Origin of the sequence: Variovorax boronicumulans NBRC 103145, assembly GCF_001591345.1 — a bacterium.
Lineage (GTDB): Bacteria > Pseudomonadota > Gammaproteobacteria > Burkholderiales > Burkholderiaceae_C > Variovorax > Variovorax boronicumulans.
In genome coordinates, this window is the sequence record NZ_BCUS01000002.1 from 111607 (window position 1) to 154179 (window position 42573).

General features: G+C 69.0%; 41 protein-coding genes (1 of these 41 only partly in view). 27 read left to right on the forward strand and 14 right to left on the reverse strand.

Going from position 1 to position 42573, the window contains the following annotated elements; translation table 11 throughout:
• The 8 genes from fliM to fliF all read right to left on the reverse strand — a co-directional run.
• Positions 1-807, reverse strand: partial view of a flagellar motor switch protein FliM gene (gene fliM, locus VBO01S_RS01365; RefSeq protein WP_062469328.1) — the 5' portion only. Its footprint begins 195 nt before the window's first position; the window shows 807 of its 1002 coding nt (coding positions 1-807); its start codon is at positions 805-807; its stop codon lies off the left edge, out of view.
• Positions 808-837: 30 nt separating this feature from the next.
• Positions 838-1353 (reverse strand): flagellar basal body-associated protein FliL, encoded by a 516-nt coding sequence (gene fliL, locus VBO01S_RS01370; protein ID WP_062469331.1) that lies wholly within the window; start codon positions 1351-1353, stop codon positions 838-840.
• 117 nt (positions 1354-1470) lie between these two features.
• On the reverse strand, positions 1471-2805 hold the full coding sequence (locus VBO01S_RS01375; protein ID WP_082817921.1) for a flagellar hook-length control protein FliK: 1335 nt from the start codon (positions 2803-2805) through the stop codon (positions 1471-1473).
• A 19-nt stretch (positions 2806-2824) separates the two neighbouring features.
• Positions 2825-3283, reverse strand: a complete 459-nt coding sequence (fliJ, locus tag VBO01S_RS01380) for a flagellar export protein FliJ (protein WP_062469337.1) — start codon at positions 3281-3283, stop codon at positions 2825-2827.
• Positions 3280-4707, reverse strand: a complete 1428-nt coding sequence (gene fliI / locus VBO01S_RS01385) for a flagellar protein export ATPase FliI (protein WP_062469466.1) — start codon at positions 4705-4707, stop codon at positions 3280-3282. The genes fliJ and fliI overlap by 4 nt, the downstream gene beginning before the upstream one ends.
• 4 nt (positions 4708-4711) lie before the next feature.
• A complete protein-coding gene (gene fliH, locus VBO01S_RS01390; RefSeq protein WP_062469340.1) occupies positions 4712-5476 on the reverse strand; it encodes a flagellar assembly protein FliH in 765 nt (254 codons plus the stop codon).
• A complete protein-coding gene (gene fliG, locus VBO01S_RS01395; RefSeq protein ID WP_062469343.1) occupies positions 5463-6464 on the reverse strand; it encodes a flagellar motor switch protein FliG in 1002 nt (333 codons plus the stop codon). Before fliG ends, fliH begins: the two co-directional genes overlap by 14 nt.
• Positions 6457-8154 (reverse strand): flagellar basal-body MS-ring/collar protein FliF, encoded by a 1698-nt coding sequence (fliF, locus tag VBO01S_RS01400; RefSeq protein ID WP_062469346.1) that lies wholly within the window; start codon positions 8152-8154, stop codon positions 6457-6459. The genes fliG and fliF overlap by 8 nt, the downstream gene beginning before the upstream one ends.
• A 280-nt stretch (positions 8155-8434) precedes the next feature.
• Here fliF and fliE point away from each other — a divergent pair, with 280 nt between their 5' ends.
• From fliE to VBO01S_RS01520, 24 genes are all read left to right on the forward strand, one after another.
• Positions 8435-8752, forward strand: a complete 318-nt coding sequence (fliE, locus tag VBO01S_RS01405; RefSeq protein ID WP_062469349.1) for a flagellar hook-basal body complex protein FliE — start codon at positions 8435-8437, stop codon at positions 8750-8752.
• A gap of 166 nt (positions 8753-8918) precedes the next feature.
• Positions 8919-10565: a FliC/FljB family flagellin gene (locus VBO01S_RS01410; protein ID WP_062469352.1), complete on the forward strand. Its 1647-nt coding sequence runs from the start codon at positions 8919-8921 to the stop codon at positions 10563-10565.
• 163 nt (positions 10566-10728) lie between these two features.
• Positions 10729-11094, forward strand: coding sequence for a flagellar protein FlaG (locus tag VBO01S_RS01415; RefSeq protein ID WP_062469355.1), 366 nt, complete (start codon positions 10729-10731; stop codon positions 11092-11094).
• Positions 11095-11148: 54 nt separating this feature from the next.
• Positions 11149-12597 (forward strand): flagellar filament capping protein FliD, encoded by a 1449-nt coding sequence (gene fliD / locus VBO01S_RS01420; protein WP_062469357.1) that lies wholly within the window; start codon positions 11149-11151, stop codon positions 12595-12597.
• 14 nt (positions 12598-12611) lie between these two features.
• Positions 12612-13031 (forward strand): flagellar export chaperone FliS, encoded by a 420-nt coding sequence (gene fliS, locus VBO01S_RS01425; protein WP_062469360.1) that lies wholly within the window; start codon positions 12612-12614, stop codon positions 13029-13031.
• A complete protein-coding gene (locus VBO01S_RS01430; RefSeq protein WP_223301366.1) occupies positions 13031-13396 on the forward strand; it encodes a flagellar protein FliT in 366 nt (121 codons plus the stop codon). Before fliS ends, VBO01S_RS01430 begins: the two co-directional genes overlap by 1 nt.
• A 31-nt stretch (positions 13397-13427) precedes the next feature.
• Complete coding sequence (fliK, locus tag VBO01S_RS01435; RefSeq protein ID WP_062469363.1) at positions 13428-14651, forward strand: flagellar hook-length control protein FliK; 1224 nt, start codon at positions 13428-13430, stop codon at positions 14649-14651.
• On the forward strand, positions 14648-14932 hold the full coding sequence (locus VBO01S_RS01440) for an EscU/YscU/HrcU family type III secretion system export apparatus switch protein (protein WP_062469365.1): 285 nt from the start codon (positions 14648-14650) through the stop codon (positions 14930-14932). Before fliK ends, VBO01S_RS01440 begins: the two co-directional genes overlap by 4 nt.
• A gap of 350 nt (positions 14933-15282) precedes the next feature.
• On the forward strand, positions 15283-15651 hold the full coding sequence (flhD, locus tag VBO01S_RS01445; protein WP_370680118.1) for a flagellar transcriptional regulator FlhD: 369 nt from the start codon (positions 15283-15285) through the stop codon (positions 15649-15651).
• Entirely contained in the window at positions 15648-16238 is a 591-nt protein-coding gene (gene flhC / locus VBO01S_RS01450) for a flagellar transcriptional regulator FlhC (RefSeq protein ID WP_062469371.1), read from the forward strand. The genes flhD and flhC overlap by 4 nt, the downstream gene beginning before the upstream one ends.
• 62 nt (positions 16239-16300) lie before the next feature.
• Positions 16301-17161, forward strand: coding sequence for a flagellar motor stator protein MotA (gene motA, locus VBO01S_RS01455; protein WP_062469374.1), 861 nt, complete (start codon positions 16301-16303; stop codon positions 17159-17161).
• Positions 17162-17174: 13 nt separating this feature from the next.
• Positions 17175-18083: a flagellar motor protein MotB gene (motB, locus tag VBO01S_RS01460; RefSeq protein ID WP_062469377.1), complete on the forward strand. Its 909-nt coding sequence runs from the start codon at positions 17175-17177 to the stop codon at positions 18081-18083.
• Between the two features lie 52 nt (positions 18084-18135).
• Positions 18136-20157 (forward strand): chemotaxis protein CheA, encoded by a 2022-nt coding sequence (gene cheA, locus VBO01S_RS01465; protein ID WP_062469381.1) that lies wholly within the window; start codon positions 18136-18138, stop codon positions 20155-20157.
• A gap of 22 nt (positions 20158-20179) precedes the next feature.
• Positions 20180-21466 carry an EAL and HDOD domain-containing protein gene (locus VBO01S_RS01470; RefSeq protein WP_062469384.1) on the forward strand — a complete coding sequence of 429 codons (1287 nt, stop codon included), beginning with the start codon at positions 20180-20182 and terminating at the stop codon, positions 21464-21466.
• 58 nt (positions 21467-21524) lie between these two features.
• Positions 21525-22385 (forward strand): CheR family methyltransferase, encoded by an 861-nt coding sequence (locus VBO01S_RS01475; RefSeq protein WP_255221029.1) that lies wholly within the window; start codon positions 21525-21527, stop codon positions 22383-22385.
• Positions 22382-22975, forward strand: a complete 594-nt coding sequence (gene cheD / locus VBO01S_RS01480; protein WP_062469392.1) for a chemoreceptor glutamine deamidase CheD — start codon at positions 22382-22384, stop codon at positions 22973-22975. Before VBO01S_RS01475 ends, cheD begins: the two co-directional genes overlap by 4 nt.
• A 2-nt stretch (positions 22976-22977) precedes the next feature.
• A complete protein-coding gene (locus tag VBO01S_RS01485; protein ID WP_082817926.1) occupies positions 22978-24069 on the forward strand; it encodes a protein-glutamate methylesterase/protein-glutamine glutaminase in 1092 nt (363 codons plus the stop codon).
• 37 nt (positions 24070-24106) lie between these two features.
• Complete coding sequence (gene cheY / locus VBO01S_RS01490) at positions 24107-24499, forward strand: chemotaxis response regulator CheY (protein ID WP_056582361.1); 393 nt, start codon at positions 24107-24109, stop codon at positions 24497-24499.
• The gene (gene cheZ, locus VBO01S_RS01495; RefSeq protein ID WP_062469395.1) at positions 24496-25140 is read left to right on the forward strand and encodes a protein phosphatase CheZ; all 645 of its coding nucleotides are present in this window, start codon (positions 24496-24498) and stop codon (positions 25138-25140) included. The genes cheY and cheZ overlap by 4 nt, the downstream gene beginning before the upstream one ends.
• Positions 25141-25274: 134 nt before the next feature.
• Entirely contained in the window at positions 25275-26417 is a 1143-nt protein-coding gene (flhB, locus tag VBO01S_RS01500) for a flagellar biosynthesis protein FlhB (RefSeq protein ID WP_062469398.1), read from the forward strand.
• A complete protein-coding gene (gene flhA, locus VBO01S_RS01505; protein ID WP_062469401.1) occupies positions 26414-28522 on the forward strand; it encodes a flagellar biosynthesis protein FlhA in 2109 nt (702 codons plus the stop codon). Before flhB ends, flhA begins: the two co-directional genes overlap by 4 nt.
• Positions 28519-30843 (forward strand): flagellar biosynthesis GTPase FlhF, encoded by a 2325-nt coding sequence (flhF, locus tag VBO01S_RS01510; protein ID WP_062469404.1) that lies wholly within the window; start codon positions 28519-28521, stop codon positions 30841-30843. Before flhA ends, flhF begins: the two co-directional genes overlap by 4 nt.
• A 5-nt stretch (positions 30844-30848) precedes the next feature.
• On the forward strand, positions 30849-31652 hold the full coding sequence (locus VBO01S_RS32180; RefSeq protein WP_062469407.1) for a MinD/ParA family ATP-binding protein: 804 nt from the start codon (positions 30849-30851) through the stop codon (positions 31650-31652).
• 25 nt (positions 31653-31677) lie between these two features.
• Complete coding sequence (locus VBO01S_RS01520) at positions 31678-32412, forward strand: RNA polymerase sigma factor FliA (RefSeq protein ID WP_062469409.1); 735 nt, start codon at positions 31678-31680, stop codon at positions 32410-32412.
• A 6-nt stretch (positions 32413-32418) separates the two neighbouring features.
• Here the strand turns inward: VBO01S_RS01520 and VBO01S_RS01525 are convergent, their stop codons facing one another.
• From VBO01S_RS01525 to VBO01S_RS01545, 5 genes are all read right to left on the reverse strand, one after another.
• Positions 32419-33282, reverse strand: coding sequence for an isocitrate lyase/PEP mutase family protein (locus VBO01S_RS01525; protein ID WP_062469413.1), 864 nt, complete (start codon positions 33280-33282; stop codon positions 32419-32421).
• Between the two features lie 29 nt (positions 33283-33311).
• Positions 33312-34502 (reverse strand): 2-methylaconitate cis-trans isomerase PrpF, encoded by a 1191-nt coding sequence (prpF, locus tag VBO01S_RS01530; protein ID WP_062469416.1) that lies wholly within the window; start codon positions 34500-34502, stop codon positions 33312-33314.
• Positions 34503-34504: 2 nt separating this feature from the next.
• Positions 34505-37099 (reverse strand): Fe/S-dependent 2-methylisocitrate dehydratase AcnD, encoded by a 2595-nt coding sequence (gene acnD / locus VBO01S_RS01535; protein ID WP_062469476.1) that lies wholly within the window; start codon positions 37097-37099, stop codon positions 34505-34507.
• 61 nt (positions 37100-37160) lie between these two features.
• Positions 37161-38318: a bifunctional 2-methylcitrate synthase/citrate synthase gene (prpC, locus tag VBO01S_RS01540; protein ID WP_062469421.1), complete on the reverse strand. Its 1158-nt coding sequence runs from the start codon at positions 38316-38318 to the stop codon at positions 37161-37163.
• Positions 38315-38725 carry an acyl-CoA thioesterase gene (locus VBO01S_RS01545; protein WP_062469424.1) on the reverse strand — a complete coding sequence of 137 codons (411 nt, stop codon included), beginning with the start codon at positions 38723-38725 and terminating at the stop codon, positions 38315-38317. Before VBO01S_RS01545 ends, prpC begins: the two co-directional genes overlap by 4 nt.
• Before the next feature lie 120 nt (positions 38726-38845).
• Between VBO01S_RS01545 and VBO01S_RS01550 the strand changes: the two genes are divergently transcribed.
• The 3 genes from VBO01S_RS01550 to VBO01S_RS01560 all read left to right on the forward strand — a co-directional run bounded on the left by VBO01S_RS01550 (position 38846) and on the right by VBO01S_RS01560 (position 41999).
• Positions 38846-40273, forward strand: a complete 1428-nt coding sequence (locus VBO01S_RS01550) for a short-chain fatty acyl-CoA regulator family protein (protein WP_062469428.1) — start codon at positions 38846-38848, stop codon at positions 40271-40273.
• 214 nt (positions 40274-40487) lie between these two features.
• Positions 40488-40820, forward strand: a complete 333-nt coding sequence (locus tag VBO01S_RS01555; RefSeq protein ID WP_062469430.1) for a hypothetical protein — start codon at positions 40488-40490, stop codon at positions 40818-40820.
• Positions 40821-41078: 258 nt separating this feature from the next.
• Positions 41079-41999, forward strand: coding sequence for a hypothetical protein (locus VBO01S_RS01560; protein ID WP_062469432.1), 921 nt, complete (start codon positions 41079-41081; stop codon positions 41997-41999).
• A gap of 28 nt (positions 42000-42027) precedes the next feature.
• Here VBO01S_RS01560 and VBO01S_RS01565 read toward each other — a convergent pair.
• Positions 42028-42573 (reverse strand): TolC family protein (locus VBO01S_RS01565; RefSeq protein WP_169805013.1); only part of this gene is annotated, 546 nt, incomplete at its 5' end.

The following is a 42573-nucleotide window of genomic DNA, read 5'->3' on the forward strand; positions in this document are numbered from 1 at the left end:
GGGCATGGTCACGAAGTCGGCGGTGAGCTCGACGTCGGCGGCCTGCATCTGGCGCGACATCTGCGTGACCCAGCGCTTGTCGACCTCGACCTCGTCCTGGATCGGGTTCGAGAGCAGGTCGCGGATCGGCTCGATCATCGAGTAGGGCAGGCACACATGCAAAAAGCCGCCGATGGGGCCGAACTCGATCTGCAGCGTGGTGTTGATCACCACCTCGTTGGGCGCCACGATGTTGGCGAGCTTGCCGTGCATCTCGGCGCGCACGTAGTCGAAGGCCAGCGGAAACACCGGCTGCCACGCGTCGCCATAGCACTGCAGCGACAGGTCGAGCAGGCGCTTGATGATGCGCTGCTCGGTGCGCGTGAAGTCGCGCCCTTCCACGCGCACGTGGTAGCGCCCGTCGCTGCCGAACAGGTTGTCCACCACGAGGAACACCAGCTTCGGGTCGAACACGAAGAGGGCGGTGCCGCGCAGCGGCTTCATGTGGACCATGTTGATGTTCGCGGGCACCGGCAGGTGCCGCACGAACTCGCCGAACTGCTGGATCTGCACCGGCCCCACCGAGATGTCGGGGCTGCGGCGCATGAAGTTCAGCAGCGCGCTGCGCAGGCCGCGCGCAAAGCGGTCGTTGATGACCTCCAGCGTGTGCATGCGGTTGCGCACCACGCGGTCGGGCGCACCGAGGTCGTAGGCCGGCAGGCCGTCGGGCGGCGGCGCGGGCGCGGCGGCCTGGTCGAGGTCGCCGCCGGTGACGCCCTGCAGCAGCGCATCGACCTCGTCCTGGGAGAGCACCTGTTCATACGCCATGGATCGCGGGTCCGCAAACGGGCATCGTCGTCACTGCACGACGAAGGAGTTGAAGGACACGCTCGCGATGCCCAGCTCGGGCAGGCCCTCGGCCAGCGGCGCATTCAGCGCGCTGTGAATCTCCGTGGCCAGCCGGGCCTTGTCTTCCGAGGTGACCAGCGATTCGGGCGGGCGGTTCGACAGCAGCACCAGCAGGCGGCTGCGCAGCTCGGGCATGAACTCGACGATCTGCGCCTTGGCCTGCTCGTCGCGCACCTTCAGCGCCATGCCGATCTGCAGGAAGCGCGAGCGGCCTTCGGACTGCAGGTTGACGGTCAGCGGCTCCAGCATGAGGAAGATGGGCTTCTCGGGCACCGGGGCCTTGGCCGTCTCGGCGGCGGCGTGCTCGGTGAAGCGGGGCAGCACGAAGACGTACGCCGCCGCACCGGCCGCGGCCAGGCCGAGGACGGCCACGAGCCCGATCAGCAGTTTCGAGGTGCGGCGCGAGGCCGGCGGGTCGGTCGCGACCGACGCAGCCGCGGTGGCGGCGGGAGAAGAGGTAGCCATGGTGAAACGGTGGACGGGTCCGATCTATTCTTTGCGAAGTCGCCCGCCGGCGAACGGCCGAACAAGCGCACAAAGGCGCTTCACATCCGTTCATTGGGGGAGGCGGGCGGGGCGGTTTCAGGCGAAGGTGTCGACGCCCGGGCCCGTGCGTGGGGTGGCAACGGGGCGGGGCGCCGCCGTGGCCGTGTGGGCGATGTCGGCGGCAGCGGAAGTGCCCTGCGGTCGCCACGCGCCCTGTCGCTGGTGTTGTTGCTGTTGCTGCTGCGCGAACGCCGCGTCTTGCCCGAACGGCGCGCGCGGGTCCGCGCCCACCGAGGTCTGGCCCAGCGTGATGCCCTGCTCCGACAGGCTGGTGCGCAGCTGCGGTAGCGCGGCTTCGACGGCCTTGCGCACGCTCTCGTGGGCCGACACGAACGCGGCCTGCGCCTGGTGCTCGCCGACCGACAGCGTGACCTTCAGCGGGCCGAGGCCGGCGGGGTTGAGGTTGAGCTCGGCCGTGTGCGTGCCGCTGAGGCTCATGCGCGCGAGTTGCTGGCCGAGTGCGGGCGCCCATTTCTCGCTGCCGACTTCGGGCGCGAGCGTGTGCACGGCGGGGCGTGCGACGGGGCTTTCGGTCATGCGCTCAGTGGAGACGGTCGCGGGCTGTTGAAGCGCGAACGGGGTGCTGGACGGAGTCGTCGCGTCGTCGCCCGAGGTGCTGGCCGACACCGCGGCGACGGGCATTGCTTCTGTCGTCGCAGGCTTCGCATCGCCAGCGGGCTGGGCTTGCGCAGCGGCTGCGAGTTGTTCGGTGGTGGTGGCGCTCACGGTGCGCGGTGCGCCCGCGCGGCCCGGTGCGGCGGTGCCGACGGGCGGGCCTGCAGGTGCAGCAGCCGGCTTCTTTTCGTCGACAGCCATCGGCTGCGCAGCGACGGCGGCGCGCACGATCTCGTACAGCGAAGGCGGCGCGGCGTTGTCGGTTTCAGGCGTCGCGCTTTGTGCGGCGGCTGTGGCGGTGGGGGCAGAAGCGTCTTCGGTGGCGATGGCGGGCGCGGGCGTGGCGGCGGCGTCGCTGCTCAAACGCACCGTGCCCGCCGGCAGGCCGGCTTGCGCGTCAGGCGTGACCGGCGCCAGTGAAGTTTCTGGCGCACCGCTGCCCTGCGTGGCCGCACCTCCCGCAAGCAACAACGCCTGTTGCGGCGTGACGGCGGCTGCGAGAAAAGCGAAATCCGGCTCCGCAGGCTGCGCATCCCGCACCTCTTCCGCAAGGTCCGTCTTGCGCAGCGGCTTGGCATCCGCGACCACGGTGTCGGCATCCGACGCCTTCTCGGCCTGGCTCGCGCGCGAACGCTCAAGCGCGGCACCGAACGCGCGGCCTTGCGCCTCGTCGGCGTTGCTGCGGCCACGTGCGCCGCCCTGCGCGACCGGCGAGGTGGCGGCAGGCGTGACGGACGGCGGGATCATGGGAGGCATGTCGGTTCCTGGAGGAGATTCAGTGGGTGGGGTGCGAGGCGCGGTCGAAGAACTGGCGGGCGGCGCGTTCGTCGCTGTCGCGCTGTTCGCGCTTGGCCTGCGCCATCAGCTCCTGCGCGCGCACGCGATCGGCCAGCGTGTCGAAGGAGCTGAGGCGGCGCTTCTCGCGTTGCCAGTCGGTGCGGCCCCGGTCGAGCTGGTGCCCGGCCCGTTCGGCGATGGCGCGCTGCTGCGCGATCGCGTGGTCGAGCGTGCCGAGGAAGTTGCGGTAGTTGCGCCACTGCGACGACGGCAGGCCGCCGCGCATCAGCGTGTCGAGTTGCGCGTGGTAGTCCTGGCGGTACTGCAGCAGCAGCTCGAGCTTCTGCTGCGCGCTCAGGTGCGCGCTTTGCAGCGCGCCCAGGCGGCGCGCGGCGTCGTCGGTCTGGCTCTGCGCCAGGTCGATGAGCATGCCGAGGGGGAGCTTGCTGCTGCTCATGGGCGTCCTGGGGAAGGTGTGTTCGTGAACAGGCTGTCCATGTGGGCGATGGCCTCCTCGTAGCCGGTGCGCTCGTGCATCGACTGCTGCAGGAAGGCTTCGATGCGCGGGTACATCGCGATCGCCTGGTCCAGCTGCAGGTCGTGCCCCGGCGCGTAGGCGCCGACGCTGATCAGGTCGCGGTTGCGCTGGTAGCGCGACAGCATCTGCTTGAAGCGGCGCACGGTGTCGAACTGCGCGGGCGCAATCAGCGACGTCATTGCGCGGCTGATCGAGGCCTCGATGTCGATGGCCGGGTAGTGCCCGGCCTCGGCCAGCGTGCGCGAGAGCACGACGTGGCCGTCCAGGATCGCGCGCGCCGAATCGGCGATCGGGTCCTGCTGGTCGTCGCCTTCCGACAGCACGGTGTAGAAGGCCGTGATCGAGCCGCCGCGCCCCTGCGCGTCGCGCGCGCCGTTGCCGGCGCGTTCGACCAATGCGGGCAGCCGCGCGAACACCGAGGGCGGATAGCCCTTGGTGGCGGGCGGCTCGCCCACGGCCAGTGCGATCTCGCGCTGCGCCATCGCATAGCGCGTGAGCGAATCCATGATGAGCAGCACGTCCTTGCCCTGGTCGCGAAAGTACTCGGCCAGGCAGGTGGCGTAGGCCGCGCCCTGCAGGCGCAGCAGCGGCGAGTTGTCGGCCGGCGCGGCCACGACCACGGCGCGCGCCAGGCCTTCCTCGCCCAGCGTGTTCTCGATGAAGTCCTTCACCTCGCGACCGCGTTCGCCGATGAGGCCGACCACGATCACCTCGGCGCTGGTGTAGCGCGCCATCATGCCCAGCAGCACGCTCTTGCCCACGCCCGAGCCGGCAAACAGGCCCATGCGCTGGCCGCGGCCGACGGTGAGCATGGCGTTGATGGCGCGCACGCCCACGTCGAGCACCGAGTCGATGGCCGCGCGCGACAGCGGGTTGATCGGCGGCGCCGCCAGCGGCACCTGGCGCGCCACGTCGAGCGGGCCGAGCCCGTCGAGCGGTCGGCCGGCCGCATCGACCACGCGGCCGAGCATGCCTTCGCCCACGGGCAGGCGCTTGGTGTGGGCATCGCCGGTCGCACCGGGCTCGCGCAGGCCGGGCCGCGCGAACACGCGCGCGCCGGGCAGCAGGCCTGCGACTTCGGTCTGCGACATGAGGAAGAGGCGGTCGCCCGCGAAGCCCACCACTTCGGCCTCGGCATGGCGCTGCGGATGGCCGGGCGGCAGTTCGATGAGGCAGTCGCTGCCCACGGGCAGCTGCAGGCCCACGGCTTCGAGCACGAGGCCGACGGCGCGCGTGAGGCGGCCCGAGGCGGTGGTGGTCGTGCTGCGGGCGACGTCGGCGCGCGCCTGTTCCAGCACGGCGCGCACGCTGTTCAGATGAGGGTTGGTGGGCGCGGTCTGCATCGGCTCAGGAAGCGTCGCCACGCAGCGCCGCACCCACACGCTCCCAGCGCGTGGCCAGGCTGGCGTCCAGCTCGCCCGTGGCCGACTGCACGCGGCAGCCGCCGCGCGCCAGGCTGTCGTCGGCACGCAACTGCCAGCCGGCTGCCTCGATCTCGTTGCCCAGGCTGTTCTTCATCAGTGCCAGGTCGTCGGGGTGCAGCAGCAGGCGCGGTTCGCCGCGCAGCGCGGGTTCGGCGTGCAGCAGGTCGCGCACCAGCGGCAGCACCCATTCGGGCTCGGCCTGGTAGGTGCGGTGCACCACCTGGCGCGCCACGTCGAGCGCGAGCGCGAGCACGGTCTCGGCCAGTTCGGCTTCGGCGCCGCGCAGTGCTTCGGGCAGCGAGCGGGCCAGCGCGCGCAGGCGTTCGGCATGCACGCTGGCGGCGGCGAGGCCGGTGGCCAGGCCTTCGGTGTGGCCGACCTGGCGGCCTTCGGCCAGCCCGGCGGCGCGGCCCTCGGCTTCGCCCGCGGCGCGCGCTTCCTTGCGGATGCGGGCCAGTTCGGCGAGGTCGACCTTGGGTGCGGTGGGCGCAGGTGGAGGGGAAGGGCGCTGAACGGTTTGACGCGAGAGAGCCGTGCCCGACGACGCCTTGCCATCGAGCGTGCCCATCTCCCAGCGCTCCCACGCCGACAGCGCGGGCGTGCCGGCGCCGGCCTGGCGCGCGGCCGCGTGGATGGCGGCGAGGCGCTCGCGCGATCCTCCGAAGGCGCCGGGGTCAGACGAAGTCATCGGTGCCAGGCGCCGCGATCACGATCTCGCCGGCGTCCGCCAGACGGCGGGCGACCTGCAGGATGGCCTTCTGTTCGGTCTCGACCTGCGACACGCGCACAGGACCGCGCAGCTCCATGTCCTCGCGCAGCGTTTCTGCGGCGCGCTGCGACATGTTGCTGAGGAACTTGTCGCGCAGCTCCAGCGGCGCGCCCTTGAGCGCGATGATGAGCGAGTCGCTCTCGATGTCCTTGAGCAGGCGCTGGATGCTGCGGTCTTCCAGGCCCAGCAGGTTCTCGAACACGAACATCTCGTCGACGATGCGCTGGGCCAGCGCCTCGTCCTGCTCGCGCACATGGGCAATGGCTTCTTCTTCCACCGTGGTGCTCATCAGGTTGACGATCTCGGCCGCGGTGCGCACGCCGCCCAGGCGGCTGCGGCGCAGGCCCTGGCCGGCGAGCATCTCGGTCAGCACCTCGGTCAGTTCGTTCAGCGCCGACGGCTGCACGCCGCCGAAGGTGGCCACGCGCATGATCACGTCGTGGCGCAGGCGCGCGGGCAGCTTCTCGAGCACCTCCGACGCCTTCATGCGGTCCAGGTGCACCAGCAGCGTCGCAAGGATCTGCGGGTGCTCGTCGCGGATGAGCTCGGCCACCTCGCCGGCCTCGAGTTCATTCAGGCGCTCGATGCCGCCGTGCGGCTCGTCGGGCTGCAGGATGTCCTCGAGCAGGTTGCTCGCGCGGTCGTCGCCCAGCGCCTTCTTGAGCACGGCGCGGATGTAGCTGGTCGAGCCCAGGTGCAGCGCCGACAGCTGCTCGGTCTCCTGGCGGAACTCGGCCAGCACCGAGGCCAGCTCGTCGCGCGACACCGCGCTCAGTTTGGACATGGCAAGGCCCAGCGCCTGCACCTCGGAGGTGGGCAGCAGGTGCAGCGCGGCGGCGGCGCGGTCTTCGCCCAGCGCCATGAGCAGGATGGCGCTCTTGCGGGTGCCTGCTTCGCTGCTAGTCATCGGTGTGCATCCAGTGCTGAATCAGGGCGGCCACGAGCTTGGGGTCCTTGTCGGCGGTCTGCTGGGCGTAGTCCATGTCGGCCTTCTGGCGTGCGGACTCGCGCTGCTGCAGTGTTTCTTCGGGCTCGGCCGGGGCCGTGCCGGTGGGGGGCACGGTGCTCGCATCGGCCACGGGCTGCGCGGGTGGCGGCGCGGCCAGGTGGCGGCGCATCAGCGGACGCCCCACGGCGAACCAGGCGAACAGCGCGAGCAGGCCGATGAGCAGGTAGGGGACCAGCGTCTTGCCGAACGCGAGGGTGTCGCGGTCGCGCCAGAACGGCACGTCGGTCGCGGGGCCGGCGTCGCTCTCGCCATCGCGGGCGAAGGCGCTGTTGACCACGTTGAGCGAGTCGCCGCGTTCCTGGCTGAAGCCCATCGCTTCCTTGGCGAGGTTGCGGATCTGCTCCATCTCGGCCGGCGCGAGCGCGCGGGCGCTGGTCTTGCCGGCGGCATCGACCGTGTCGCGGTGGTTCACCACCACGGCGACCGACAGGCGCTTCACGCCGCCGGCGGCCTGCTGCACGTGGCGGATGGTGCGGTCGAGCTCGTAGTTGGTCGTGACGTCCTTGCGCGTGTTGCTCGGACCGGCCGGTGCAGCGGTGGGGGCGGGGGATGCGCCCGGTGCGTTCGGCGCATTCGGCGGCTTCGGCGCGGTGATCGGCGCCGTCGGGTTCACCGGCGGCTGGTTCGACAGCGCGCCCGGCACGCCACCGGGCGGTGCGCCGTTGTGCTGTGCCGATTCGCTGGACTGCTGGCTGCGGATCGCGGCCTGCGCCGGGTCCTGGTTGGGTCGGTACTTCTCGTCGGTGTGTTCCACCACCGAGAAGTCGATCTCGGCCGCGACCTGCGCGCGCACGTTGCTCGCGCCCACCAGCGGCTGAAGAATGGCTTCGATGCGGCGCACGTAGCCCTGCTCGATCTCCTGCGCGTACTTGAGCTGGCTCACGTCGAGGCCCTGGCTGGTGCCGCGCGCCGACGACAGCAGGTTGCCGCGCTGGTCGACCACCGTGACACTCTTGGCGTCCAGGTCGGGCACGCTGCTAGACACCATGTGCACGATCGCACTCACCTGGCCTTCGTCGATGCTGCGCCCGCGCATCAGCGTGAGCACCACCGAGGCCGAGGGCTTCTTCTGGTCGCGCACGAACAGCGACGGCTTGGGCAGCGCCAGATGCACGCGCGCCGCTTCGATGCTGCCGATCGATTCGATGGAGCGCGCCAGCTCGCCCTCGAGCCCGCGCTGGTAGTTGACCTGCTCGGCGAACTGGCTGGTGCCGAACTTCTGGTTGTCCATCAGTTCGAAGCCCACGCCGCCGGCCTTGGGCAGGCCCTGCGCCGCGAGCTTCAGGCGCGTCTCGGCCACCTTGTCGCCCGCGATCAGGATCGCGCCGCCGCCCTCGGCGAACTTGTAGGGCACGTTCATCTGCTGCAGCGACGCGATGATCGCGCCGCCGTCGCGGTCCGACACGTTGGTGTAGAGCACCTTGTAGTCGGGGCCGCGGCTCCACAGGAAGAAGGCGGCCGCCACCGTCGCCAGCGCCGCGGCGCCAAGGATCAGCGGCAGCCGGGGCTGCGCGCGCATGCGCTCCAGCATCGGGGGCAGGCCGTTGGCGCCCGCCGCCAGGCCGCCCGTGGGCGCGGCCGTGCTCATCGGCGCGCCTTCGCCGGGGCCGTTGCGCCGCGCGGGGCCGGCGCCGGTGTGAGAGAGGGAATTCGGTGTTGGGATGTCATGCCGGTGGCCGGCGACGTCGTGCGCGGCCTGTGGTTTCGCGAACGATTGTCAGCAGGCGATGGGGAATTCGATCGGTCGAACAGCCGGGGGTTTTGCCCTCAGTTGCGCGTTTGAATGGGGGTCTTCCCTTGATACGCTGCCTGCCGGTTGGAGCGCTCGCGCGCTCCGTGTCAAGTCAGCTGGAAGTGAACTTTTCCCCATGTCCATCAATGCCATCGAATCCGTCCTGCAGCAGATGCGCGCCACCGCGCTCGCCAGCGGCATGGGGCCCACGACCTCTGCACCGGCCGGCGCGGGCGGCTTCGCGGCCGAGCTGCAGCGCTCGCTCGCCAACATCAGCGGCGCGCAGCAGCAGGCCTATGCGCAGGCCGAATCCTTCGAGCTGGGCAAGCCCGGCGTGGCGCTCAACGACGTGATGGTCGACCTGCAGAAGGCCAACGTGGCGTTCCAGACCGGGCTGCAGGTGCGCAACCGGCTGGTGACGGCCTACCAGGAAATCATGAGCATGCAGGCATGACGAGGCAGAGGGCGGCAACGTAGAACTTTTTTCGTTGCGGCCCTAAAGGTTTGCGGACACCCGCCGATATCCCCTTCAACGATGGCTTGAGTCTCACCGTGGAAGCGGGTCCAGCGTTACGGCCGATGGCCGGAGTCCACAACCTTTTGTCAATCAGGAGTCGAACATGGCGCAAGTCATCAATACGAACAGCCTTTCTCTTCTCACGCAGAACAACCTCAACAAGTCGCAATCGGCCCTGAACACGGCCATCGAGCGCCTGTCTTCCGGCATGCGCATCAACAGCGCCAAGGACGACGCCGCCGGCCAGGCCATCGCCAACCGCTTCACCGCCAACATCAAGGGCCTGACGCAAGCCGCGCGCAACGCCAACGACGGCATCTCGATCGCGCAGACCACCGAAGGCGCGCTGACCGAAGTCAACAACAACCTGCAGCGCATCCGCGACCTGTCGGTGCAGGCCGCCACCGGCACCAACTCGGCCACCGACCTGGACTCGATCCAGTCGGAAATCGGCCAGCGCCTGGACGAAATCAACCGCGTGTCGGAGCAGACCCAGTTCAACGGCGTGAAGGTCCTGTCGGCCAACGCCGGCAAGCTGACGGTGCAAGTGGGCGCGAACGATGGCGAAACCATCGACATCGACCTGCAGGAAATCAGCGCCAAGACCCTGGGTCTGGAAAGCTTCAACGTGAACGGCACGGGCACGCTGAACAAGGCTGCCACCAAGGACGACCTGACGCTGGCTGGCGCTGTCGCCAACGGCGCACCGGTCAACGGCACGCAGAAGTACGACGTCACGGCCACCAACACGCTGGCCACGCGTTCGCAGCTGCTGGCGGGCGCCAAGGCGGGCGACTCGGTCGTCACCGCAGGTTCCACCTACACCTACGACGCCGCCAAGTCGAAGTTCACCTTCGGTGAAACGGGCCGCACGAACGCCGCCACGATCGCTTCGCTCCAGCCCGCAGCGGGCGCGAGCAAGACCGCCACGGTCACCATCGGCGGCAACTCGCTGGACGTCAAGATCGACAGCGCAGGCACCATCACGGCAACCGACGGCTCCGCGCTGTGGGTGGACACGGCCGGCAACCTGACGCAGAACAATGCGGGCGGTACGGGCACGGCAGCCACGCTGACCAGCCTGACGACCAGCATGGCGTCGGGCACCGGCACGGGCGGCACCATCAAGGTGGGCGGCACGACCTACACGGCCACTGCCGCTGCAGCCAACTTCGACGTGACCGGCGACGAAATCTCGGCCTCCGCGCTGAACGACAAGCTGGCCGCAGGTGCTGGCATCGCCGTGACGGCGGCGACCCTCGGCGGCGTGGCAGGTGTCACGATCGCTGCCAACGGCACGGTGACCGGTGCCTACGTGGGCGCCGACGGCTCGCTCGGCAACTCGCTCACCACCGTGTCGACCTACAGCGTGCACAGCAACGGCGCAGTGACCGACGGCGCTGGCAATGCGGTCTACGCCGATTCGGCCAAGGCTGGCGCCTTCACGCTGAACGCCCGCAGCGGCAAGACCTCGACGGTCGACCCGCTCAAGGCCCTGGACGCCGCCCTGTCGAAGGTCGACAAGCTGCGCTCCTCGCTGGGTGCGGTGCAGAACCGTTTCGACTCGGTGATCGCCAACCTCGGCACCACCATCACCAACCTGTCGTCGTCGCGTTCGCGCATCGAAGACTCGGACTACGCCGTGGAAGTGTCGAACATGACGCGCGCGCAGATCCTGCAGCAAGCCGGTACCTCGGTGCTGGCACAGGCGAACCAGACCACGCAAGGCGTGCTGTCGCTGCTGCGTTGATTCGCTAAGACCGCCGGGCGCCCCTCACGAGGGCGGCGCCTGGTGCCTTGGTTTTTTGCTCGCAGGCCTTCGGGGCGACCCGAAGCCGCCTGCGTTGTCCTGTGCGGCCACGTTCATGGCGAGGCCGCACAGGACAACGAACTCCAGAAGAAGAACGCAGACCATGTCCCAGCCCGTACCCGCCGCCTCCGCCGTGGAAAGCCCCTGGCTGCAGCAACTGCTCGCCGGCCGCACCGGCGGCGCCGCCGCGGCCGCCGCCGAGGCCGCCGCACTGCGCAAGGCCGAGGCCGAAGTCGAGGAGGCGACGCCGGTGCAGATCGAGATGGCGGTGAAGTCCGTCAACGCCTCGCTGGAAAGCCGCTCGATCAGCCTGCAGTTCGAGGTCAACCGCGACACCGACAAGCTCATCGTCAAGGTGGTCGACCGCAGCAACGGCGAAGTCATTCGCCAGATTCCGACCGAAGAGGTCGTTCGCATCGCCAAGGTCATGGACCGGCAGGCCGGGCTTCTGGTGAGCCAGCAAGCCTGATCACGACCCGCTCCGGACCTCTTCATTTCATTCGCATTTCAGGACACCCCCGACATGGCATCGATCAGCAGCATCGGCGTTGGCGCCAACCTTGACCTGGGCGCATTGCTCACCCAGCTGCAGACCGCGGAGAACCAGCCGCTGGTGGCCCTGAAGGCCAAGCAGACCAGCTACAACAGCAAGCTCTCGGCCTACGGCACGCTGCAAAGCGCGCTCACCGGCATCCAGGCCGCTGCCAAGAAGCTGGGCGACCCGGCGCTGTTCCAGGCCATCACCGGCACGCCCAGCGTGAGCGGCATCCTGGCGGCGAGCGGCACCGACCCGCGGTCGGTCGGCACCTATGCCATCGACATCTCGCAGCTCGCGCAGGCGCAGTCGGTCATCGCGAAGGGGCAGGCCAGTACCACCAGCGCGATCGGCAGCGGCAAGATCACCATCGACTTCGGCAAGGTCTCCGGCGGCACGCTGGACCCGGCGACCGGCCAGTACACCGGCTCCACCTTCGACAAGGACGCCACGCGCACGGCCAAGCCGATCACCATCGATGCGACCAACAACACGCTGGGCGGCATCCGCGATGCGATCAACGCGGCCAACGCGGGCGTCTCGGCCACCATCGTGAACGACGGCAGCGGCACGCCCAACCGGCTGGTGCTCACCTCCACGCAGACCGGCGAGGCCTCGGCCATGCGCATCTCGGTGGACGGCGACGCCGCGCTGCAGAACCTGCTGGGCAACGACCCCGCCGGCACGCAGAACCTGAAGCAGACCGCCGCGGCGCAGAACGCCAAGCTCACCGTCAACAACATCGCCGTCACCAGCACGAGCAACTCGGTGACCGACGCCATCCAGGGCACCACGCTCACGCTGGTGCAGACCGGCAAGCTCAGCCTGGTGATGAAGGCCAACACGACGTCGGTGAAGACGGCCATCACCGATTTCGTGAAGGCCTACAACGCGCTGCAGAGCACTGCGAAGTCGCTCACGGCCTTCGACACCGACGCCAAGGCCGCCGCGCCGCTGGTGGGCGACTCGACCTTGCGCAACCTGCAGACGCGCATCCGCCAGGCGCTGGTCGCACCGCAGGTGGGCGGCCCGAACGACCTGAAGGTGCTCACGTCCATCGGCATCTCGTTCCAGAAGGACGGCACGCTGGCGATCGACAACGACAAGCTCGACAAGGCCATCGACACCAACCTGGAGGGCGTGGCGAAGCTGTTCTCCAGCGGCACCGGCAGCACCGCCGGCTACGGCAAGCAGCTGACGGCGCTGGTCGACGACCTCACCGGCACCAAGGGCGCGCTCAAGGTCGCCACCGACGGCGTGACGAGCTCGCTCAAGCAGCTCGACACGCAGTACACCGCGATGAAGGAGCGCGCCGACGCGACGGTGGAGCGCTATCGCAAGCAGTTCGTGCAGCTGGACGTGGCGATGAACAAGATGAACGGCACGCTGAAATACCTCGCGCAGCAGTTCGACGCGATGAACGCCAGCAAGGGCTGAGGACAGGACGCGACATGTACAGCTCTCACCACTCCCGCACCGGTGCCGGCGTCTACGCGCGCGTCGGCGTGGAGACGCGCGCCATGAGCGCATCGCCGCTGCAACTGATCCACATGCTGTTCGACGGCGCGAAGACCGCCATCGGCGCGGCGCGCCTGCACATGACGGCCGGCGACATCGGCGCCAAGGGGCAGGCGATTTCGAAGGCGATCAACATCGTCGACAACGGCCTGAAGGCCAGCCTCGATGCCGAGGCGGCCGGCGAGGCCGGCACCGAGATCGTCGGCAACCTCTCGTCGCTGTACGACTACGTGGTGCAGCGCCTGCTGCTGGCCAACCTGCGCAACGACGTGCAGGCGCTGGACGAGGCCGACCGCCTGCTCGACCACCTGGCGTCCGCCTGGCGCGAGATCGACGACAGGCCTTCCAACTGATGATGCAGAGCGTGACCTGGGGGCAGGAACAGATGGCCGTGCGCAGCGAGATCGTCCATTGCTACGAGCAGCTGGCCGCGTGCATCTCGACGATGCTGGCGCTGGCCCGTGCCAAGGAATGGGGGCAGCTGCCCGAGCTGGAGGCCCGGTGCTCGGCGTCGGTCGAGCGCCTGAAGGCGATCCAGCCGCTGGCGTCGCTGGAGCCCGCGCAGCGCGACCTGGTGCTGCGCCTGCTCGAGCGCATCTGCACCGAGCAGGCCGAGCTGTCGGGGCTCATCAAGCCGCAACTCGACGACCTGATCCGCCGCATGGATTCGCTCAACCACCAGAAGAACCTGGGCAAGGCCTACGGCCTCGCGCACTGACGCGAACCGACAGGACGACGCCACCGTGGCCATGCTGGGACTCACCGGACTGATCGATGCACTGAGGGCCGCGCGCCTGACGCCGCCGCTCGACCTGCTCGGCCTGCGGCCGGAGACCACGGTGGGCGCGCCCGGTGCGGCGGTGGCCGTGCCGAAGACGGCGAACGACGTGCGCCTGCCGTCGCGCGCGGCGCTGGACCGGCTGGTGCCCTCGGGCGCGTCCGGTGGCGATGGGGCTGCGCCTCCTGCCAGCGGCGCGCCGCCTTCCATCGACACCCGCCTGTCGCTGGCCGCGCGCGTGATCGGCGCGGTGCTGGCCGACCTGCAGGCCGCGCCGGGGCCGGTGCGGGGCGAGGCGCCGTTGCTGCTGCCCGTCGCGCGCCAGGGCACGAACACCGCGGCACTCGCGGGCACGCTGGCGCAGACGGTGGCGGGCAGCGGGCTCTTCTACGAATCGCATCTCGCCGAGTTCGCGGCCGGCACGCGCACGCTCGCGCAGATGGCGCGGGAGCCGCAGGCGCGTTGGGCGAGTCCGGTGATGGTGGCGACGACGACTGCAGCAACAGGGCAGGGCGTGGTGGCTGCGGCGACGGCGTTGGCGGTGACTGACGTTGCGACGCCGCCCGCGCCGAATGCAGCGGCGCAAGCTCCGGGGGCTGATGCACCCGAGGCAACGACAGCACAACCCGCTCGCGTGATCGCGCGCAGCGAAAGCGCTGCGGCTTCCGCACCGGATGCGGCGCGCGTGCAAGCGGCCTACGGCTTGTCCGACCCCGTGCCGGAGATGCCCGCGCAACGCGCCGCAGAGTCTGTACGCGCCGCGGTCGACGTCACCAACACACCCACTCCGCGCAGCGCCGAAGTGATCCATCCGCAAGCCGTCACCGTCGTGCACCAGCAGCTCGACCTGCTGGCCAGCGCCGCCTTCCGCTGGAGCGGCCACGCCTGGCCCGAAGTGCCGATGGCGTGGACCATCGAGGAAGAGCCCGCCAACCCAAGCGCACGCGAAGGCGAACCCGCCGAGGAAGAAGCCGCGCGCCGCTGGTCGACCACCGTGTCGCTCGTGCTGCCGCGCCTGGGCGAGGTCGACCTGCGCCTGAGCCTCAGCGGCCCGACCGTGCAGGCGCAATTGCAGGCGCGCGAGCACGCCACCGTGGCCCGCCTGCGCGGCGACGCCGGCCGGCTCGCGCAACGCTTCGAGGCGGTCGGGCTTCAGCTGCAGCAGCTGCAGGTCACAGAGAAGGCGGCGGCATGACCGATGACCTTCGCAACCGCCACAGCGCCGTCGTGCTCTCGCACGCGGACACGCGCAAGGCCCCCGTCGTCGTCGCCAAGGGCTATGGCGTGGTGGCCGAATCGATCCTGCGCGAGGCGCGCGCGCACGGGCTGTATGTGCATGCGTCGGCCGACCTCGTGAAGCTGTTGATGCAGATCGACCTCGACCGCCAGATCCCGCCACAGCTGTACCAGGCGGTCGCGGAAGTGATGGCCTGGATCCACCGGCTGGAGGGCGGCGCCGAGGCGGCGGCGCCTTGACCGGCGGCTTTTCTATGGAAAGTCATTGACCTATTGAAAGACCCTGAATAAAGCCGCCGATTAACGCTCGGAGATGCTCGATAGTATTTATAAATTCAATTGGCGAGGGGATTACCAATTGCCGGAATACGCACGCCCGTAACAATTGCTTGCGCTCCGTGACCGCGCGCCGGTGCCAGGACTGAAACCGCTTCCCCAGAGGGAGGCCTGAAGCCTTCCGTCGGAAACCGCGTCAAAACCCTTTTACTTTTTGGTCTACTTTGTCTTCGAAGTGTAAATAAGTGTGTATATAATGTATACATGTTGGATGGACGTGCGGAGTCGACATGGAATCGGAAATGGAAGTAGACGTGGAAAATTGCAATGTCAACGCAGGCGGCGTGATTTCGAAGGAAATCGGCGAGATCAATCTGGCCTACATGCTGCTCGCGCAGAAGCTCGTGAAGCGGGACCGGGCGGAAGCCATGTTCCGTCTCGGCGTGGGGCGCGAGCTGGCCGATCTGCTCATGAACATGTCGCTCAGCCAGATCGTGAAGCTGGCCGCGTCCAACTTCCTGCTGTGCAGCTTCCGCCTGGACGACCGGCCCATGTTCGCGGTGGTCGGCGAGGGCAAGGAGCCCGCGCTGCAGCAGGCCCACATGTCGATCCTGATGAGCGCGCGCCAGGCGCAGGCCCAGGCCCAGCCGCAGATGCGCAAAGCAGGTTCGGCCAGCGCATGACTGCCAAGAGCATCCTGGGCGAGGTCCGGCAGGTGCAGCTCGCGGTCGAGCTCATCGGCCTGGGTGCGCGCCTGCAGTTCCTGGAGGCCGTGGTCGCGCTCAGCCGCGAGCGCCTGATCCGCCTGTACAAGGAACTCAAGGGCGTCTCGCCGCCCAAGGGCCTGCTGCCGTTCTCCACCGACTGGTACATGACCTGGCTGGCCAACATCCACTCGTCGATGTTCTACAACATCTACCGCTTCATGCGCGACGAGGCCGGCGAGGGCGAGCTGCCCGCGCTCATCAAGGCCTACCGCCTGTACACCGAGCAGGTCGAGTCGCAGGGCAGCGAGGTCGTGCTCGATTTCACGCGCGCCGAGACCATGGTGCGTTTCTTCGACAGCGACATGCTGCAGCTGAGCCCGTGCAGCCGCTGCGGCGGCCACTTCGTGGCGCACGCCCACGACCACAAGCACGGCTACGTGTGCGTGCTGTGCCGCCCGCCCTCGCGCGCGGGCAAGGCGCGCAAGCCCAAGCTCGAACCGGTGCGCCGCGGCGGACTCATTGCCGGCGGTCCGGTGCTCGACATCGGCGGCGCCGTCTCGTGAAAGTGCCCCGGCGCCCGGCGCGGGTTTTTTGTTTTGGACGCCTCAGGGCATAGGGGAAGCGCGTGCTGGTTCTGGTGGGATATCTGGTGGTGATCGGCGCCGTCTTCGGCGGCTACGGCCTCATGGGCGGGCATTTCGGCGTGCTGTTCCAGCCCGTGGAGCTGCTCATGATCGGCGGCTCCGCGCTCGGCGCGTTCATCGCGGGCAACAACGGCAAGACCATCAAGGCGACCATCCGGGAGCTGCCGCTGCTGCTGCGTTCTTCCAAGCACAACCGCCAGCTCTACATGGACCTGCTGGCGCTGCTGTACGAGCTGCTCGCCAAGGCCCGCAAGGAGGGCATGATGAAGCTCGAGTCCGACGTCGAAGCGCCGCAGCAGAGCGAGATCTTCGGCCGCTACCCGACCATCCTGGCGCACGAGGGCATCACCGTCTTCCTGTGCGACTACCTGCGCCTGGTCATCAGCGGCAACACCGACGCGCACGAGATCGAGGCCCTCATGGACCACGAGATCGACACCATCCGCCACGAGGCCGCGGTGCCCGGCCACAGCCTCTCGCGCGTGGGCGATGCACTGCCCGCGCTGGGCATCGTCGCGGCCGTGATGGGCGTGGTGCATGCGCTGGGCTCGGCCCACCTGCCGCCGTCGGAAATGGGCGCGCTCATCGCGCACGCCATGGTCGGCACCTTCCTGGGCGTGCTGCTGGCCTACGGCTTCGTGTCGCCGCTGGCCTCGCTGATCGAGCAGAAGGTCGAAGAGGGCATGAAGATCTACCAGTGCGCCAAGGTCACGCTGCTGGCCAGCCTGAACGGCTACGCGCCGCAGCTGGCCGTGGAGTTCGGCCGCAAGGTGCTGTTCTCGACCGAGCGCCCCTCGTTCACCGAGCTGGACGACCACGTGCGCGAAGTCAAGGCACGCTGACCCTGCGACGGCCATGAGCGACGCGAAGCCCCGCATCATCATCAAGCGCGCCCACGGCGGCGGGCACGGCGGCGGCCATGCGGGCGGCGGCTGGAAGATCGCCTACGCCGACTTCATGACGGCCATGATGGCCTTCTTCCTCGTGATGTGGCTGCTGTCGATCTCCAGCCCCAAGCAGCGCGAAGGCATCGCCGAGCACTTCCGGATGCCGCTGCGCGTGGCGCTGGCCGGCGGCGACAAGAGCAGCATGAGCACCAGCATGATTCCCGGCGGCGGCGCCGACGTGATGCACGCCGAGGGCGAGGTGCGCCACACCGAGGCCGACAGCGAAGACGCGGCCGACGCCAGCCGCCTGGCCGAGATGAAGAAGAAGCTCGACGAGCTGATCGAGAAGAGCCCGGTGTTCCAGCAGTTCCGCTCGCAGATCCTCATCGACATCACCACCGAAGGCCTGCGCCTGCAGATCGTGGACAGCGAGAACCGCCCGATGTTCGAGCTGGCCAGCGCCCGCGTGGTGCCGCACATGCGCGCCATTCTTCGCGAGCTGGCGCCGGTGCTCAACGGCCTGCCCAACAAGCTCACGCTGTCGGGCCACACCGACGCCATCGTCTACACCAACGACCGTTCATACGGCAACTGGGAGCTCTCGGCCGACCGCGCCAACGCCTCGCGCCGCGAGCTGGTCACGGGCGGCATGACCGAGGACAAGGTGCTGCGCGTGATCGGCCTGGCCGACAGCATGCACCTGGACCGCGCCGACCCGCGCAACCCCATCAACCGCCGCATCAGCATCATCTTGCTGAACCACCGCACGCAGGAGCGCATCGAGCGCGAGAACAGCAACGACGCCGGCGCCACGCGCATCGGCCTGCCGCCACCGGCCGCGCAGGCGCGCACCGCGGCGGGACACACGGCGGGATAACAAGAACAAGGAAGCGGCCTCGCGCAAAAGCGCGGGCCCCGGAGCACCACAGATGGACCTCAGTCAATTCACCCAGGCCTTCTTCGTCGAAGCCATCGAGCTGCTGGCGGAGATGGAGCAGCTGTTGCTCGACCTCGACGTCGAGGCGCCCGACGGCGAGCAGCTCAACGCCATCTTCCGCGCGGCGCACTCCATCAAGGGCGGCGCGGCCACGTTCGGTTTCACCGCCTTGACCCACACCACGCACGTGCTCGAAACGCTGCTGGACAGGGCCCGCCACGGGCAGCTGCACCTGAGCGCTCCGATGATCGATGCCTTTCTGGAAACGAAGGACGCCTTGCAAGAACAACTCACCGCCTACCAGGCCGGCAAGGAGCCGGACGCCGAGAGGGTCGCCCACATCTGCGGCGTGCTGCAGCAGCTGGCGATGGAGAACAACGCCGCCGCGCCCGTGCCGGCACCCGCGCCCGCACCGGCGCCTGTCGTTCAAGCCGCTGCGCCGGCCGATGAAGGTGGAAGCAGCGACGGCGTGCTCGTCATCCGTTTCGCGCGCCTGTCCGACAGCGAGTGCGAGCTGCTCGCCGGCGAGCTGGCCAACCTCGGCACCGTGCTGACGCGCACGCGCAGCAACGACCAGCTGACCGTGCGGCTGGCCACCACCTGCGACCCCGACGACATCGTGGCCGTGTGCTGCTTCGTCATCGACGAATCGCAGATCGACATCACGCACGAGGCGACGCAAGAAGCGGCGCAGGAGGCCGCGCCCGTGGCCGCCATCGCCGAGCCGGTGGTGCCACCGCCCGCCGCACCAGCCCCCGCGCCGGCCGCGGCCGCGCCCGCCAGCGCCAAGGAATCCAGCTCCATCCGCGTCGACGTCGAGAAGGTCGATCAGCTCATCAACCTCGTGGGCGAGCTCGTCATCACGCAGTCGATGCTCACGCAGGCCGCGACCGTGCTCGACCCCGTGGCCTACGAGCGCTTCCTGAGCGGCCTGGGCCACCTGGAGCGCAACGCGCGCGACCTGCAGGAATCGGTGATGTCGATCCGCATGATGCCGATGGACTACGTGTTCAGCCGCTTCCCGCGCGTGATCCGCGACGTGAGCGCCAAGCTCGGCAAGCAGGTGCGCCTGGACACTTACGGCAAGGAGACCGAGCTCGACAAGGGGCTCATCGAACGCATCGTCGATCCGCTCACGCACCTGGTGCGCAACAGCCTGGACCACGGCATCGAGGCCCCCGAGGTGCGCCTGGCCAAGGGCAAGGACGCCACCGGCCAGCTGCTGCTGTCGGCGCAGCACCACGGCGGCAACATCGTGATCGAGGTGAGCGACGACGGCGCGGGCCTGAACCGCGAGCGCATCCTCGACAAGGCGCGCCAGCAGGGCCTGCCGGTGAGCGACGCCATGCCCGACGAAGAGGTGTGGCAGCTGATCTTCGCGCCCGGCTTCTCCACCGCCGAGCAGGTCACCGACATCTCGGGGCGCGGCGTGGGCATGGACGTGGTCAAGCGCAACATCCAGGAGATGGGCGGCCATGTCGAGATTCATTCGCGCGGCGGGCAGGGCACGTCGACGCGCATCGTGCTGCCGCTCACGCTGGCCATCCTCAACGGCATGTCGGTGCGCGTGGGCAGCGAGGCCTACATCCTGCCGCTGAGCTACGTGATCGAGTCGCTGCAGCCGCTGCCCGAGCACCTGCACTCCATCACCGCCGACGGCCACGTGATCCGCGTGCGTGGCGAGTACCTGCCGCTCATCGAGCTGCATCGCGTGTTCGACGTGGCCGGCGCGCAGACGCAGCCCACGCAGGGCATCCTGGTGATCGTGCAGGCCGACGACAGCCGCTTCGCGCTGCTGGTCGACGAACTGCTCGGCCAGCACCAGGTGGTGGTGAAGAACCTGGAGACCAACTACCGCAAGGTGCCGGGCATTTCGGCCGCCACCATCGTGGGCGACGGCAGCGTGGCCTTCATCGTCGACGTGGGCGCGATGCCGCGCATCCAGCGCGCGCAGGCCGCCAGCGCGGCGGCCCTGGCGGGTGCCGCGCGCCGCACCGACGCGCTGGCGTCCTGATCCCGACGCGAGGGACGGCCGCATGAGGTTCGATTTCTTCCGGCGCCCCGGCGTCGACGGCAACGGCGCGCCAGCCGACGCAACGCCCGCCATCACGCCCGCAGTAGGCGCCGACGGCCACGTGGCCTACGCCATGCTGCTCGACGGCAAGCGCCGCGTGGTCGGCTACCGCATGGCCTGGCGCGCGGCCGGGCAGGGCACCGACGCGGGTGCCGCCGCCGGCGTCAAGGCGCTCATGGACACGCTGGGCCTGCACCTGAACCCGGGCGGCCACGGCTGGCTGCTGGGCGGGCAGATGGTGTTCGTCGACGTCACCGTCGATGCGTTGTTCCAGAGCGAGCTGCAGTCGCTGCCGCCGCGCAACGTCGTGCTGTGCATGAAGGCCGACGAGCTGATGGACGCCGACATGCGCTCCATCCTGCTGTTCCTGCGCGAGCAGGGCTTCGGCTTCATGCTGTGCGGCGGCGTCGCGCTGCCGGACGACGATGAGCTGCGCGCCATCGTCACGCACCGTGAGGTGCTGCCCTCCCAGCTGGCGGACGTGTCGCCCACCGGCCCGGCGCCCATCGCCGCGCGCGTGGCGAACTGGGCCGAGTTCGAGGCCTGCGCCGCGCGCGGCGTGCAGGTCTTCGTCGACGGCGCCGTGCGGCTGCCGCCGGCGCGCGACAGCGCCGACGCGCTGCAGCCCGAGTCGCAGCTCATCGTGCACCTGATGCAGATGATCCTGCGCAACGAGGACGTGCGCGCCATCGAGGGCGCGCTCAAGCACGACGCCGCGCTCACCTACCGGCTGCTGCGCTACATCAACTCGCCCTCGGTCGGCCTGGCGGTGGAGATCCACTCGCTGCGCCATGCGGTCGCGATGCTCGGCTATTCGCCGCTGTACCGCTGGCTGTCGCTGCTGCTGGCCACCAGCAACAAGGTGAGTTCGCCCTTCATGATGAAGAAGGCCATCCTGCGCGGGCGTTTCGTCGAACTGATGGGGCAGGGCATGCTGCCACCCAGCGAGGCCGACAACCTGTTCGTGGCGGGCATGTTCTCGCTGCTCGACCAGCTGCTGGGCGTGCCGATGGAAGGCGTGCTGCGCAAGGTGCAGCTCACCGAGGCCGTGCAGCAGGCGATTCTGTCGCGCAGCGGCGTCTACGGCCCCTTCGTGGCGCTGGCCGAAAGCTGCGAGACCGACGACGGCCGCGCGGCGCGCCTGTCAGAGGCGCTCTTCCTGAGTGCCGCGCAGGTCAACGCCGCGCAGCTGTCGGCGCTGGTATGGGCGCTCGACGCCGGCCCCGCCGTGACCGCGCCGCCTGCCTGACCCCCGGAAATGCAAGGCTTTTGCGCGTCTGATCGGCCGATTGGAAACGGCGGTTTCCGTGACCATTGAAAGTCACGCTTCCAGGCTGGCTGTGACGACCGAGTTCCACTTTACCGACCACGACTTCTCCAGAATCCGGACCCTCATCCACCGCCGCGCCGGCATCGCCCTGGGCGAGCAGAAGCGGCAGATGGTGTACAGCCGGCTGTCGCGGCGCCTGCGCGAGCTGCAGTTGCCGGCGTTCGCGCCGTACCTGGACCAGCTCGAGGCGCGCCACGACGGCGACGAGTGGCAGCTGTTCATCAACGCGCTCACCACCAACCTCACCTCGTTCTTTCGCGAGGCGCACCACTTTCCCACGCTGGCCGACCATGTGCGCAAGCGGCCGGGCCCGGTCACCGTGTGGTGCGCCGCCTCCTCGACGGGCGAGGAGCCGTACTCGATCGCCATCACGCTGATGGAAGCGCTGGGCGAGCGCGCGGGCTCGGCCCGCGTCATCGCCAGCGACATCGACACCGCGGTGCTGGCCAAGGCCGCCACCGGCGTCTTCACCACCGAGCAGGTGCGGCGCCTGTCGCCCGAACGGCTGCGGCGCTTCTTCAACAAGGGCACCGGCACCAACGCCGGCAAGGTGCGCGTGCGCCCCGAGGTCGCCACGCTGGTGAAGTTCTCGCGCGTCAACCTGCTGGACGGCGCCTGGTCGGTGAAGGAGCCGGTGGACGCGATCTTCTGCCGCAACGTGATGATCTATTTCGACAAGCCGACGCAGAAGAAGGTGCTCGACCGCTTCGCGCCGCTGCTCAAGCCGGGCGGCCTGCTGTTCGCCGGGCATTCCGAGAACGCCTCGCTCGTCAACCCGGCCTTCCGCCCGCTGGGGCAGACGGTGTACGAGCTGTCGCGCACGCCGGGCACCGCATGAGCCTGGCGAGCCACCACTACTTCGACCGCGATGTCGGGCGCATGGCCGTGAAGCTGCTGCCCTCGGAGTACTACGTGACCACCGACCACACCGTGCTGAGCACCGTGCTCGGCTCCTGCGTGGCCGCCTGCCTGCACGACGCCCAGGCGGGCGTGGCCGGCATGAACCACTTCATGCTGCCCGACGACGGCGAGCCCGGTGGCGGCTCGATGCGCTACGGCGCCTTCGCCATGGACGTGCTGGTGCGCGAGCTGGTGCGCGCGGGCGCGCGGCGCGAACGGCTGCAGGCCAAGGTGTTCGGCGGCGGCGCGGTGCTGGCCGGCATGACCACGCTCAACATCGGCGACCGCAATGCCGACTTCGTGCTGCGCTACCTGGAGGCGGAACGCATCGAAGTGGCGGCGCAGGACCTGCGCGGACCGCACGCGCGCCGCGTGTGCTTCCTGCCCGAGAGCGGCAAGGCCGTGGTGCGCCGCCTGCGCGCACAGACCGAGGTGCTGCGGGTGCGCCGCGACGAAGGCGAACTGCTGCGCCGGCTGTCGGTGCCCGCCGCGCCGCACGAGATCGACAGAACCAAAGGAAGCCGGTGAGCCTGCCAAGCAAGAAAAAGATCAAGGTGCTCTGCGTCGACGATTCGGCGCTGATCCGCAGCGTGATGAGCGAGATCATCAACAGCCAGAGCGACATGACCGTGGTCGGCACCGCGGCCGACCCGCTGGTGGCGCGCGACCTCATCAAGGTCACCAACCCCGACGTGCTCACGCTCGACGTGGAAATGCCACGCATGGACGGCCTGGAGTTTCTCGAGAAGCTCATGCGCCTGCGGCCGATGCCGGTGGTCATGGTGTCCTCGCTCACCGAGCGCGGCTCGGAGATCGCGCTGCGCGCGCTGGAGCTGGGCGCCATCGACTTCGTGACCAAGCCGCGCCTGGGCGTGCGCGACGGCCTGCTCAACTACACCGAGCTCATCGCCGGCAAGATCCGCACGGCCGCCAGTGCGCGGCTGCTGCCCGCGCGCCCAGCGGCCACGGCGGCACGTACCGCGCACGAGGCCGCGCCCGAGGCGCTGCTGCGCAGTCCGCTGCTGAGCACCGAGAAGCTGCTCATCATCGGCGCCTCCACCGGCGGCACCGAGGCCATCCGCGAGGTGCTGCAGCCGCTGCCGCCCGACGCGCCCGCGGTGCTCATCGCGCAGCACATGCCGGCCGGCTTCACGCGCTCCTTCGCGCAGCGCCTGGACGGCCTGTGCCGCATCCGCGTGAAGGAGGCGGAGCAGGGCGAGCGCGTGCTGCCCGGCCATGCCTACATCGCGCCGGGCGGCTTTCACCTGTCGCTGGCGCGCAGCGGCGCCAACTACGTGGCGCACCTGGACCAGGAGCCGCCCGTGAACCGCCACCGCCCATCGATCGACGTGCTGTTCGATTCGGCCGCCAAGCACGCGGGCAAGAACGCCATCGGGATCATCCTCACCGGCATGGGCAAGGACGGCGCCGAGGGCCTGCTGCGCATGCGGCGCGCGGGCGCGCACACGCTGGCGCAGGACGAGGCCAGCTGCGTGGTCTTCGGCATGCCGCGCGAGGCGGTGGCGCTGGGCGCGGTGGACGAGGTGTCGCCGCTGAACGAGATCAGTCGCCGCGTGATGGCGCACCTTCGCACGTTCGGTGAACGTGCGAACCGGGTATGACGAGTTTGAACAACGACCTGTGGAGCTGGAAAAAATCGTGATCGACAAGAGCATCAAGATCCTGGTGGTGGATGACTTCCCGACCATGCGGCGCATCGTGCGCAACCTGTTGAAGGAGCTGGAGTTCCTCAACGTCGACGAGGCCGAGGACGGCGTGGCCGGCCTGGAGAAGCTGCGCGGCGGCAGCTTCGGCTTCGTGGTGTCCGACTGGAACATGCCCAACATGGACGGCCTGACCATGCTGCAGACCATCCGCGCCGACCCCGAGCTGAAGACGCTGCCGGTGCTGATGGTCACGGCCGAGGCCAAGAAGGAAAACATCGTCGCGGCCGCACAGGCCGGCGCCAACGGCTACGTGGTGAAGCCCTTCACCGCGGCGACGCTGGAAGAGAAGATCACCAAGATCTTCGAGAAGCTGGCCAAGGCATGAGCCAGGACACCGCCGGCGCGGCAGACGCCACCAACAACACCACCGAGGAACTGCTGGGCCGCATCGGCCACCTCACGCGCCAGCTGCGCGAAGGCCTGCGCGAGCTGGGCCTGGACAAGCAGGTGGCCAAGGCCGCGCAGGCCATTCCCGATGCGCGCGACCGCCTCAACTACGTGGCGGCCACCACCGAGCGCGCGGCGCACCGCGCACTCAACGCCATCGACGTGGCGCAGCCGCTGCAGGAAGCCCTGGCCACCGACGCCAAGGCCCTGACGCAGCGCTGGGACCAGTGGTTCGAGAACCCGATCGAACTCGACCAGGCGCGCGAGCTCGTGCTGGACACGCGCGGCTACCTGAACGACGTGCCCCAGCGCGCCAGCGCCATCAACACGCAGCTCATGGAGATCCTGATGGCGCAGGACTTCCAGGACCTCACCGGCCAGGTCATCAAGAAGATGATGGAAGTCGTGAACGACGTCGAGACGCAGCTGCTGCAGGTGCTGATCGACAACTCGCCGCCCGAGAAGCGCCACGAGGCCGTGCAGAGCCTGCAGAACGGGCCGCAGGTGAAGCCCGGCAACCCCGACGCCGTGACCGACCAGGCGCAGGTCGACGACCTGCTCGAAAGCCTCGGTTTCTGAGCCGCTCGCAGCCTGCTTGATTGGCCGAATTGCAGGGCGATACCGGCCCTGATCGGCAGATTGTTCCGCACCACCGGATCCAATAATTTGGTTCTGGGCAAGGCGTACTTCGCCAGTGCTGGTTCGGAGCATGAATGGCTGAGGAAAGCGATCTCGAGAAAACGGAACCCGCCTCCGAGCGGCGCCTGGAGAAGGCGCGCGAGGAAGGCAACGCGGCCCGTTCGCGCGAGCTCACCACCTTCGTCATGCTCGCCACAGCGAGCGCCGGCCTCTGGCTGGCGGGCGAGTCGCTCGGCGCGAGCCTGAGCGGCGCGTTGCGACGCGGCCTGCAGTTCGAACGCGCCAGCGCCTTCGACCCCGCGCACATGCTCTCGCAGAGCGGGCTCATGGTGCTGCATGCACTCATCGCCATCGGGCCGCTGTTCGCCATGATGGTCGTGGCCGCCGTGGCCGCGCCGCTGATGCTCGGCGGCTGGATGTTCTCCGGCAAGGCCGTCGCGCCCAACTTCGGCAAGCTCAACCCCCTGGCCGGCATCGGCCGCATGGTCTCGGCGCAGGCACTGGCCGAACTCGTGAAGGCGCTGGCCAGGTCGGCGCTCATCGGCGGCGTGGCGTGGTGGGTCATCGTGGACGACATCGAGGCCGTGATGGCGCTCATGTCGCAGCCCGCGCACGAGGCGCTGCCGCATGCGCTGGTGCTGGTGGCCAAGCACTGCGCGCTGATCGCCGCCACGCTCTTTCTCGTCGCGCTCGTCGACGTGCCGTTTCAGCTCTGGAACTACTACCGCAAGCTGCGCATGTCACGCGAGGACGTGCGCCAGGAGCACAAGGAGAGCGAAGGCGATCCGCACATCAAGGCGCAGATCCGCCGGCAACAGCAGCAGATGGCACGCCGCCGCATGATGGCCGAGGTGCCCAAGGCCGACATCGTGCTCACCAACCCGACGCACTTCGCCGTCGCGCTGCAGTACCTGGACAGCGACATGCGCGCGCCGCGCGTGGTCGCCAAGGGCACCGAGCTGGTGGCCGCGCGCATCCGCGAGATGGCGAAGGAGCACAAGGTCGCGATCCTGGAGGCGCCGCCGCTCACGCGCGCGCTGTACCGCCACACGAAGCTGGGCGAAGAGATTCCGGCCGGCCTGTACACCGCCGTGGCCGAGGTGCTGGCCTGGGTGTACCAGCTCAAGCGCTGGAACAGCGAGGGCGGCGAGGCGCCGCGCACGCCGACCGACCTGCCGGTGCCGGCCGACCTGCAGTACGCGCCGGCGGTGGCATGAACGGATTGAACGACCTGATGCGCCTGCCGGCGCGGATCTTCTCCGGCTCGCAGTTCAAGGGGCTGGCGGGCCCGATCCTCATCATCCTCATCCTGAGCATGATGGTGCTGCCGCTGCCGCCCTTCCTGCTCGACCTGCTGTTCACCTTCAACATCGCGCTGTCGGTGATGGTGCTGCTGGTGAGCATGTACACCATGAAGGCGCTGGACTTCGCGGCCTTCCCGGCGGTGCTGCTGTTCTCGACGCTGCTGCGCCTGTCGCTCAACGTGGCCTCCACGCGCGTGGTGCTCATGCACGGCCACACCGGGCCCGACGCGGCCGGCAAGGTGATCGAGGCCTTCGGCCACTTCCTCGTGGGCGGCAACTTCGCGGTGGGCGTGATGGTGTTCATCATCCTCGTGCTCATCAACTTCATGGTGATCACCAAGGGCGCGGGCCGCATCGCCGAGGTGGGGGCGCGCTTCATGCTCGACGCGATGCCGGGCAAGCAGATGGCGATCGACGCCGACCTCAATGCCGGCCTGATCGGCGAAGAGATCGCCCGCAAGCGCCGCGCCGAGGTGGCGCAGGAGGCCGACTTCTACGGCTCGATGGACGGCGCCAGCAAGTTCGTGCGCGGCGACGCGATCGCGGGCCTGCTCATCATGGTGATCAACATCATCGGCGGCCTCGTGGTCGGCATGCTGCAGCACGGGCTCGACTTCTCCACGGCCGGCAAGACCTACACGCTGCTGGCCATCGGCGACGGCCTGGTGGCGCAGATTCCGGCGCTGGTGATCTCCACCGCGGCCGGCGTGATCGTGTCGCGCGTGACCACCGACGAAGACGTGGGCAGCCAGCTCACGGGCCAGCTCTTTTCCAACCCACAGGTGCTGTTCCTCACGGCCGGCATCGTCGGCCTGCTGGGCATGATCCCCGGCATGCCGAACCTGGCCTTCCTGCTGATCGCGGGCGGCCTGGTATGGCTCGGCAAGCGGCTGGTGCAGCGCAAGCCGCAGGTCGCCGCGCAGCAGGCCGCCGCGGCCGCCGCCACGCAAGGAGCGGGCGTGCCGGTCTCGGCCGAGCAGGCCGAAGCCACCTGGGACGACGTGGCCATGGTCGATCCGCTGGGCATGCAGGTCGGCTACCGGCTGATCCCGCTGGTGGACCAGTCGCAGCAGGGCGAGCTGCTGGGCCGCATCAAGAGCATCCGCAAGAAGATCGCGCAGGAGCTGGGCTTTCTCGTGCCGGTGGTCCACATCCGCGACAACCTGGAGATCAAGCCCAACGCCTACGTCATCAGCCTGAAGGACGTGGAGATCGGCCGCGGCGAAGCTTTTCCCAACCAGTGGATGGCGATCAACCCCGGCCAGGTGACGGGCACGCTGACGGGCACGCCCACGCGCGACCCGGCCTTCGGCCTGGAGGCCACCTGGATCGACGCCAGCCTGCGCCAGCAGGCACAGGTGTACGGCTACACCGTGGTCGATGCCTGCACCGTGATGGCCACGCACCTGAATCACCTGATCCACACCCACGCGGCCGAGCTGCTGGGCCGCCAGGAAGTGCAGCAGCTGCTCGACCAGATCGCCAAGACCGCGCCCAAGCTCACCGAAGACCTGGTGCCCAAGGTGCTGTCGCTGAGCACGCTGCACAAGGTGCTGCAGAACCTGCTCGACGAAGAGGTGCCGATCCGCGACATGCGCACCATCCTGGACGTGATGGCCGAGCACGCGCCCACGGTGAAAGACCCGACCGAGCTCACCACGCTCACGCGCCTGGCGCTGGGCCGCGCCATCACGCAGCAGCTGTTCCCGGGCGACGAGGAGATGCAGGTGATCGGCCTGGACGGCTCGCTCGACAGCGTGCTGCAGCAGGCCCTGAACAACAGCAGCGGCATCGAGCCGGGCATTGCCGACAACCTGCTCAAGCAGGCGCAGGCCGCCATGGTGCGCCAGGAGCAGATGGGGCTGGCGCCGGTGCTGGTCGTGCAGCACGCGCTGCGCGTGCTGCTGTCGCGCTTCCTGCGGCGCAGCCTGCCGCAGCTCAAGGTGCTCTCGCACGCCGAGATCCCTGACGCCCGGACCATCAAGATCACCGCCGCCATTGGAGGACGAGCCGTTTGAATCCCCAGACCGACGTGCGCACCACCGCACGCAAATTCGTCGCCGCCACCGGCCGCGATGCCCTGCGCCTGGTGCGCGAATCGCTCGGCGCCGAGGCCATCGTGCTCACGCACCGTGCCACGGCGCAAGGCGTCGAAATCGTCGCCATGGCCGAGGGCGATGTGCAGCAGACGGTGCAAACCGCGGTGCCCGCAGCCGCGCCTGCCACGGCCGCATCCGCCGACCCCACCGTGCTCAGCGAACTCCATTCGATGCGCGGCATGATCGAGGAACAGCTCGCCAGCGTGGTCTGGAGCGACAGCCAGCGCCGCGACCCCGTGCGCGGTCGCCTGCTGCGCACGCTGCTGGGCGCCGGCTTCAGCGCGCGCCTGTCGAAGGCCATGCTCGAGAAGCTGCCCACGGGCCAGAGCTACGCCGACGGCATGGCCTTCGTGCGTTCCGAGCTCGTGCGCGCGGTGCCGGTGCATGAAGACGAAGACGCGCTGTTCGCGCAGGGCGGCGTCTACGCATTGATGGGCCCGACCGGCGTCGGCAAGACCACCACCACCGCCAAGCTGGCGGCGCGCTGCGTGATGCGCTTCGGCGCCGACAAGCTCGCGCTCGTCACCACCGACAGCTACCGCATCGGCGCCTACGAGCAGCTGCGCATCTACGGCCAGATCCTCAACGTGCCGGTGCATGCCGTGAAGGACGCGGCCGACCTGCAGCTGGTGCTGCACGACCTGCGCGACCGCCACATGGTGCTCATCGACACCGTCGGCATGAGCCAGCGCGACCGCGCCGTGCCCGAGCAGATCGCCATGCTCGGCAGCAGCCAGCGGCCGGTGAAGCGGCTGCTGCTGCTCAACGCCACCAGCCACGGCGACACGCTCAACGAGGTGGTGCACGCCTACCGCCAGGGCCATGCGCTGGCGGGCTGCATCTTTACCAAGGTCGACGAGGCCACGCACCCGGGCGCGCTGATCGACACCGTGATCCGCCACCGCCTGCCGGTGCACTACATCTCGGGCGGCCAGAAGGTGCCCGAGAACCTGCTGCGCGCCGACCGCGTGCAGCTGGTGGACAGCGTGTTCCAGCCGCGCCAGCACAGCCCGTTGTTCGTGCCGGCGGAAGCTGATCTGCCCGATGAGGCCGCGCCTTCGCCGCAGGCACAGGGCGAGACCGATCGCCTGCGCCTGCGCTACCAGAGCCTGATCCGTGCGATGGCGCACGACGCGCAGGAACTGGCGACGACGGCCGGCGCGCTGGCCGGTGCGCACATCGGCTTCGATGGCGCGCGCACGCTGTGGCGCCAGGCCGGTGACGAGGCCATCGATGCCAAGGCTGTGCTGCACGAGCTGTCGGCGTTTGCGCGCGGCGAGCTGGCTTCCGGCTGCGACACCTACGTCCTCGCGCTGGCCGGGCAGGTGGGCCTGCGCGCGACCGACAGCGGTGATGCCTACGTGTGCCACGGCAGCCTGCTGCTGTCCGACCGCAGCGGCTTGCCGCTGGCGGCGCCGAACCAGTGGCTCTCGACCGCAGCGGCGCGCCAGTCGGCCGCGCCGGGCCAGCGTCAGGCGCAGTGGTTGCAGCAACAGGATTTCGGTAAGGGGCTCGTGCATGTGCTGGGCAAGCCACCGGCGGTCGAACAGGTGCTGTCGTGGCAGGCCGAGGGATCGAAGTGGCTGGCGCGCGCGCCCGGCAGCACCGCCGTGACGGACGCGCACACCGGCGCCGCGACTACGGTCGCGCGCCTGGCCTTCGCGTTCGACGACACGACCGAGCGGCCCGTGCGCTATCGCGGCAAGGCCGCGCTGCAATGCGAAGCGCAGGTCGAGGTGTTGCCGCGCACCACCATCGACCGCGACACCCTGCCCACGCTGCGCTGCATCTCTGTGCGCGTGGTCGATGCGCGCAGCCGCAAGCTGCTGTCGCAGACCTGCGTGCTCACCAACCTGGGCGATGAAGTGAGCGCACCGCAGCTCGCGCAATGGCAGGGCTGGGCCGGCGACGCCGAACCGTGCTTCCGCCTGCTGCGCGACGGCGTGCAGCTCGTGGGTGGCGTGGGCGAGCCCGGCGATCCGCACATGATGAAGCGCCTGCTCGTCGCCGGCCAGGTCACGACCACCGTGTGGCGGCTGCTGCAGGCCGAGGGCGAATGGGCCGACCGCACGCGCCTGCTGCTGGGCCAGCTCACGGGCCGCGCCCCGCGCGCCGGCCGCGCGCTGACGGGCGGCGCGCTGTACGCGGGCGTGGGCAAGCTGTTCCTGCTGCTCGATGCGCTGGGCACCGAATCGGCAGCGCCTGCGCAAGCGCCGCGCGCGCTGGAACGCCTGGGCTGAAGGCGATGAGCGCACGCGTCACGGACCAGGCCGACGGGCTGCGCCGGCTGCTCGGGCAGGCGCCGGTGCGCGTCGTCGCCGTCGCGGGCATGGGCCCCGGCGCGGGCGCGACCACGGCTGCGATGAGCCTGGGCGCGGCGCTGGCGCAGCAGGGCAAGGACGTGCTGCTGCTCGACGAGCACCATCCGACGATGCGCTCGGTGTGCGATGTGTGGGCGCTCCGTCCTCACGGCACGCTGGCCGATGTGGCGAGTCGGCGGTTGCGCATCGACCAGGCCGCTGCGAGCGCGGTGTGCGGCGTGCAGGTGCTGCCCGCATCGCCCGGCGCGAGCATCGACCCGCGCACGCTGTGGCCGCGCGGCATCGTGCTGGTCGATGCGGCTTTCGACGACGAAGGCCGCCTGTCGCCGCTGGCGCAGGGCGCCGACGAACTGCTGCTCGTGCTGCAACCGCACCCGGCGGCCATCACCTCGGCCTACGCGGGCATCAAGCGCCTGCACCGTGCGCATGCGCTGAAGCAGCTGCGCTTCCTGCTCAACGGCGTGGCCGATGCGGGCACCGCGCAGCAGGTCATGCACAACCTCGCGCAAGCCGCCAGCCGCTACCTCGCGCTGTCGCTGCTGCCCGTGGGCTGGGTGCGCACCGACCCTTGGCTGGCCGATGCGGCGCGGCTGCGCCAGACCGTGGTCGAGGCCTTTCCGGCCAGCGCGGCGGCGGTCGATTTCCGTGCCATCGCCGACGAGATGGGCCGCTGGACCTGGCGCACGCCCGCGCGGCCGGCCGTGTTCCCGCAGGCGCTCGCGGCCTGAGACACGACCACGAGGACGGACGGCCGTGTACACCGCACAGGGCACCATCGAGAAATCGCATCTGCTGGAACAGCACCAGTCGCTGGTGCGCCGCATCGCGCTGCAGATGATGGCGCGGCTGCCGGCCAGCGTGGAGCTCGACGACCTGATCCAGGCCGGCATGCTCGGCCTGCTCGACGCGTCGAGCCGCTACCAGGACCACCGCGGCGCGCAGTTCGAGACCTTCGTCAGCCAGCGCATCCGCGGTGCCATGCTCGACGAGCTGCGCGCCAGCGACTGGGGTTCGCGCGGGCTGCGCCAGTCGGCGCGCGGCATCGAGAAGGCGATCCAGGCGCTGGGCCACCGGCTGGGCCGCGCGCCCACCGAAGGCGAGATCGCGAAGGAGCTGAAGGTCGACCTGGACACCTACCAGTCGATGCTGCAGGACATCCAGGGCTGCCAGCTGCTGTACGTGGAAGACTTCGCCAAGGGCGACCCCGACAACCCCTTTCTCGACCTGCATGCCCAAGAGGCGCGCAAGGGGCGCGGCGACTTCGACGACCCGCTGGCGCGCCTGCTCGAAAGCGGCTTTCGCCACCAGCTGGTGGACGCCATCGGCGCGCTGCCCGAGCGTGACCAGCTGCTGCTCAAGCTCTACTACGAGGAAGAGCTGAACCTGCGCGAGATCGGCGCGGTGCTCGAGGTGAGCCAGTCGCGCGTGTGCCAGCTGCACGGCCAGGCGGTGAGCCGCCTGCGCGCGAAGCTGAAGGATTCTCTGTAGAGAAACTCAGCTGGCGTAGCGCGCGTCGAGCGCATCGAGCTCGGGCTTGCGCACCAGCCGCTGCCGCTCGGCGAAGGGCGCGACCAGCGATGGGTCTTCGTCCATGCGCCGCGTGTCGCGCAGCACGGTGAGCGCCTTCTGCATGCCGGCCAGCGCGCCCTGCAGCGCAGCGTTGGCGTACAGCACGATGCCGTAGCCGAGGCCGCCGAGTTCCTCGGCGCCGAAGATCGGCGTCTTGCCGCCGATCACCATGTTCATGAGTTGCGGTTTGTGCAGGCGCTGCGGCAGCGCACGAATCTCGTCGGCCGTGGTGACGGCTTCGACGAACAGGATGTCGGCGCCGGCCTCGCTGAACTTCTGCGCGCGCTCGATCGCGGCCTCGAAACCCAGCGTCGCCGCCGCGTCGGTGCGGGCCATGATGAGCAGGTCGGGGTCGGTGCGGGCATCGACGGCGGCCTTGATCTTGTTGACAGCTTCCTCGGTGGAGATCACCTCCTTGCCCGAGAAATGGCCGCAGCGCTTGGGCGCGATCTGGTCCTCGAACTGGATGCAGTCGGCGCCCGCGCGCTCCAGCACGCGCACCGTGTGGCGCACGTTCAGCGCGTTGCCGAAGCCGGTGTCGGCATCGACGATCAGCGGCAGGTTCACGGCGTCGCGGATGCGCGCCGTGTGGTCGGCGATCTCGTGCAGGCCCATGAAGCCCTGGTCGGGCAGGCCGAACCACATGTTGGTGACGCCCGCGCCGGTGACGTAAATGGCTTCGAAGCCCAGGTCTTCGATGACGCGCGCCGACAGCGCGTTGAAGGCGCCCGGCACCAGCACGCCGCGGCGGGCCTCGGCGAGGGAACGGAGGGTCTTGCGAGTCGACATCGGGATTTCCTGTGAATGGATCTGAAAGCTCAAAGGGTGTCGCCGGGCACACGGACCCAGCCTTCCATCAAGACGCGGGCGCTGCGGCTCATGACCGCCTTGGTCACCTGCCATTCGCCATCGACCTGGCTGGCCTGCGCGCCCACGCGCAAGGTGCCCGAGGGGTGGCCGAAACGCACCGCTTCGCGCGCGCCGCCGCCGGCCGCGAGGTTCACCAGCGTGCCGGGAATGGCGGCGGCCGTGCCGATGGCCACGGCCGCCGTGCCCATCATGGCGTGGTGCAGCTTGCCCATCGACAGCGCGCGCACGAGCAGGTCGATGTCGCCGGCCGCCACGGCCTTGCCGCTCGATGCGGTGTAGCCCGCGGGCTTCGCCACGAAGGCGACCTTGGGCGTGTGCTGGCGGCTGGCGGCTTCGTCGAGCGTGCGGATGAGGCCCATGCGCAGTGCGCCATGCGCGCGGATGGCTTCGAAGCGGGCGAGCGCGGCGGCATCGCCGTTGATCGCGTCCTGCAGCTCGGTGCCCGTGTAGCCGAGGGCGTCGGCGTTCACGAAGACGGTGGGGATGCCGGCGTTGATCATCGTGGCCTGCAGCGTGCCGAGGCCGGGCACGTCGAGGTCGTCGACGAGATTGCCGGTCGGAAACATTGCGCCGCCCGCGCCGTCTTCCTCGGCGGCGGGGTCCATGAATTCGAGCTGCACCTCGGCCGCGGGAAAGGTCACGCCGTCGAGTTCGAAGTCACCGGTCTCCTGCACCACGCCGCCGGTCATCGGCACGTGCGCGACGATGGTCTTGCCGATGTTGGCCTGCCAGATGCGCACGACCGCCACGCCATCGCGCGGCACGCGTGCCGCATCGATGAGGCCGTTGCTGATCGCGAACGGCCCGACGGCCGACGAGAGGTTGCCGCAGTTGCCGCTCCAGTCGACGAAAGGCCGGTCGATCGACACCTGGCCGAACAGGTAGTCCACGTCATGGCCGGGCCGCTCGCTCTTCGACAGGATCACGGTCTTGCTCGTGCTCGACGTCGCGGCGCCCATGCCGTCGATCTGCTTGCCATAGGGGTCGGGGCTGCCGATCACGCGCAGCAGCAGCGCATCGCGCGCCTTGCCCGGCACCTGCGCGGCCTCGGGCAGGTCCTGCAGGCGGAAGAACACGCCCTTGCTGGTGCCGCCGCGCATGTAGGTGGCGGGGATCTTGATCTGCGGAAGGTGCGGCATCGTCAGTCGGCTTTCGTGGCGGCGAGGAAGTCTTGGGCAAAACGCTGCAGCACCCCGCCGGCTTCGTAGATGGAGACCTCCTCGGCGGTGTCGAGGCGGCAGGTCATGGGCACGTCGAGCCGTTCGCCATTGCGGCGGTGCACGACCAGCATGAGGTCGGCGCGCGGGGTGCGCGCGCCGGTCACATCGTAGGTCTCGGTGCCGTCCAAGCCGAGCGTGAGGCGGTTGGTGCCCGGCTTGAATTCGAGCGGCAGCACGCCCATGCCGATCAGGTTGGTGCGGTGGATGCGCTCGAAGCCTTCGGCCGCGATCGCTTCCACGCCGGCCAGCCGCACGCCCTTGGCGGCCCAGTCGCGCGACGAGCCCTGGCCGTAGTCGGCGCCGGCCACGATGATCAGCGGCTGCTTGCGCAGCATGTAGGTCTCGATAGCCTCCCACATGCGCATCACCTCGCCCTCGGGTTCCACGCGCGCCAGCGATCCGGCGCGCACCGTGCCGTCGGCCTTGCGCACCATCGCGTTCTTCAGCGTGGGGTTGGCGAAGGTGGCGCGCTGCGCCGTGAGGTGGTCGCCGCGGTGGGTGGCGTAGGAGTTGAAGTCGTCCTCGGGCAGGCCCATGCGCTGCAGATACTGGCCGGCCGCGCTGTCGAGCAGGATCGCGTTCGACGGCGACAGGTGGTCGGTCGTGATGTTGTCCGGCAGGATCGCCAGCGGCCGCATGCCCTTGAGCGTGCGTTCGCCGGCCAGTGCGCCTTCCCAGTACGGCGGGCGACGGATGTAGGTGGAAGCGGGGCGCCAGTCGTACAGCGGCGCGACCTGCTCGCCCGTGTCGGGCTGGATCGCGAACATCGGCTCGTACACCTGACGGAAGTGCGCGGGCTTCACGCTGGCCTTGACGATGGCGTCGATCTCTTCATCGCTGGGCCAGAGATCCTTGAGGCGGATCTCCTTGCCATCGACCACGGTGAGCACGTCCTTCTCGATGTCGAAGCGCACCGTGCCCGCGATGGCGTAAGCCACCACCAGCGGCGGCGAAGCCAGGAAGGCCTGCTTCGCGTACGGATGGATGCGCCCGTCGAAGTTGCGGTTGCCCGAGAGCACGGCGGTGGCGTACAGGTCGCGATCGACGATCTCCTGCTGGATGGCCGGATCGAGCGCGCCCGACATGCCGTTGCACGAGGTGCAGGCATAGGCCACCACGCCGAAGCCCAGCTGTTCGAGCTCGCGCATCAGGCCGGCATCTTCCAGGTACAGCGTGACCGCTTTCGAGCCGGGCGCGAGCGAGGTCTTGACCCACGGCTTGCGCGCCAGCCCCACGCGGTTGGCATTGCGCGCGAGCAGGCCCGCGGCGATCACGTTGCGCGGGTTGCTGGTGTTGGTGCAGCTGGTGATGGCCGCGATGATCACTGCGCCGTCGGGCATCTGGCCGGGCACGTCGTCCCACGGGGCGGCGATGCCGCGTGCCGCGAGGTCGGCGGTGGCGACGCGCGCATGCGGGTTCGAGGGGCCGGCCATGTTGCGCACGACGCTCGACAGATCGAACTGAAGCACGCGCTCGTACACGACTTCGGCGAGCGTGTCGGCCCACAGGCCCGCCTGCTTGGCATAGACCTCGACCAGGCGCACCTGCTCGTCGGCGCGGCCCGTGAGGCGCAGGTAGTCAAGCGTCTGCGTGTCGATGGCGAACATCGCGGCGGTGGCGCCGTACTCGGGCGCCATGTTGGAGATGGTCGCGCGGTCGCCCAGCGTGAGGCTGGCCGCGCCTTCGCCGTGGAACTCCAGGTACGCGCCCACCACCTTCGCCGCGCGCAGGAACTCGGTGAGCGCGAGCACGACGTCGGTGGCCGTGATGCCCGGCTGCGGCCGGCCCGCCAGGCGCACGCCGACGATGTCGGGCAGCCGCATCCACGAGGCGCGGCCGAGCATCACGTTCTCGGCCTCGAGCCCGCCCACGCCGACGGCGACGACGCCCAGCGCATCGACGTGCGGCGTGTGGCTGTCGGTGCCCACCAGCGTGTCGGGGTAGGCCACGCCGTCCTGCGCATGCACGACGGGCGACATCCGCTCCAGGTTGATCTGGTGCATGATCCCGTTCCCCGGCGGGATCACCTCCATGTTGCGGAAGGCCCGCTTCGTCCATTCGATGAAGTGAAAGCGGTCTTCGTTGCGCCGGTCCTCGATGGCGCGGTTCTTCGCGAAGGCATCAGGGTCGAAGCCGCCGCACTCCACCGCCAGCGAGTGGTCGACGATGAGCTGCACCGGCACCACGGGGTTCACCTGCGACGGGTCGCCGCCCTGTTCGGCGATGGCGTCGCGCAGGCCGGCCAGGTCGACCAGCGCGGTCTGGCCCAGGATGTCGTGGCAGACCACGCGCGCGGGGAACCACGGAAAGTCATGGTCGCGCCGACGCTCGATGAGCTGCGTGAGGCTCTGCACGAGGATCGCCGGGTCGCAGCGGCGCACGAGGTTCTCGGCATGCACGCGCGCGGTGTAGGGCATCGTGGCCCAGGCGCCGGCGCGGATCACCTCGACGGCTGCGCGTGCATCGAAGTAGTCCAGCGCGGTGCCGGGAAGGTTCTTGCGGTAGTCGGTGTTCATGGGGCGCTTGTCGCTCGGCACCCGCGCGCAGGCACGGGCACCTTTTCTTCTTCTCGTGTTTTTACTTCCGATCCTGGATCGGCGCGAACTTCAGGTCTTCGGGGCCCGTGTAGTTGGCGCTCGGCCGGATGATCTTGTTGTCGATGCGCTGTTCGATGATGTGCGCGGCCCAGCCCGAGGTGCGCGCAATGACGAACAGCGGCGTGAACATGGCCGTGGGCACGCCCATCATGTGGTAGCTCACGGCGCTGAACCAGTCGAGGTTGGGGAACATCTGCTTCACGTCCCACATCACGGCCTCGAGCCGCTCGGCAATGTCGAACATCTTGGTCGAGCCGGCCTCCTGCGACAGCGTGCGCGCCACGCCCTTGATGACCACGTTGCGCGGGTCGCTCACGGTGTAGACGGGGTGGCCGAAGCCGATCACGACTTCCTTGGCGGCGACGCGGCGGCGGATGTCGGCCTCGGCTTCGTCGGGTGCGTCGTAGCGCTTCTGGATCTCGAAGGCCACCTCGTTCGCGCCGCCGTGCTTGGGGCCGCGCAGCGCACCGATGGCGCCGGTGATGGCCGAGTACACATCGGAGCCCGTGCCCGCGACCACGCGCGCCGTGAAGGTGGAGGCGTTGAACTCGTGCTCGGCATAGAGGTTGAGCGAGGTGTGCATCGCGCGCTCCCACTGTGCGCTGGGCTTGCGCCCGTGCAGCAGGTGCAGGAAGTGCGCGCCGATGGAGTCGTCGTCGGTTTCCACTTCGATGCGCCGGCCCTGCGTGGACCAGTGGTACCAGTACAGCAGCATCGAGCCGAGCGAGGCCATCAGTCGGTCGGCGATGTCGCGCGCGCCGGGCAGGTTGTGGTCTTCCTTCTCGGGCAGCAGGCAGCCCAGCGACGAGACGCCGGTGCGCATCACGTCCATCGGGTGCGCGCTGGCGGGCAGCTGCTCCAGCGCCTCCTTCAGGCTCGCGGGCAGGCCGCGCATGGCCTTGAGCTTGGCCTTGTAGGCACGCAGCTCGGCGGCCGTGGGCAGCTTGCCGTGCACCAGCAGGTGCGCGATTTCCTCGAACTCGCAGACCTCGGCGATGTCCAGGATGTCGTAGCCGCGGTAGTGCAGGTCGTTGCCGGTGCGGCCCACGGTGCACAGGGCGGTGTTGCCGGCGGTCACGCCCGACAGGGCGACGGATTTCTTGGGCTTGAAGCCGGTGGGGGTGGCGGTGTCGTTCATGCGGGTTCCTTGTCTGTAGGCACGGTGTTCAGGTAGGTGTTGCGCAGGCGCGCCGGACGGCCGCGGCCGTCGACGGCCACCATCTCGAACAGGCCTTTCAGCGACGGGCGGGCTTCGCCGTCGGGCGGCTCGGCCGCGCCGGTGACGCAGACCGTGAGCGAGCTGCGCCCGGCGCGCGTCACCCAGGCCCGCAGGCGCAGCACATGGCCGACGGGCACGGGCGCCAGAAACTGCGCGTCGCCCAGGCTGGCCATCACCACGTCGGATTTCGCGAAGGCGCGCGCGGCGAGGAACGCGGCCTTGGACATCAGCAGCAGGGCGTTGCCGCCGAACAGCGTGCCGTAGTGGTTGGCGTGCTCGGGGAACACGATGTCGGTCAGCTCGATGGCGGCGGATCGGTTTGTCATGCTTCGCAATTTACGCAATCGAACGCCCATAATGAAGGCCTGAATTGGCGAATCATTGCGAATGAAGATGGCTGATTTTGCAAATATTGCGAATATCGCAAAGACCCACGAGGTGACCCGATGAGCAAGACCTTCATGGGCGTGCGCCTGCGCACGCTGCGCGCCGAACGCGGCCTCACGCAGGTGGCGCTGGCCCAGATGCTGGGCCTGTCGCCGAGCTACCTGAACCAGATCGAGCAGAACCAGCGCCCGCTCACCGTGGCCGTGCTGCTGCGCATCAGCAAGACGCTCGGCGTCGACGTGCAGCAGTTCTCCGAAGACGAGGAAGCGCGGCTCGTGGCCAGCATGCGCGAGGCGCTGGCGGACAACCCCGGCGGCGAGGCCGTGGCGCTGCCCGAGCTGCGCGAGGTGGCGTCGCAGATGCCGGCCGTGGCGCGCGCGCTGCTGGCCTTGCACCGCCGCCACCAGGAGGCGCAGGAGCGGCTGGAGCTCATGGCCGCCGAACTCGGCGACGGGCGCGGCGACATCTCGCGCAGCCGGCCCATGCCTTTCGAGGTGGTGCGCGATTTCTTCTTTGCGCACCAGAACCATTTCGACCCGCTCGACACCGCCGCCGAATCGCTCGCGGCCGAGGCCCGCGCGCAGGGCGGCCCGCTCGCCGAATGGCTCCAGCAGCGGCTTCTTTCGGCGCACGGCGTGCGCGTGGTGCCGGGCGACGAAGGAGAAGGTGCGCTCGACAGCCAGCGCCGCTACGACCCGGCCCGCCGCGTGCTGCGCCTGTCGGCCGGCCTGGAGCCGGGCCAGCAGGCCTTCCAGCTGGCCACGCAGCTGGCGCTGCTGGAGCAGGCCGCGCTCATCGAGTCGCTGGTCGTGCAGGCCGATTTCGGCGACGCCCCGGCCCACGCGCTCGCGCGCATCGGGCTGGCCAACTACTTCGCGGCGGCCGTGCTGTTGCCCTACGGCCCGTTCCTGCAGGCGGCCGAGGCGCTGCGCTACGACATCGACCTGCTCGCGCGCCAGTTCGGCGTGGGCTTCGAAACCGTCTGCCACCGCCTGAGCAGCCTGCAGCGCCCGGGCGCGTCGGGCGTGCCTTTCTTCTTCATCCGCGTGGACCGGGCTGGCAACATCTCCAAGCGGCAGTCGGCCACGCACTTCCACTTCTCCAAGACCGGCGGCACCTGTCCGCTGTGGAACGTGTACGAGGCCTTCGCGCAGCCCGGGCGCGTGCTGCCGCAGCTGGCGCGCATGCCCGACGGCCGCGCCTACCTGTGGATCGCGCGCACCGTGTCGCACGGCCAGCGCGGCTTCGGTTCACCGAGCAAGACCTTCTCGATCGGCCTGGGCTGCGACATCCGCCACGCCCCGCGCCTGGTCTACGCCAAGGGCCTGGACCTGAAGGACCCCGACGTGCCCACGCCCATCGGCATGGGCTGCAAGGTCTGCGAGCGCGTGGCCTGCCCGCAGCGGGCATTCCCGTTCATCGGACGGCCGCTGGATGTGAACGAGAACGAAAGCCGGTTCACGCCCTACGCCGTGGCCGGTGCGTAGGTACTACCAAGGTACAGGCTGCCCGTCTGATCCCGAGTGCGGTTCGCAGCAACGCGCAGGTTTGCACAGGGCCGTGGCTATGATGGTTGCATCAACAGGGAGTAGAGCCGAATGGCCACAGGTATCCAGAGCGAGGGTCATTCCTCGAGCGTCAGCACGACCGTCTGCTGCGCGTGCGTCCGAACATTGCCGCTGCTGCGCGCGCACGCCTGACATGTCCGGCCAACCTGTGGAAGACGGGCAGCGCACGGACATCGATGCCGAAATGTCGCGCTCGTCCTGGGCGTTCTTCTTCTGGATCTCTTTCTTACCGGCGCTGGCGTTGATTCTTGAGCTGTCGGACGACGCGAGCGTCAACGGAAATCTGAATTCGATACCAGCCGCTATTGGCTACCTTGCGGTTTTCGGACTTGCATTCTTGGCAGTCATGTTTCTGGTGGTGTGGATCATCGGGGGATGGACCAGAACGCGTGCCGTCAGCATCGCAGGGCTTTTTCTTGGGATACCGCTGGCGATACTGGTGTTTGCCCACTTCGGGAGCAGTTGACATGCCAAGGGGCATGGGCAGTGGCAACCCTCGGCGATGCACGCTGTCGGCTGGGCCCGTACCTGTGAGTGAAGAAGTCGGCCGCTGCTTTGGGATGCAAAGCAAAGCGTGAAAGATCTCCAAATCTTGAAACCTCGTCACAACCGTTCTTTGGCAAGAGCCTGCAAGGCCATCGCATCCATTGGCGTTCTCTTGTGCCTTGCGGGATGCCCGCCGGTCCTGATCCCCTATGTCTCACGCGATGTGGAGACCCAGAGGATGGTCGAGATGAAGTTGATGAATCTCGATGCCAATGAGGATTTGCATCTCTTGAAAACATGCCGACTGTCCAGCAGGGCAACGGTCGAAGGCTGCAGCGGCCCCCTCGACGTTTCTTTGCTGGTCCGCCCTGTGGGCTGGTCTGTCAGGAAATTTGCCCTGCAAGATCCTTCGAAAATTGCCAAGGTCACAGAGGGCCGTTTCGGGTTCTCGTTGCGATCGCATTTCTCCGGCGTCCATGGTTTTGGCCGGCCGACGATCGCGAAGCACAACGCGCCGGACACCTTCATCGGTTATTTCGTCGACGCCTACGGTTGGACGTCCCTGGTCTGGCTTGGCAAAGACGCCTTGTCTCCCGACGAATCGGATCCGAAGCCATCGTTCCCGGAGCGACAGTTCCTGCATGTGACCCTGCCGAAGAAGAATGCGAACGCATCGCCTGCATTGGTCCTTCAAGAGGGGGACAAGGTCTGGCTCTTCATGGATGCCGGTGATCAATGTCTGTCCGAGCATTGCTTCGCAGTCGATGAGGTGCTGCAAGCGCGTGTCGACCCAGTGCCCGAGCGATTCAGGAATCGCCGGTTCGAGCTCTACTTCGCTCGCGACCTGCGGTACGAGGCGAACGAGGTCACCACGAAAAACTTCGACGCGGTCGTCAAATCAAGAACGGGGACAGGGGGTGAAAGATCGCTTCTGATCGGGCCGCTTCCGAAGCCGAAGGGAGACTTCGCATTCGATGAACGGGTGATTCCGGCGTCACGTTTCTCTGACGCATCGCCATCGGTCGCTTGCGAATGGGTGTCCTACTCAGCGGGGACGGTGGTGATGCTCACTGCGGAGAACAGTGTGAAGAGCACGATGAAGCTCTCGGGATGTACCGTTCTCGAACCATACGTCCCATGGACCCTCGAGGCACGCTAGTGCGCTTCGAGGGCTCCTTCCGACAGAGTCAGAGCGAGGAGGGAGGCGTGGCGCTCGCCTCGCTCCACCCACCCCCCAGCGCCTTGTAGATCGCCAGCCGGTTCGTCTGCTCCGTGAGCTGCAAACCGATCAGCGTCTGCTGCGCCGCATAGTCGCTGCGCTGCGCGTCCAGCACGTCGAGGTAGTTGGCGGCACCGCTCTTGAAGAGCGACTGCGAGAGCTCGAAGCTGCGCGCGGTGGCGGCGCGCAGCGAGCGCTGCGCGTCGAGGCGCTCGGCCAGCGTGCGGCGTTCGGCCAGGGCGTCGGCGACTTCGCGGAAGGCGGTCTGCACGGCCTTCTCGTAGGTGGCGATCTGGATCTTCTGCTGTGCCTGCGCCACCTGCAGGTTGGCGCGGTTGGCGCCGCCGTCGAAGATCGGCACGCTGATCGACGGCGCGAAGCTCCAGGCCTTGCTGCCGCTCGCGAACAGGCCCGAGAGCGTGCTGCTCGCGGTGCCGGCCGAGGCGGTGAGCGCGATGCGCGGGAAGAAGGCCGCGCGCGCCGCGCCGATGTCGGCATTGCTCGCGCGCAGCGC

What these genes read in the sequence shown, in the direction of transcription:
- fliL (WP_062469331.1), bottom strand. Translation starts at nt 1,353, where the DNA reads ATGGCTACCTCTTCTCCCGCCGCCACCGCGGCTGCGTCGGTCGCGACC.
- VBO01S_RS01375 (WP_082817921.1), bottom strand. Translation starts at nt 2,805, where the DNA reads ATGCCTCCCATGATCCCGCCGTCCGTCACGCCTGCCGCCACCTCGCCG.
- fliJ (WP_062469337.1), bottom strand. Translation starts at nt 3,283, where the DNA reads ATGAGCAGCAGCAAGCTCCCCCTCGGCATGCTCATCGACCTGGCGCAG.
- fliI (WP_062469466.1), bottom strand. Translation starts at nt 4,707, where the DNA reads ATGCAGACCGCGCCCACCAACCCTCATCTGAACAGCGTGCGCGCCGTG.
- fliH (WP_062469340.1), bottom strand. Translation starts at nt 5,476, where the DNA reads ATGACTTCGTCTGACCCCGGCGCCTTCGGAGGATCGCGCGAGCGCCTC.
- fliG (WP_062469343.1), bottom strand. Translation starts at nt 6,464, where the DNA reads ATGACTAGCAGCGAAGCAGGCACCCGCAAGAGCGCCATCCTGCTCATG.
- fliF (WP_062469346.1), bottom strand. Translation starts at nt 8,154, where the DNA reads ATGAGCACGGCCGCGCCCACGGGCGGCCTGGCGGCGGGCGCCAACGGC.
- fliE (WP_062469349.1), top strand. Translation starts at nt 8,435, where the DNA reads ATGTCCATCAATGCCATCGAATCCGTCCTGCAGCAGATGCGCGCCACC.
- VBO01S_RS01410 (WP_062469352.1), top strand. Translation starts at nt 8,919, where the DNA reads ATGGCGCAAGTCATCAATACGAACAGCCTTTCTCTTCTCACGCAGAAC.
- VBO01S_RS01415 (WP_062469355.1), top strand. Translation starts at nt 10,729, where the DNA reads ATGTCCCAGCCCGTACCCGCCGCCTCCGCCGTGGAAAGCCCCTGGCTG.
- fliD (WP_062469357.1), top strand. Translation starts at nt 11,149, where the DNA reads ATGGCATCGATCAGCAGCATCGGCGTTGGCGCCAACCTTGACCTGGGC.
- fliS (WP_062469360.1), top strand. Translation starts at nt 12,612, where the DNA reads ATGTACAGCTCTCACCACTCCCGCACCGGTGCCGGCGTCTACGCGCGC.
- VBO01S_RS01430 (WP_223301366.1), top strand. Translation starts at nt 13,031, where the DNA reads ATGATGCAGAGCGTGACCTGGGGGCAGGAACAGATGGCCGTGCGCAGC.
- fliK (WP_062469363.1), top strand. Translation starts at nt 13,428, where the DNA reads ATGCTGGGACTCACCGGACTGATCGATGCACTGAGGGCCGCGCGCCTG.
- VBO01S_RS01440 (WP_062469365.1), top strand. Translation starts at nt 14,648, where the DNA reads ATGACCGATGACCTTCGCAACCGCCACAGCGCCGTCGTGCTCTCGCAC.
- flhC (WP_062469371.1), top strand. Translation starts at nt 15,648, where the DNA reads ATGACTGCCAAGAGCATCCTGGGCGAGGTCCGGCAGGTGCAGCTCGCG.
- motB (WP_062469377.1), top strand. Translation starts at nt 17,175, where the DNA reads ATGAGCGACGCGAAGCCCCGCATCATCATCAAGCGCGCCCACGGCGGC.
- cheA (WP_062469381.1), top strand. Translation starts at nt 18,136, where the DNA reads ATGGACCTCAGTCAATTCACCCAGGCCTTCTTCGTCGAAGCCATCGAG.
- VBO01S_RS01470 (WP_062469384.1), top strand. Translation starts at nt 20,180, where the DNA reads ATGAGGTTCGATTTCTTCCGGCGCCCCGGCGTCGACGGCAACGGCGCG.
- cheD (WP_062469392.1), top strand. Translation starts at nt 22,382, where the DNA reads ATGAGCCTGGCGAGCCACCACTACTTCGACCGCGATGTCGGGCGCATG.
- cheZ (WP_062469395.1), top strand. Translation starts at nt 24,496, where the DNA reads ATGAGCCAGGACACCGCCGGCGCGGCAGACGCCACCAACAACACCACC.
- flhB (WP_062469398.1), top strand. Translation starts at nt 25,275, where the DNA reads ATGGCTGAGGAAAGCGATCTCGAGAAAACGGAACCCGCCTCCGAGCGG.
- flhA (WP_062469401.1), top strand. Translation starts at nt 26,414, where the DNA reads ATGAACGGATTGAACGACCTGATGCGCCTGCCGGCGCGGATCTTCTCC.
- VBO01S_RS32180 (WP_062469407.1), top strand. Translation starts at nt 30,849, where the DNA reads ATGAGCGCACGCGTCACGGACCAGGCCGACGGGCTGCGCCGGCTGCTC.
- VBO01S_RS01525 (WP_062469413.1), bottom strand. Translation starts at nt 33,282, where the DNA reads ATGTCGACTCGCAAGACCCTCCGTTCCCTCGCCGAGGCCCGCCGCGGC.
- prpF (WP_062469416.1), bottom strand. Translation starts at nt 34,502, where the DNA reads ATGCCGCACCTTCCGCAGATCAAGATCCCCGCCACCTACATGCGCGGC.
- acnD (WP_062469476.1), bottom strand. Translation starts at nt 37,099, where the DNA reads ATGAACACCGACTACCGCAAGAACCTTCCCGGCACCGCGCTGGACTAC.
- prpC (WP_062469421.1), bottom strand. Translation starts at nt 38,318, where the DNA reads ATGAACGACACCGCCACCCCCACCGGCTTCAAGCCCAAGAAATCCGTC.
- VBO01S_RS01545 (WP_062469424.1), bottom strand. Translation starts at nt 38,725, where the DNA reads ATGACAAACCGATCCGCCGCCATCGAGCTGACCGACATCGTGTTCCCC.
- VBO01S_RS01550 (WP_062469428.1), top strand. Translation starts at nt 38,846, where the DNA reads ATGAGCAAGACCTTCATGGGCGTGCGCCTGCGCACGCTGCGCGCCGAA.
- VBO01S_RS01555 (WP_062469430.1), top strand. Translation starts at nt 40,488, where the DNA reads ATGTCCGGCCAACCTGTGGAAGACGGGCAGCGCACGGACATCGATGCC.
- VBO01S_RS01560 (WP_062469432.1), top strand. Translation starts at nt 41,079, where the DNA reads ATGGTCGAGATGAAGTTGATGAATCTCGATGCCAATGAGGATTTGCAT.